General features: G+C 53.0%; 45 protein-coding genes. 15 read left to right on the forward strand and 30 right to left on the reverse strand.

All coding sequences use genetic code 11. The features are described 5' to 3' along the window. Together AC2FNE_RS16760 and AC2FNE_RS16765 are read right to left on the reverse strand one after the other, a co-directional pair. The coding region (locus AC2FNE_RS16760; RefSeq protein ID WP_496805837.1) for an ABC transporter permease at positions 1–1,778 on the reverse strand (1,778 nt) is incomplete at its 3' end. Between the two features lie 7 nt (positions 1,779–1,785). Then, a complete protein-coding gene (locus AC2FNE_RS16765) occupies positions 1,786–2,493 on the reverse strand; it encodes an ABC transporter ATP-binding protein (protein WP_496805838.1) in 708 nt (235 codons plus the stop codon). A 385-nt stretch (positions 2,494–2,878) separates the two neighbouring features. Between AC2FNE_RS16765 and AC2FNE_RS16770 the strand changes: the two genes are divergently transcribed. Beyond that, entirely contained in the window at positions 2,879–3,973 is a 1,095-nt protein-coding gene (locus AC2FNE_RS16770) for an AI-2E family transporter (protein ID WP_170606307.1), read from the forward strand. Between the two features lie 198 nt (positions 3,974–4,171). On the opposite strand, the gene AC2FNE_RS16775 is transcribed toward AC2FNE_RS16770, so the two are convergent. Continuing rightward, on the reverse strand, positions 4,172–5,062 hold the full coding sequence (locus AC2FNE_RS16775) for a YegS/Rv2252/BmrU family lipid kinase (RefSeq protein ID WP_170610772.1): 891 nt from the start codon (positions 5,060–5,062) through the stop codon (positions 4,172–4,174). Positions 5,063–5,382: 320 nt separating this feature from the next. On the opposite strand from AC2FNE_RS16775, the gene AC2FNE_RS16780 reads away from it, so the two are divergent. Then, complete coding sequence (locus AC2FNE_RS16780) at positions 5,383–6,726, forward strand: adenylate/guanylate cyclase domain-containing protein (protein WP_496805839.1); 1,344 nt, start codon at positions 5,383–5,385, stop codon at positions 6,724–6,726. Between the two features lie 81 nt (positions 6,727–6,807). Here AC2FNE_RS16780 and AC2FNE_RS16785 read toward each other — a convergent pair whose 3' ends face one another. Then, positions 6,808–8,577 carry an AMP-dependent synthetase/ligase gene (locus AC2FNE_RS16785; protein WP_170610775.1) on the reverse strand — a complete coding sequence of 590 codons (1,770 nt, stop codon included), beginning with the start codon at positions 8,575–8,577 and terminating at the stop codon, positions 6,808–6,810. A gap of 131 nt (positions 8,578–8,708) precedes the next feature. Between AC2FNE_RS16785 and AC2FNE_RS16790 the strand changes: the two genes are divergently transcribed. Continuing rightward, entirely contained in the window at positions 8,709–9,974 is a 1,266-nt protein-coding gene (locus AC2FNE_RS16790) for an aminotransferase class I/II-fold pyridoxal phosphate-dependent enzyme (RefSeq protein WP_496805840.1), read from the forward strand. A gap of 10 nt (positions 9,975–9,984) precedes the next feature. Continuing rightward, a complete protein-coding gene (locus tag AC2FNE_RS16795) occupies positions 9,985–10,770 on the forward strand; it encodes an SDR family NAD(P)-dependent oxidoreductase (protein WP_170606317.1) in 786 nt (261 codons plus the stop codon). 4 nt (positions 10,771–10,774) lie between these two features. Here AC2FNE_RS16795 and AC2FNE_RS16800 read toward each other — a convergent pair whose 3' ends face one another. The 9 genes from AC2FNE_RS16800 to AC2FNE_RS16840 form a co-directional block, all read right to left on the reverse strand. Then, positions 10,775–11,833 (reverse strand): hypothetical protein, encoded by a 1,059-nt coding sequence (locus tag AC2FNE_RS16800; protein WP_496805841.1) that lies wholly within the window; start codon positions 11,831–11,833, stop codon positions 10,775–10,777. Next, positions 11,823–13,412 carry a GH3 family acyl-acid amido synthetase gene (locus tag AC2FNE_RS16805; protein ID WP_496805842.1) on the reverse strand — a complete coding sequence of 530 codons (1,590 nt, stop codon included), beginning with the start codon at positions 13,410–13,412 and terminating at the stop codon, positions 11,823–11,825. Before AC2FNE_RS16805 ends, AC2FNE_RS16800 begins: the two co-directional genes overlap by 11 nt. A gap of 25 nt (positions 13,413–13,437) precedes the next feature. Beyond that, entirely contained in the window at positions 13,438–14,559 is a 1,122-nt protein-coding gene (locus tag AC2FNE_RS16810) for an adenylate/guanylate cyclase domain-containing protein (RefSeq protein WP_170606322.1), read from the reverse strand. Between the two features lie 244 nt (positions 14,560–14,803). Continuing rightward, positions 14,804–15,937: a Gfo/Idh/MocA family protein gene (locus tag AC2FNE_RS16815; RefSeq protein WP_496805843.1), complete on the reverse strand. Its 1,134-nt coding sequence runs from the start codon at positions 15,935–15,937 to the stop codon at positions 14,804–14,806. 11 nt (positions 15,938–15,948) lie between these two features. Then, the gene (locus tag AC2FNE_RS16820) at positions 15,949–16,689 is read right to left on the reverse strand and encodes a sugar phosphate isomerase/epimerase family protein (RefSeq protein WP_496772668.1); all 741 of its coding nucleotides are present in this window, start codon (positions 16,687–16,689) and stop codon (positions 15,949–15,951) included. Positions 16,690–16,732: 43 nt separating this feature from the next. Continuing rightward, entirely contained in the window at positions 16,733–17,812 is a 1,080-nt protein-coding gene (locus tag AC2FNE_RS16825) for an ABC transporter ATP-binding protein (RefSeq protein ID WP_170606328.1), read from the reverse strand. 6 nt (positions 17,813–17,818) lie between these two features. Beyond that, complete coding sequence (locus AC2FNE_RS16830; protein WP_170480808.1) at positions 17,819–18,724, reverse strand: carbohydrate ABC transporter permease; 906 nt, start codon at positions 18,722–18,724, stop codon at positions 17,819–17,821. Beyond that, positions 18,717–19,610 (reverse strand): carbohydrate ABC transporter permease, encoded by an 894-nt coding sequence (locus AC2FNE_RS16835; RefSeq protein ID WP_170480811.1) that lies wholly within the window; start codon positions 19,608–19,610, stop codon positions 18,717–18,719. Before AC2FNE_RS16835 ends, AC2FNE_RS16830 begins: the two co-directional genes overlap by 8 nt. 76 nt (positions 19,611–19,686) lie before the next feature. Further along, complete coding sequence (locus AC2FNE_RS16840; RefSeq protein WP_170480813.1) at positions 19,687–20,913, reverse strand: ABC transporter substrate-binding protein; 1,227 nt, start codon at positions 20,911–20,913, stop codon at positions 19,687–19,689. 161 nt (positions 20,914–21,074) lie between these two features. Between AC2FNE_RS16840 and AC2FNE_RS16845 the strand changes: the two genes are divergently transcribed. Continuing rightward, a complete protein-coding gene (locus tag AC2FNE_RS16845; RefSeq protein WP_170480816.1) occupies positions 21,075–22,127 on the forward strand; it encodes a LacI family transcriptional regulator in 1,053 nt (350 codons plus the stop codon). A 248-nt stretch (positions 22,128–22,375) separates the two neighbouring features. Here the strand turns inward: AC2FNE_RS16845 and AC2FNE_RS16850 are convergent, their stop codons facing one another. After that, on the reverse strand, positions 22,376–23,347 hold the full coding sequence (locus AC2FNE_RS16850; RefSeq protein WP_496805844.1) for an NAD-dependent epimerase/dehydratase family protein: 972 nt from the start codon (positions 23,345–23,347) through the stop codon (positions 22,376–22,378). 519 nt (positions 23,348–23,866) lie between these two features. Here AC2FNE_RS16850 and AC2FNE_RS16855 point away from each other — a divergent pair. From AC2FNE_RS16855 to AC2FNE_RS16865, 3 genes are all read left to right on the forward strand, one after another. After that, on the forward strand, positions 23,867–25,810 hold the full coding sequence (locus AC2FNE_RS16855) for a VapE domain-containing protein (protein WP_496805845.1): 1,944 nt from the start codon (positions 23,867–23,869) through the stop codon (positions 25,808–25,810). A gap of 639 nt (positions 25,811–26,449) precedes the next feature. Continuing rightward, a complete protein-coding gene (locus AC2FNE_RS16860; RefSeq protein ID WP_170606340.1) occupies positions 26,450–27,529 on the forward strand; it encodes a tartrate dehydrogenase in 1,080 nt (359 codons plus the stop codon). Further along, complete coding sequence (locus AC2FNE_RS16865; protein WP_170606342.1) at positions 27,530–28,420, forward strand: alpha/beta fold hydrolase; 891 nt, start codon at positions 27,530–27,532, stop codon at positions 28,418–28,420. Between the two features lie 136 nt (positions 28,421–28,556). Here the strand turns inward: AC2FNE_RS16865 and AC2FNE_RS16870 are convergent, their stop codons facing one another. The 10 genes from AC2FNE_RS16870 to AC2FNE_RS16915 form a co-directional block, all read right to left on the reverse strand. Next, positions 28,557–29,375: a DUF6635 family protein gene (locus AC2FNE_RS16870; protein WP_496805846.1), complete on the reverse strand. Its 819-nt coding sequence runs from the start codon at positions 29,373–29,375 to the stop codon at positions 28,557–28,559. A gap of 83 nt (positions 29,376–29,458) precedes the next feature. Continuing rightward, positions 29,459–29,632, reverse strand: a complete 174-nt coding sequence (locus tag AC2FNE_RS16875) for a hypothetical protein (RefSeq protein ID WP_496805847.1) — start codon at positions 29,630–29,632, stop codon at positions 29,459–29,461. Between the two features lie 236 nt (positions 29,633–29,868). Next, on the reverse strand, positions 29,869–30,810 hold the full coding sequence (locus AC2FNE_RS16880; RefSeq protein ID WP_170606345.1) for an ABC transporter permease: 942 nt from the start codon (positions 30,808–30,810) through the stop codon (positions 29,869–29,871). Continuing rightward, a complete protein-coding gene (locus AC2FNE_RS16885; protein ID WP_170606347.1) occupies positions 30,807–31,850 on the reverse strand; it encodes an ABC transporter permease in 1,044 nt (347 codons plus the stop codon). The genes AC2FNE_RS16880 and AC2FNE_RS16885 overlap by 4 nt, the downstream gene beginning before the upstream one ends. Further along, positions 31,840–33,360, reverse strand: a complete 1,521-nt coding sequence (locus tag AC2FNE_RS16890; protein WP_170606349.1) for an ABC transporter ATP-binding protein — start codon at positions 33,358–33,360, stop codon at positions 31,840–31,842. The genes AC2FNE_RS16885 and AC2FNE_RS16890 overlap by 11 nt, the downstream gene beginning before the upstream one ends. Next, on the reverse strand, positions 33,357–34,751 hold the full coding sequence (locus AC2FNE_RS16895; RefSeq protein ID WP_496805848.1) for an amidase: 1,395 nt from the start codon (positions 34,749–34,751) through the stop codon (positions 33,357–33,359). The genes AC2FNE_RS16890 and AC2FNE_RS16895 overlap by 4 nt, the downstream gene beginning before the upstream one ends. Beyond that, positions 34,732–35,715, reverse strand: a complete 984-nt coding sequence (locus AC2FNE_RS16900) for a BMP family protein (protein ID WP_496805849.1) — start codon at positions 35,713–35,715, stop codon at positions 34,732–34,734. The genes AC2FNE_RS16895 and AC2FNE_RS16900 overlap by 20 nt, the downstream gene beginning before the upstream one ends. Positions 35,716–35,751: 36 nt before the next feature. Next, complete coding sequence (locus AC2FNE_RS16905; RefSeq protein ID WP_170606355.1) at positions 35,752–37,056, reverse strand: amidohydrolase family protein; 1,305 nt, start codon at positions 37,054–37,056, stop codon at positions 35,752–35,754. 358 nt (positions 37,057–37,414) lie between these two features. Then, positions 37,415–38,272, reverse strand: a complete 858-nt coding sequence (locus AC2FNE_RS16910) for a glutathione S-transferase family protein (protein ID WP_496805850.1) — start codon at positions 38,270–38,272, stop codon at positions 37,415–37,417. Between the two features lie 5 nt (positions 38,273–38,277). Beyond that, positions 38,278–38,721: a cupin domain-containing protein gene (locus AC2FNE_RS16915; RefSeq protein WP_170606359.1), complete on the reverse strand. Its 444-nt coding sequence runs from the start codon at positions 38,719–38,721 to the stop codon at positions 38,278–38,280. A gap of 111 nt (positions 38,722–38,832) precedes the next feature. On the opposite strand from AC2FNE_RS16915, the gene AC2FNE_RS16920 reads away from it, so the two are divergent. Next, positions 38,833–39,762 carry a LysR family transcriptional regulator gene (locus AC2FNE_RS16920; RefSeq protein WP_496805851.1) on the forward strand — a complete coding sequence of 310 codons (930 nt, stop codon included), beginning with the start codon at positions 38,833–38,835 and terminating at the stop codon, positions 39,760–39,762. 231 nt (positions 39,763–39,993) lie between these two features. Here AC2FNE_RS16920 and AC2FNE_RS16925 read toward each other — a convergent pair whose 3' ends face one another. Beyond that, positions 39,994–40,743, reverse strand: coding sequence for a winged helix-turn-helix transcriptional regulator (locus tag AC2FNE_RS16925; protein WP_170606363.1), 750 nt, complete (start codon positions 40,741–40,743; stop codon positions 39,994–39,996). A gap of 157 nt (positions 40,744–40,900) precedes the next feature. Here AC2FNE_RS16925 and AC2FNE_RS16930 point away from each other — a divergent pair, with 157 nt between their 5' ends. Then, the gene (locus AC2FNE_RS16930) at positions 40,901–41,167 is read left to right on the forward strand and encodes a hypothetical protein (protein WP_496805852.1); all 267 of its coding nucleotides are present in this window, start codon (positions 40,901–40,903) and stop codon (positions 41,165–41,167) included. 137 nt (positions 41,168–41,304) lie between these two features. Here AC2FNE_RS16930 and AC2FNE_RS16935 read toward each other — a convergent pair whose 3' ends face one another. The 4 genes from AC2FNE_RS16935 to AC2FNE_RS16950 form a co-directional block, all read right to left on the reverse strand. After that, positions 41,305–42,150, reverse strand: a complete 846-nt coding sequence (locus AC2FNE_RS16935) for a hypothetical protein (RefSeq protein ID WP_496805853.1) — start codon at positions 42,148–42,150, stop codon at positions 41,305–41,307. A gap of 130 nt (positions 42,151–42,280) precedes the next feature. Then, a complete protein-coding gene (locus AC2FNE_RS16940; protein ID WP_496805854.1) occupies positions 42,281–42,667 on the reverse strand; it encodes an HAD family hydrolase in 387 nt (128 codons plus the stop codon). Next, positions 42,643–43,284 (reverse strand): alpha/beta family hydrolase, encoded by a 642-nt coding sequence (locus AC2FNE_RS16945; protein WP_496805855.1) that lies wholly within the window; start codon positions 43,282–43,284, stop codon positions 42,643–42,645. The genes AC2FNE_RS16940 and AC2FNE_RS16945 overlap by 25 nt, the downstream gene beginning before the upstream one ends. A 36-nt stretch (positions 43,285–43,320) precedes the next feature. Continuing rightward, entirely contained in the window at positions 43,321–44,880 is a 1,560-nt protein-coding gene (locus AC2FNE_RS16950) for an acetolactate synthase large subunit (RefSeq protein WP_496805856.1), read from the reverse strand. Between the two features lie 411 nt (positions 44,881–45,291). On the opposite strand from AC2FNE_RS16950, the gene AC2FNE_RS16955 reads away from it, so the two are divergent. Then, entirely contained in the window at positions 45,292–45,924 is a 633-nt protein-coding gene (locus tag AC2FNE_RS16955) for a tyrosine-type recombinase/integrase (protein WP_170606335.1), read from the forward strand. A gap of 139 nt (positions 45,925–46,063) precedes the next feature. Here AC2FNE_RS16955 and AC2FNE_RS16960 read toward each other — a convergent pair whose 3' ends face one another. After that, the gene (locus AC2FNE_RS16960; RefSeq protein ID WP_496805857.1) at positions 46,064–47,533 is read right to left on the reverse strand and encodes a tetratricopeptide repeat protein; all 1,470 of its coding nucleotides are present in this window, start codon (positions 47,531–47,533) and stop codon (positions 46,064–46,066) included. Between the two features lie 246 nt (positions 47,534–47,779). Here AC2FNE_RS16960 and AC2FNE_RS16965 point away from each other — a divergent pair, with 246 nt between their 5' ends. The 4 genes from AC2FNE_RS16965 to AC2FNE_RS16980 all read left to right on the forward strand — a co-directional run. Next, positions 47,780–48,451 carry a deiodinase-like protein gene (locus AC2FNE_RS16965; protein ID WP_170606338.1) on the forward strand — a complete coding sequence of 224 codons (672 nt, stop codon included), beginning with the start codon at positions 47,780–47,782 and terminating at the stop codon, positions 48,449–48,451. Between the two features lie 545 nt (positions 48,452–48,996). Then, positions 48,997–49,983, forward strand: a complete 987-nt coding sequence (locus AC2FNE_RS16970) for a LysR substrate-binding domain-containing protein (RefSeq protein ID WP_496805858.1) — start codon at positions 48,997–48,999, stop codon at positions 49,981–49,983. A 117-nt stretch (positions 49,984–50,100) separates the two neighbouring features. Next, positions 50,101–51,630 (forward strand): amidase, encoded by a 1,530-nt coding sequence (locus AC2FNE_RS16975; protein ID WP_496805859.1) that lies wholly within the window; start codon positions 50,101–50,103, stop codon positions 51,628–51,630. A gap of 1 nt (position 51,631) precedes the next feature. Then, positions 51,632–52,484: TRAP transporter large permease (locus tag AC2FNE_RS16980; protein WP_496805860.1), on the forward strand; the 853-nt coding region annotated here is incomplete at its 3' end.

The following is a 52,484-nucleotide window of genomic DNA, read 5'->3' on the forward strand; positions in this document are numbered from 1 at the left end:
TAGGCCGGCGACCCCATAAGGCTTTCGGAAACAGCTACTACCGGGAGTTGCAATATTGGGCGCCGACCTTCTCGAACATCGACTGTCAATAATTCGCCTGGGTGTAAGTCCAGAATTTTGGCCAGGCCAGATGACAAGATAACCCCGTCCTTTCGCATTGGTATCATGCGTTCGGCAGCGTCGACAGCGCGGTTCAGTCTTGGAAACTCCGTCAAACCGTTTACTGCACCGCGGTATGACAAACGGCCGTTTCGAAAGATTACAGGCACGATGCGCACAGGTTCTGTCTCTATAACCCCATCGATAGATTGAATATCGAACAGGCTTTGGCTCGAAATTGGGTTGATGAAACTTACGGAAACATCGCTGCGATCCAGAATATCGAACGTCAGATCAGTCATCTTGTCGAAACTCGCAAGGATAGAGGCCATCGACGCAGAGAGAGCGATACCAGCGCTTACGCCAGCGATCGCGCCGATCATGCGAATTGGCTGTCGGGTAAGTCGACGCAACACCATCCGGGTTGGTTGATCCAGATAAGCGGCCAGTGACTTACCGATTTGGCCACTTCGGCTGTAGTCAGGTGGCGGTGCCGCACGCATCGCGACGGCAGGTGTCAAAGCGAAGACCCGGAGCAATACGACTAGTCCCCCGACCGAGGATGCGAGAATGCTGGCCCCAAATCCAACTACAAAGCTCAGAGGCTCTAACCGAAACACTAAGAAAGGGAATTTGTAGTATATGAGGTAAACATCTATTAACGCGCGCCCGGCAATAATACCCAGAATCCCTCCTAAAAATGCACCGCCACCTGCGATTGTGAGGATCATTTTCAGATAGTGGCTGCCAACCTCCCAATCGGTGAAGCCAAATGCTTTCATCAACCCGATCTCTTCCCTTTCGGAATCCAGCAATCGGGAAATTACAATGTAAAGAAGAAAAGCTGCGACAGCCAAGAATATCGGAGGAACCGTAGCCGACGTTCGGCGCAACCCGTCGATCTCTTCCGAAACAAACTTGTCCGAAGCAAGGTCTTCGAGAGGAAATGCGCCAAGCCCTCCGAATTTGTTCAACAATTGATCGGCTGCCCGCAATATTGCCGGTGTATCAGCCTCGCGACTCAGCGAAATTAGTGCTTCGTTGAATGCCCCATTTAAATTGTATGCAGCCTCCATTGCCGGTCTACTAAGCCAAAGTACAGCAAAGCGACTGTCGTCAGGTATCATTTCGCCTGGTGGCGCGGCAAAAAGAAACTCGGGTGACATCGCAAGTCCGACAATATCGAAATCTCGCCGCGCCCCGTTCATGGTCGCGGAAATCCGGTCCCCGGGTTGCAATCCGTGAGCCTGCGCAAAGCTTTGCAAAACGATAATCTCATCCTGCCGGTTGGTCGCGAAACTCCGGCCGTCCGTCAAATAGATCAGGTTCAATCTGGCTTTTTTGATATCCGGAAGCGAAATAGCTTGAGCGCGAATGGGGATGTCCAGTTCAGGCAAATCCACCAAAGCTTGTCCCACTACGCGGGTTTCGACCGCGGAAACCCCAGGCAGATTTCTTAGTTCTTGAGCGGTGTGTTCAGGAGCTCGGGTGACAGGCGCAAATATATCAGCGAGTCTGTAGCGTTCATAGTATGCGCGTCGCGTTTCATCCAAACTGACGACGAGGCCTGACTGCATAACCTGCATCAAAACACCAAGCGCAATGACCAAACCTATCGCGACGGCCTGGCCCCTGATGCGCCAAAGATCTCGAACAAGTTTTGTTGTTAGGGCGGACATCTTGCGGCTACCATTCAATATCTTCAGGTGCCGATTTGGCGGCGTTTTTTGTGACCTCGATGACCGCGCCATCGCCAAAACGGATAACCCTGTCAGCCATAGCCGCCTGAGACGCAGCGTGGGTAACAATTAAGACAGTTGCACCCAGCCTTTCATTCACGTCTTTCAGAACCTTCAGAACCGTCCTTCCTGTTATACTATCCAATGCGCCTGTCGGTTCGTCGCAAAACAGCACATCTGGCTGTTTGGCAACCGCCCGAGCGATGGCGACGCGTTGCTGCTCACCCCCTGAGAGTTGTGCCGGAAAGTGATCGGTTCTGTTCGTAAGGCCAACAAGGGAAAGCGCTTCGTCTGGGTCCATTGGATTTCGCGCGATCTCTGTGACAAGTTCCACGTTCTCACGAGCCGTAAGACTGGGCATGAGGTTATAAAACTGAAATACAAACCCAACGTGATCTCGCCGATAGCGGGTAAGTTCAGTATCCGACATTGACGTCAAATTCTGGTCGCGAAAGTAAACATTACCCTCCGAGCTGCGATCCAGCCCACCTGCGATGTTCAACAAAGTCGACTTTCCACTACCTGAAGCTCCGAGTAGTACGACAACTTCGTGCTCGGGTATCTCCAAATTTACACCGCGCAATGCGTGAACGGCTGCAGGGCCCTCACCGTAAATTTTCTTCAGATCAGTTATGGTAAACGCGTTCCGTTTCACGGGGTTATATTAGCGTGAATAGTTGCGTGGGTATACGTCCATGCAAGGCTGTCAAATTAACATGATCATCTTGCCCAACAGTTATCTCACGACGGAATCCGAAATCATCCACTTTGCTGCGAAGATGTACGTTCGGACTTCTTGGCCGCTTCAAATGCGGAAGATTAGCTTGGTGACCACGACATTTTTGACGCATTCGAAAACCGTTCGAAGTTGTCTTGCTGCGATCTTTATAAACCAAAATCATTCGTGCTTCTGAATTACGAAAGTGCGCCAAGCGTCCAACAACTTGGTCACACTTGCCAAAAACAATCGGAGCAGCCCTAATACATCTAAGGAAATGAATGATCTCTGAGCCGTAAAGGTCTGATGATGGAGCCGTTGCATGAAAAAGACCTCTCAGCCTGATAAACCTGCTCCGCAATTTATCGGTCTTACATTTTGGTATCAGTTGGTTGTTTTCCTTTTCTTGTCCGTTGCCTCTTTGGTATTCGCTTCTTCGGTATTGGTTCCACTCTCTTTTGCAGCCCTGCTATTTGTTCTTCTCACCGCGACTTCAGATCGAATTAGCAGGCTAAAACTGATGGGAAGGAACATCCCAAAGTGGTTGGCGCATTTTTCAGCCCTTTCCGTAGTGGTAATTGGGCTTTTGATTGTCGTTTCTATTCTTTCAAGTCAGGCCGGCGAAGTTTCAGAAGCTTTTCCGCGGTATGAAGAGCGGCTGTCGAGTATTCTTGCTCAGGTGGTTTCGATTGTCGGGCAAGACAATTACGCGGCTGCAATGAAGGCGTTTAAACAAATTAACCTCGCCGGATTTGCCAGTGGGGTCATCGGTTCCGCCGGAGCATTTCTAAGCGCTTTTTTTCTTGTGCTTCTTTATGTGCCTTTCATGCTAGCCGAACGAGTTCAAATGCAGGCCAAAGTAAAACTAGCGATTCCAGATGCGGAAACCGCTGACAAAGTTCGGCAAGTTCTTAAGAGTACTTCTGACAGCATCCAACGATACGTTGGAATTAAAACACTTGTGAGCGCGATTACCGGCTTGGGCAGTTACGCGGTAATGGCGTCTGTGGGGCTGGATTTCTCAGAAACTTGGGCCGTGCTTGCATTTTTACTGAATTTTATCCCTACAGTGGGTTCCATAATTGGCGTGGCACTTCCTTCTGTTGTAGCGCTAGTACAGTTTGAAGAAACTGTACCGTTCCTGATCGTTCTGATTGGCTGTGGTGCTGTTCAGTTCTCTGTCGGAAATATTCTGGAGCCAATGCTTCTTGGCAAAAGTCTGAACTTGTCACCATTTATGGTTATTCTGGCGCTCACATTCTGGACGGCAGTTTGGGGGATCGCTGGCGCTTTGATGAGTGTACCGATCACTGTTTGTATAATGATTGTTCTTTCCAACATTCCGCCTACGCAGCCAATTGCAATATTGATGTCCGGTGACGGAAAGATCGGCAATGTAAAAGAAGCAAACAGCTGATCGCTTTGCTTTTCGAATTATTCTGTGACGGAACGCTCTAACTGAGTTTGGCATATGTTAGAAAAACGCCTCCCGTCACATGATTTTCTCATGTAAAAATCAGCTTTTCATCTTTCATAGCTCTTCTAGTTGGGTCGGCATCGCGTCAGAAACATTTAGTCGGCCGCAAAAAGTCGACCAATCATCACGACTACAATGTCAAGCACCAGGAAAAACGAAGTTCAGCGCCTTTGGCTTGATCGATACCTCGAAGCGTTGATCGACCATTGGTTCGCCATCAAGGTTCATATGAAAAGGCTGGGATGTCTCCAGAACCATGCTTTTCAATCGCGATCGCTGAACAACGCCCTCTTTGGGGTCAGAGATATCAGGCAATCTCCCGAAGGGCAGGTTTTCCGGCATAAGCCGATCAGTGGATAAGACGCTTAAATCGAGTAAACCATCTGAAATTTCAGCTTCCGGCGCTACGTCGAAACCACCTCCTGCATAACGACTGTTCGCAATTGCAAGGGCAGAAATTGAAACCTTGTAAGGTGCTCCGCCATCAATCGAAATTTGCGCTGGCACAGATTTCGCATCTGAAAGCTTAGCAAGCCCAAACAACGTATATGCAAGTCCGCCCAGCCTTTTTTTCATTTCCTTGGGCGTAGTTGCAGTGATCATCGCGCCAAAGCCACCGCTGGCCACATTCACAAACGGTTTGCCGTTGATGTAGCCGACATCAATTGGTTCGGCTGCTTTCGTGGCGGCAATCCGAACTGATGCAGACAAATCTGAGCCCTTGTCGCCAAATGCCCGCGCGAAGTCGTTAGCTGTTCCCAAAGGTACCAGCCCCAATGAAACGGGCGCCTTTTTCCGCAACCGCAAAACCGCGGCTGCGACGGAGTTCAAGGTTCCGTCCCCTCCGCCAGCGACAATCCGTGTCACACCATCGTTGATGGCTTCTCGAACAGATTTCCGAAGGTCTTTTCCGGACCAGGGTATGATCACTTTTATGCCAAGCTCTTTTTCAATCGGTCGAACTGCTGCACGCAGATCGGGTCTTGCTGCAGATTTCCTGTTGAGAATAAGCAAAGTATGTTTGGCCATTTTTCCAGAATAAAGACGAGATGTTCTTGCGCAAGCCTTTTGAACTTTTTGCAGGTGCCTTGGGGTGTCACCCTGATCATAAATCGAAGGGTCTAAATCAAAGAAACCTAAGCGAATATCCAAGAAATTTTTAGCGACTTTACAGCCATCAATGGGCGGTCGTTTATTACCAATTTTTATACCTTAGTTCCGTTGGACGTATTTTTACGATTTGCGCTTTGTCCTTGGGAACCAAAATCTCGGCTTAGCTTTCTGTGCCAGGTTCCATACAGAGAGTTTGGCTTAGCGTTTTTGCACGAGCCGTTTAAGATACCATGCAGATGTCGGACGAGGTTCAAAACAGGTTGCAAGCCCGCAACAAGGCTGCCTTTACCGAGGAGGAACGCCGCGGCACAATGCTGGCTGCTAAGGTTCGTACCGTTGCCTTGGTTTTTGTTCTTTTGTGGCAGGCCATAGACAGTCCGGAAACAGGGCCAACGTATTTCTTCAACCTTTTAGAGATCTTCGTTTTCGTCATACTTGGCGGATTCCAATACTGGGTCGCCCGCAAGCACCACACTGGACGAACACTCCAATACTTTTTTGTTTCCGTCGATTGCGTTCTGTTGGCGGCGGTTTTTTCCCTAGGCTCACCTTACAATAACGATCCCCTTCCACCTGCCATTGCGATGGATACTACACGGTTCCTCTATTTCTTTCTGTTTCTGATGCAGGCATCGTTCAGCTTTCGACCTTCTTTGGTCGTCTGGTGCGGGATGAGCATAATTCTAGCCCGCTTTGGAATGTGGTTATGGTTTTTGAACAAACCAAACGTTTACACAAATCTAGATCTTCAGGAGCAAACAGTAGATGCATGGCTTCAAGCCGGTTCGGACCTCAACTTTCTGTTCCTCGGATACGCGGCAACAGAACTTCTGGTCGTATCGATAGTCTCCGCAGGCCTTGCCATCGTGGTCGCGCGTTCCCGACGCCTTGTACTGAACTTACTTTCAACAGAACGAAAACGCGCGAGTTTGGCCCGTTACTTTTCGCCGAATGTCGTAAATCAGTTGAGCAACTCGAATGCTTCGATCGCTGCCGCAAAACAGCAAGACGTGGCAGTTCTTTTCGCGGACATCATGGGTTTCACAAAGCTCTGCGAAAATTCCAGCGCTGAAGAGATCATGGACCTGCTACGAGGATATCATGAGCGTTTGGGGAAGGCCGTATTCGAAAATCAAGGTACTTTGGACAAGTACATTGGCGACGGGCTTATGGCCACTTTCGGCACGCCCGACCCAAGTCCGAATGATCCGGCAAACGCTTTGAATTGCGCCTTCGAGATGATCCAAGCTTTGAACAATTGGAACAAGGAAAGACATTTGTCAGGTCTTGAGCCTATAAACGTGGGAATCGGATTGCATTGGGGTCCAGTAGTGGCCGGAGACATGGGCAACGAGCGTAGGCTTGAATACGGTGTAATCGGTGACACCGTGAATATAGCCAGCAGGATCGAGCATCTCACACGCGAACTTGATGCCCAACTTATTGTCAGCGACGAGTTGGTGCGCGCTATCCAAAAAAATGGCAAAGCGCCGAGCCTCAACCGGCTGACCCTAGCAGGTTACCAAGAAATTCGAGGGAGAGCGTCTGGTTTAAAAGTTTGGAAATATTCTACCGCGTAACAACAAAATGGAACAGCACGTCCGTCCACCTAATTCACTCCAAGTTCCCACAAAAATTGAGGCTTACCGAAATATCCAGACTTAAACGTAGAGGTTGTTTATTGCATTTGCATACCGTTCTGCAATTCGGGCTCGCTTAGGCTTTAGTGTTGGTGTGATTAAGCCACTTTCAAGATCCCAGGGTTCGACCTCGATGACCACATCCCGAACGCGGGCATAGGGTGGAACATCGTATAAACCGAGGGAAATACGCTTTACTAACTTTTTCCGGATTTGTTCTGAAGAAGGTTCGATTTCACGAGCCCACACTTGGAATTTCGGGACGTTCACGACAACAACAGCTGAACACCATGGCTTGCCATCACCCAAAACACATGCCTGATCGATCAGCGGATCTGCAACCAATGCTGTCTCGATCGGTGTGGGATTCACGTTTTCCCCAGTCGAGAGGACGAGGATATCCTTTATCCGACCCTTTATGTAAACTCTACTGTCGACGATTTCGGCGGCATCCCCAGTACGGAGCCAGCCACCCTCATCAAAGGCTTCGCTTGTCGCATCTGGATTTTTCCAATACCCGATCATAGCGCTTGGAGTGCGAATTAACAGTTCTTGTCTGTCGCCGATTTTCAATTCGCTGCCCGGAAGCGCAAACCCAACGCTGTCACAGCGACGGTCATCTATTTTCGACCCGGTAACTGCAGGTCCCGCTTCTGTGAGTCCATAACCTTGCAGTACCGGCAATTCCATCGCCGCAAAGAATCGCGATGTTTCTGCGGACAGGTGCGCTCCTCCACAAACCAGCATTCGTATTCGGCCGCCAAATGCCTCTCGCACTCGCCTTGCTACACGTTGACCAACCAACGCCCAATAGAGCTGGGCAATGGCGGGCACGGTCGGAAGGTTTTTTTCAATAGACTGTCGCCGACGCCAACCTGTTACCTCAGTCCAAGCCAGAATTTTGCGTGAAATAACTGACGTGTCTGCCTTGGAGATTACCCTTTCACGGATCCGTTCAAAAAGTCTCGGAACCGCCAACATTACGGTAGGACGCAACTCTTGCATATCTTCCGCCAAGTCTTGAACCGACCGCGTAAATGCCACCGGACTATTGGCGAGCATGGGACAGAGATAACCCAAAGTTCTCTCAAATGCGTGGGCCAATGGAAGAATGGATAGGAACAAATCTTTTTCGGAAATCGGGTTTATCTTTCCGACAGTCCCCGCATTCCAAAGCAACGCCTTGTGTGCAAGCATCACACCCTTGGGCGGGCCAGTGGTTCCGGACGTGTAGATCAGTGTTGCCAAGTCGTCTTGCGAACCAAAATCGCCACCGACTTTCTGCGTACTACAGCTCAATGGTTCCGGACAAGAAATCGCGCGCCCACCTGAGGCTTGTTTATCTTTGACCAGCCAGACATCTCTAAGTTCGGATAGGGTTTTGCGCTGCGGCCCCAAAGCTTTCCAGCGTTCAATTCCGTCGGTTACACACAGTACCGCGCCGCTGTCGCGTAAAACGTGGCAAATATTGGCGGCGCTGTCCCGGGTGTAGACCGGAACGGTGACAAGCCTTTCGCTCATGGCCGCCAGATCGGTGACAACCCAATCTACCCCGTTGGGTAAGAAAATTCCAACTCTGTCACCTGGGCGCAACCCGGATTGCGCAAACGCGGCACGACGTTTGGCGACACGTTCATGCACCATGCGCCATGTCAAAGTCCGCCATTCACCGTCAACGAACTGTAGATAGGCCGGGCAGTCTGGCGTATCGCTAACCCTTGCTTCAAACGCCTCGGGAATAGTTTGGCACAGCGAAACATCTGCCCTGCTGTCTAACGACCTCTCAAGCATAGCCGATCCTCTCATGCGGGGATCGCAGGCTCCATGATTCAAATCAATTAAAACCACTTCCGGGCGGGCTAACCTTTTTGCGCGTCTTGAGTTGTTTTGAAATTTGAGACTTGGAAAGAAAGGTTCAACTAATGGCTGGAACTGCTTCTTCACCCTCTGAACGGATAAAATCACTAACGCGACTTGTGCAGAACTCGGGTCTCTATCCAAACAATCCCATCGTGAATAGTGCAACGACAGAGCCTGTAATTTGGGTCGATGGCCGGGACCATCTGTTATTCTGCTCGAACAATCTACTTGGTCTTTCCAACCATCCCGACGTCAAGGCGACGGCGCAAAAAGCGCTGGAACGCTATGGGCTCGGATCGGGCGGATCTCGGCAGATGGCGGCAAACATAGATGTTCACAGAGCACTTGAATGCCGCATCGCGGAGTTTGTGGGCCAAGAAGACGCTATCTGTTTTGCCGCGGGTTACATGGCCAATGTTGGGGTCATTCCGGCCCTTATGAAAGTCGACTTTCTTCAATCTCTGGCTCAGACTCACCTTGGCCACCAAGATGCCACCAGCGTCAGAGAAGATGAAACGTTCGGCTGGGAAGTTTTCAGCGAAGAACTGAACCATGCCAGTGTCGTGGATGGCATCCGTCTTGCCAAGGCCAAGGTCAGTCGGTTCCCGCACAAGAATATGGAACGACTGGCGGAAACAATTAGTCAATCAACCATGCCGTCAAAACTTATTCTAAGCGACGGTGTGTTCAGTATGGACGGAGACATTGCCCCAGTTCCAGCGATGGCCGAGCTGGCCCGCAAAAACAACGCTATGCTGATGATCGATGACGCGCACGGGGTTGGGATGCTTGGGGAAAACGGACGTGGCAGCTTGGAACACCACGGAGTTTCTTCATCAGACGTAGACCTGCAAATGGGAACATTTACAAAGGCATTCGGTGGTGTTGGGGGGTACGTCGCGGGTGATCAAGAGGTGATCGACTTCTTAAGAATCTCGGCACGCACCTACATTTTTTCAGCGCCTTTGCCGCCTTCAATCGCAGCAGGTGTGACTGAGGCTATAGACATTGCCGAACGTGAACCTTGGCGGCGTGAAAAGGCGCTGGAGAACGCGTTTTATTTCCGCCGCGAAGTCGAGTCGCAAGGTTACAAAACGCTTGGCAGCGAAGCGCATATCGTCCCGACCCTGATAGGTGACGAACTAAAAGCGGCTGAGGTGACCCGTCTTCTGCGACATCGCGGTATAATTGCGCCGCATGCTCGGTATCCTGCTGTTGCGCTGGGACAAGCCCGAATTCGGTTTGTGATGACGTGCCAACACAAGCGCGAACAGATCGATTTCTTGTTGGGATGTCTCGCGGAAATGCGTGAGACATTGAAACTTTAAGGTTCCTTAGATGATAGTGCCTTCTAATCGCAGAACAGCTCTGATCACAGGGGCGTCTTCTGGAATCGGCCTTGCGTTTGCTGAGGAATATGCACGCGAAGGCGTCAATTTGGTAATTGTCGCTCGCCGCAATGACCCGCTGCAGCAATTGGCGTCTCAGCTTCGTTCAAAGCATGGCATTAAAGTGCAAGTTTGGGCGGGTGATCTTGCTGACCCTGAGACACCGCATCGCTTGTTCAATTTTCTGTCCGAAAGACAAATCCCAGTGGATATCCTCGTCAACAATGCTGGATTTGGGGTTCCGGGAAATTTGTGCGAAGTGGAATGGAGCAGGCATCGTGACACCATCGAAGTGATGGCCGCAGCCCCGGTTCAACTGTGCTATCTTTTTGCGCCAGCGATGCGGGAAAGAAGATCAGGCCAGATCATTAATGTATCGTCGTTGGCTGCACTGCTACCACCGCACGCTGGGGGAACTTTGTACTATCCCTTGAAGTCTTACTTGGCACAATTCTCGCTAGCATTGCGGGCAGAATTGAAAGCAACTGGCGTGAATGTCTGCGCTGTTTGCCCGGGTTTCACACGCACTGGGTTTCAAACTGCGGCAGGTGGCACCGTGGAATCTGTGACGATCCCAACTTGGATGTGGAGCCAGCCTAATGACGTGGCAGTCGCCGCTATACGTGCAGTCAGGAAGAACCAACCGATCTGCATCCCGGGCCTTTTCAACAAGACTGTTGCTCTTTTTTTCAAACTCATGCCTGCTTCGATAGGGAGAATGATAGTCGGTGGTTGACCAATCAGAGTACGTCGCCGGCACTTACCATCAAAGGCCCATTTCGTAATTGCGCAAGCATCGTCTCATTCATACCAACAACATCGATTCTCAGTTTTGCTGACCCTGATATGGAATGGGCCAGCAATCCCATTTTGCCGTACTCTCGAATAGCTCGAAACGATGGGCTGCGCGCATCCAACATAATGAGGCTAATTTTTGCTTGATGGTAATGCAAACAGGTCTCTAACAAACTAAAAAATGCGGCCTCATGTCCTTTATTCAAAATCAGATTCCCAATCCGAACGATTCTTAGATCCTGAAGGTTCAGAAGGCGGTTAAACCCGGGCAACCGTTTCAGAATATTCAATAAAAAAACACCTTGAATGCCGGGCATCGAGACAACGGCCCATCGCAACAACTCGGCCTGAGCCACCGCGACAATCTCCGATCCTTCACGCGAAACAAAGCACTCTTCGGATTTGAAAGACGAGGGGAAATCGGTCAATTCATGGTCTTTATAACTTTCTTCTAACCTTGCCATAACCGGTTGAACTTCATCCGGTCGGATCAAACCTGCAGATGGATCGCGACGCGGGAAAAACCTTGTAAACAGCGTTAAGGGAATGTCTGCCTCAACCGTATGGCCAATTTGATCTGATAGGTGCAGCGAATACTCAGTCGTTTCTTCGACGTAGGTAAAACCGAAGCCTGGCGATCCAACTTCTGACTTACAGTATTCTCCAACGTGCTCGATCAACTGTCCAGCCAGGCCCTGATTTTGTCGATCAGGCCGTGTTGAGGCCATTACAAAGTGAAACCCATTGCACTGGCGCCCCGCTAAAAACTTGGAACATTTATCAAGAACGAAAACGCACAGTTCCTGACCGGCTTCGGATAAAACGAAATAGCTGGGATTGCGCAATCGGGCGAGTTTTTCAGAAATATTCATAATGCGGTACTTGGTCGATCGGCTTCCCCAAATTGTCTGACCGAGCATTTCGACAGTCGCGTCAGACGGTTTGTCCGATCGTGTGATCATTTTTTGGGAATTGATGTCTTTCCAGACCAATTCAACTGTCATGATTTTGGCCTTTGGCAGCACTGCCTAGAACGGTCGCAAGTAAATCTTCGAACAGGCTGCCATCTATTATTATCCGAGGAACCTTGTACTGGCCTCCCAAGTTGCGGCGGGCTTTCATCCACCTAAGAAAACCCCCGGAAGGGACAAATTTTACTTCAGGCGCTGAAATAGCGAGGCCGCTGCCGCGAAGTTCCGAATAGTCTTCGTTTCGCTCAGATAGAACGCGGTCGATGATATCGGCGAAATTCTTTGCAGTTTCCGGTTCTGGCGCGCCTTCAACCTCAATGAGGAAGAGGTGGCGATTGCCTCTGATTTCGCGAATGGGCCCCACACAATAATCGAGAACTGAGAGACCTGCTTGCGATGCTGCGAAAGCCACAGCGTCTGCGATTTCCGCCTCGATCAGATGTTCCCCAAAGGCTGACAGTCCATTCTCAACTCGTCCAACAACAAACAAACGAGGCGGCGAAGTGTCTACAAAGCGAACAATGTCACCCACCAGATACGACCAGAGTCCAGCAGCTGTTGAAACTATCAAAGCATAATCTACTTCAGTTTCAATATTTCCCACCCAATGCCGATCAGGGTTTTCCGAATGAACCTGTTCCGCAGGTATGAATTCAAAGAAAACCTGCCCGTTCAGATGCAAGCGCATGCCCTCACCGTCGCCACGGTCGGCATAGGCAAATACGCCTTCACTTGCCGAGTACATCTCGCGTGTCTCTGCATGACCTCCCTGCATCAAGTCTGAAAACCGATGCCGGTAAGGAGCAAAGTTTACGCCCCCATGAACGATTAGTTCCAGGTTGGGATACCAATCGACAAGTCTGCCATTCAGCCTCTGCTGGGTTTGGGCCAATTCTTCCATGAAGATTAATAACCAGTTGGGTGATCCACCTAAGAAACGAACGTCTTGCTGCAAAGACAAAGGGGCCAGCCGGCGGATCTTTTCCTCCCAGTCTGCGATACCGGCAATGTCTGGGGGCGGTAGCACACGATCAGCAAACCAACTTGGTAAAGCGCCAGCTGTAATCGCGCTGACAGAACCTACGTCTACACCCGGCATCGCGTGCTGCAGTTGAGCTGGCCCTGTCAGCCCCAGCGCAGAACCGCCCAACAACCGGCTGTCAGGTCTGTGAACAAAGTGGTGGCATAACAGATCCAAAAAACCTCGCGCTGCGGAGCGCCGCATCTCGGTCGTATAGGGAATGAATTTGGAACGACCAGTCGTTGTCCCGGAAGTCATCGTGAAAAAGGGGATCCGCCCCGGCCAAGTCTCGTTGATTAGATCCGGATAACCACCCTTCCACCAGTCTTGCCAGAACTCGTAGTAATGACGAACAGGCACTCTTTTCTGGAATTCTTCAATCTGGGTGATTTGGTCGAAGCTATGGGTTTTCCCGAACTTTGTTTTAGCCGCCCGTCTTACGAGCCGGATCAATAATCGCGACTGAATGATATTGGGGCTTTGCCTGTTCAAACTCCATACCCGCGCGTTTGCATACCGCCGAGCTATTGGACTGAAGTCTATCATGCGGGCGGACTTTCCGTTTGCTCGTGTTGGATGTGGTTTTTTCATTGGCTCCGCCGCCTATCCCACCAAATCAGTTTGTGAAAACGTCAAGCTCTCCAATATTTTTGGCTTTAACCAGGAATTGATGGCTGAACTTCCCTTTGTGGAATTCACTTAGTTCGTTCCAGAACTCTTGACTTAGCCTAATACCACCCAACGCACCCTCACCTTGCTCTATATCGTCAGAATGGATCTGCTCCAATCTGGCCGCCTTGTTTACCTCAGGGCCTATCATGGTGAATTGGTGTCGTGTCGCTGAGCCAAAGTCTCCACTTACGACCAGACCAAGGTGCAGACCAATCCTTAAGGACAGCGGTTCATTTCCTATTTTTATTTCCGAAACATTCTTAGCCGCTTGCTCCGCAGCGTTAACCGCTTCAGCACAAATCGCTGCAGCACTTTCTCTTTTGTCCTTCATCACCCAAAACGCCATCAAGCCGTCACCTATGAACTTGTCGATATGCCCGCCGCAATCCAAAACAGGCGTCGTCTGAGCGTTAAAAAAACGTTGGACAACATCCGCAATTCGTTCCGGCGAAGTCTTCAGGGTGAACCTGCTAAAGTTGACAACATCCGAGAACCAGATAACCGCGCGCTCTACGACATAATCTGCTTGGTGTTCACCACCAGATTGCATTCGGCGGCTTAACGCGTATTGGTTGGTGTATGCATGAAGAATGCGCGTATCGTCAGCCAGCTGGCGACCCAAAGACGCGGTTTTTCTGGTCGCGTTTTGAAGTTTGATTGATATAATTTTTGCTATGTTACGCCACAGAACGCCAGATTCCGGGTGCGCTTCTATTTTCGTTTTGTCGATGATCAAAACTTCAACGTTGCTTTCGTCAGCGACCAACTCGTAAATACGACGATATCCATTACCTACCAGATGCTGTTCCCCAATGACCTCATTTCGGCGTCTCACAAACAAAGTTTGATCGTTCAGTCTGACTGCAACGGAACCTGTTACAATAATCCAAAGGCATTCGGCCGGATCACCCGGGCGACATATGCTTTCTCCCTCGGCATACCTGTACGGACGTGGCTCCAGCGCCAAAGGATCTTGCACGTCATCTACAAGGCCACAAAGTAAAAGTGCCTCTTCTTGATCTATATTGAGCTCTTTGATCCGAGTTATTGACGACTTGGCTGCCATTGTTCACACCCTACAACAGCTTCAAAACAATTGAAACGTACCGGTATCCTAGCACAGTAAAGGCTGGTTACTGTCACATTGTACCCCGTCGTTCGACCATACGAAGATTTTGAGATCTAGAGCGTCACTTGCCACGGTGTAGCGCGCGAAAGACAAAACAGTTTCATATCCGGGTTCGATGCCCAGGTTTTCCGAGGTCTGGCGAAGAAATGCTTGCAGAATGTGTCGCCAGCAGAAGAAAAGATTAACGGAGAAGACTTTCAGCTTGTTTCGGCGTGAGTATATCAGGCCGATCACATGTCGTCGTAACCTCGATCCAACGGCGCTGTTCCGCCGCATTCAAAATCGCTGTCATGACTTCTACAACGTGGGTCGCCAGTTCGAGACTGCAGCGGTGCGGCACATTTTGGATAATGGCCGAAGCCATATCTGCAAGCCCAGCGCAACGATAGTTGGCGCGGCTGAGTCCGCTCCCGTCTTTTGTATTGAACACTGAAAAGGGATGAGCTCGTTCCGTAATTTCGGCAGTTTCTCCAGTTGCATCCGTCATACAAACTTCACCGCCGAAGAAATTTGGATCAGGTACAAAAAGTGATCCGGTGGTGCCGTAAAGCTCCATGTTTGCGTGACGATGATCCCAAACGTCCCAGCTCGCCCCTAGGGTCACCAGTGCGCCACTAACGAACTCGAGGATTGCATGAATATTCGTTGGAGTTTCGACCCCGACTTCTTCGCCTTCTCGTGGGCCGTTGCCGATTGTACGTGTCCTGAAACCGGTCGATGCCATAGCTGTTACCGACTTTACGGGTCCGATCAACTGCACAAGGTTGGTCAAGTAGTAGGGTCCTAGATCAAGAATGGGGCCGCCACCGGGTTGGAAGAAAAAATCAGGGTTGGGATGCCAGGCTTCCATTCCGTGCGACATCACATGGCAAGTTCCGCCTATGATCTTACCAACCTGACCTTCGTCTATCGCTGCCCGGGCAAGCTGATGTGCGCCACCAAGGAACGTATCCGGCGCCGACCCGACCCTAAGCCCCTTGCTTTGCGCAAGTTGGCGAAGCTCTTCGCCTTCCTTCAGGGTTAGAACAAAGGGCTTCTCAGAATAAGCGTGTTTGCCGTTCTCCAATATTCGTTTCGTTACTTCAAAATGAGCGGCAGGGACGGTCAGGTTGACGATAATTTCGATGTCGTCCGCAGCAAGCAGGTCGTCAATCGCAACGGCTCTCACGCCAAATTCTTGAGCTCGGGCTTCGGCAGCTTGCATGTCCAGATCAGCTACTGCCCGGACTTCGAGGAAATTGAACAAGGGCGCCAACTCCAGGTAGGCGGCCGAGATATTTCCACATCCGATGATACCAATTCCAAGGTTCCTCATGACAAAGCCCCTCAGAACGCCCGAACACTGGCAAGCGAACGGGTTGCCATGCGTTTATGATCACTCGGTTTATCGTGTTCGATGATGTAGCGTTCAACGCCTGCTGTATCCATTGCCCGCTTGATGGCAGCCCAATCCAAGATACCGTGACCTACGTCGGACCAACCGTCTTCGTCCTTGTTCTCGCCCTGCGGAGCGACGTCCTTTACATGAACGGCAACTATTTTGCCGGACAACCTTTCCAGCCATTGGACAGGATCCTGACCCGCGACCTTGACCCAAGCAAGATCAAGCTCAATTCCGATATCTTCCGAGGCGGCAGCGATCAGATCCAAAGGCATGACACCTTCGACTGGACTCAGTTCGAATTCGTGGTTGTGCCACGCAAACTGTAATCCTGCCGCAACTATAGGCTCACTGGCCTTCGCCAGCCTCTCACTAAATGATTTCCACCCTGCTGCAGTTGTAGGCCGGTCTGATGACGCCAGGAAAGGAATGACAACAACTTGAATGCCCAGCGCCTTTGCCGTCTCGACGGCTCGTTCAGGGTTATTCTCAACAAAATCCAAAGAGAAATGAGCCGTCGGCATCTTGAGGTTGTTGGCCTCAAGCATCGCCGCAGTTCTGGACGGGTCCTCAAAATACGGTCCGAACCCTTCAACTTCCGTTATACCGAGTTCAGCGAGCATCGAAAAAGTCTCCTCAGCGTCCCAATCACGCGAAGAATAAAGCTGGTAAGAAATGGATGGCATAGAATGTCCTTCCGAAACGGTGTTGGAATTGCGCGAGTGGCGGTCAGAGCCGCAACTCAGTTTGTTTATCAAAAAGCGATGCCCGCGACGGATTGAGACCAATACGAAGGGTTTCACCGACTGAAACCTTAGCCTGCCCATCCATCCGCACCCGAAAAGGTGTCCCAGCCAGTTCACAGTCAACCAGAGTATCAGAACCTGTGGGCTCAATAAGGCCGACAGTTACATCCGTCTGAAATGGCGCATTGCCAACCAGTTCACCAGTCACCACGTGTTCTGGCCGGATGCCAAGAGTGGTTTCACTGTCTGTCGGGCTACCGTGGACAAAATTGTATCCGGTCATCGGAATGGAAAGATCACCAAATTCAAACTCTCGCCCTTTAATTCGACCATCCAGAAAATTCATAGAAGGTGACCCGATGAACCCCGCGACGTATTTATTGATTGGTTGCCCGTAGATTTCGTCTGGTGTGCCAAGTTGCATGATTTGACCACCGCGCATAATTGCAATTCGATCGGCAAGAGTCATTGCCTCGATCTGGTCATGCGTTACATAGATCATTGTATTTTCTAGGTTTTGGTGCAGGCGCTTAATTTCGACCCTAAGATCCGCACGTAATTTGGCATCAAGATTGGAAAGTGGTTCATCAAACAGAAATACGTCCACATCACGTACTAAAGCCCGCCCAATCGCGACGCGCTGACGTTGCCCGCCGGAAAGAGCAGCGGGTTTGCGCTTCAGAAGCGGCTCGATCTGCAACACTTCGGACGCCCGTTTGATGCGCTGGGCGATCTCGGTCTTCGGTAACTTGGCGTTTTTTAAACCAAAGGAAAGATTCCCTTCGACCGTCATCTGTGGGTAAAGCGCATAAGACTGGAACACCATTCCTATTCCGCGTTCCGAAGGCTCGGACCAGGTAACGTTGTTGCCATTGATGTGGATTTGTCCCGCAGTCACATCAAGCAGCCCCGCGATACAATTCAGCAGGGTAGATTTTCCGCAGCCTGATGATCCGAGCAAAACCAGAAACTCACCTTTTCCGATTTCCAGATTAAGGTTTTGAAGAACTTTGACTGAGCCGAATTCCAGGTCGAGGCTTTTGATTTCAACCGAATTGTTCATACGAATTCACCCTTTGACTGCGCCAGCGGCGATACCGCGAACGAAGAGTTTCCCGGAAACGAAGTAAATAGTGAGAGGGACAAGGCCTGTAATGATCGTTGCGGCCATGTTGACGTTATATTCCTTAACCCCTTGCGTGGAATTAACGATGTTATTGAGCGCCACGGTCATCGGATAGGTTTCAGGTCGTGCGTACACAACCCCAAAGAGAAAATCGTTCCAAATACCAGTGACTTGCAGGATCACGGCAACTGTAAAAATCGGTACCGACATCGGCAACATAATGCGAAAATAGATGCCCCAAAATCCAGCCCCATCGACGCGGGCGGCCTTGAACAGCTCTTCTGGCAGCGAGGTAAAGTAATTCCGGAAAAGCAGGGTCAGGATGGGCATTCCAAAAATGGTGTGCACAATCACCAGACCGCCCAGCGAGCCATAGATACCCATCTCGCGTAGCATTATGACGATCGGATAAAGCATCACTTGATAAGGGATGAACGCGCCAAAGATGAGGATAGTAAAGAAAACATCAGCACCTTTGAATTTCCAGTTGGCTAGAGCGTAGCCATTAACCGAGGCTATCGCGATCGACATAAATACAGACGGAACCGTAATCTTGACCGAATTCCAAAATCCGGTGCTGAGTCCGTCGCAAGTCAGGCCGGTGCAGGCCTCGGACCATGCTTTCACCCAAGGAGCAAATGTCACCTCTACAGGCGGGGAAAAGACGTTCCCCAACCTGATCTCGGGCATACCTTTAAGTGAGGTTATGATCATTACGTAAAGAGGCAACGCATAGTAGATCGCAACAACAAAGAGTGTGCCGTAGAGAAAAATGTTTCTACGCGAGATGACTTTCCTCGGCTTTGGACCTTGCGGTCCCGACAATGTCGAAGGCGATACATCAACCACGGTTTTTCGAGCCTCCGAATTCGAGAATTGCCCAGGGAATTACAACCAAAGCCACAGTCAACAGCATCATCGTCGACGCGGCAAAACCCTGACCCAGATTGTTTGCTCGGAACATCATGTCGTAGACATATTTCGCTGGGACTTCTGTCGAGACACCCGGGCCGCCGCCTGTCTGGGCGACGATGAGGTCATAAATTTTCACAATACCTGTGACGACCAAAACCAATGTCGTGATAAAAACCGGTCTCATCATTGGGATGACGATAAATATGTAGGTTTTCCAAGCAGGGATTCCGTCGATACGCGCTGCTTTCCAGACCTCCTGATCTACACCACGTAACCCGGCGAGCATCAGCACCATAACAAGACCGCTGCCTTGCCAAAGCCCAGCGATCAAGACCCCGAATATTGCGATGTCTGCGTTGTAGAGAGGATCGAACGCAAAGCTTTCCCAACCCAGTCCTTGAACAATGCTCTGGATTCCAAAATCGGGGTTTAGGATCCATTGCCAAACCAGACCAGTAACAACAAAGCTAAGTGCGTAGGGATAGAGAATGATGGTGCGAACGGTGTTCTCAAACCGGATTTTTTGATCAATCAATGCGGCTAGAATGAAGCCGATGACAAAAACCAGCACCAGCATACACAGGCCATAGATGATCAAGTTCTCGATCGAAACAAGCCATCTGTTGGTCGACCACAGCCTTTCGTACTGATCTAACCCAACCCATTTGAGCCGAGGTAACAGGCCAGATTTCGTGAAGCTGTAGACAACAGTCCAGGCCGTGCCGCCAACAAATACAAAAAGCGCTGTTACGATCATCGGGATCGCCGCTATTTTTGCTGACTTGTTGCGAAACAATTGGCTCGGGCGCCCGTTGCTCATGCGCTTTCCCCAACTCAAATATTGAACGGTAGTTTGCGGTCGACCCACCTTTTTGGTTGATCGACCGCGCTTCTGTTTATTCGGCGTTTTCGATAATCGTCACGAATTGCGCCTGAGCGTCCTCAGCCGTTATCGAAGGATCAGCGAAGAATTCGACGAAGAGCGTGCTGATCTGGTCGGCCGTGTCAGGCGTGTTCAGCATCGCTGTGTCAGGCAGCAGGGCGCCTTCACTCAGAAGTTTCAGGCCCTTCTGCATGCAGTCGTTTGCAGTCGACAAATCAATATCACCGCGAACAGGCAGCGAACCTTTTTTCAAATTGAACGCCACTTGCGTTTCAGGTTTCAGCATCAGTTTTGCCAATTCAGTCTGCGCTGCGACTTGCGCTTCATCTTCCAACACCGGGAAATAGAAGGCATCACCGCCGGTGCTCAGCAGCTCGGTCATGCCCAAACCGGGCAAGCAACTATAATCTTCACCGGCGACTTGTTCAGCCATGGCAAATTCACCTTGCGCCCAGTCACCCATGACCTGACCTCCGGCCTGCCCGGTGATTACGAGATTAGTTGCGTCATTCCAGTTTTGTACCGTTGATTCTGCGGCCATGGCGCGCGCTGTTTCAGCCGCTTTGAAAACTGCTGCCACATCCTCGCCCCCGGCGATCTCAACATTTTTGTCGCCGTACACAGACATAAACACGTCATTTGATACCAAAGCGGCAAAAAGAACATTAAACAGCCCGCGCTGTTGCCAACCTTGTTGTCCCAGCGCCAGAGGGAGCTTTCCAGCCTCCTGAAGTTTTGGCGCGGATGCTACGAATTCTTCCCAATTGGTGGGAACCGGCAGTCCTGCATCTTCGTAGGCTTTGTGCGACAACCATATCCACTGCCAAGAGTGAATATTTACAGGCGCGCAATAAATGCGCCCGTCTACGGTGCATGCGTCAAGCAATGTCGAAGGGTTTACGATATCCTTCCAACCCTCTGCCTCGGCAATATCCGTGATGTCGCGTAAAAGACCTGCTTCAATCAATTCTTCGGCCTGACGCCCATGGTTGAACTGGAAGGCGCCCATCGGATCTCCGCCGGTCAATCGACTGACCATTACTGCCCTCGCCGCCTCTCCGCCAGCGATTGCCGCGTCAACCCAAGTGTTTCCCGATGCATTGAATGCGTCTGCGAATTCCTTCACCGCCGCAGCTTCGCCACCAGAAGTCCACCAATGCATGACTTCCAGCTCGGTAGCAGCAGCGCTGGACGCCGCGACAATCGCTGTTGCTGATAACAGCCCTTTGACCCGATTCATGTCTTCCTCCCAATCTATAACGTTATAGGCCGATCTATAACGTTATAGTTAATGCTTGCAAAGGCTTTTTTTAGACGGCTATATATGGACCGCGCTCTTGCGGAGGAACGACGGAACTTGAATACCGAGCCTCAATTATTGCCTTCACGGAGTTGATCGGAATGCGACGAACGACAGCAGATCTTTGCAATTTGAGTTCCGACGAGCTCAAGGCACTCGTCCGTCCCGGCGAACGTCCGACTTTGAAAACAATTGCAAGAATCAGCGGCTTGGCCGTCGCGACCGTGTCACGTGCGTTGGGCGATGCACCGGACATCAGCAGCGACACCAAAGAGCTTGTTCGAACCATAGCTCAAGCCATCGGATACGTCCCCAACCGGGCCGGCGTCCGACTGCGCACAGGCAGAACGAACGTCATAACATTGGTCGTTCCTGCAGAAGGCGAAGTCATAAACAACGCTTCGAAATTGACGAATTCAATTGCTCTGGAACTTCGGGGCACTCAATTTCATCTAAACGTGCTGCCGTGGTTTCCAGACGAAGACTCACTTCGCCCCATCAAATATATCGTCGAAACCCGCTCGGCAGATGCCGTGATCTTCAATATGACTGAGCCCGAGGACCCCCGAGTCGACTATCTTTTGAAGCGAAATTTCCCTTTCGCGACCCACGGACGCACTATTTGGTGCGACCGACACGCATACTATGATTACGACAACACAGCTTTTATGCACGTCGCCCTTAAGCGGCTTGCTGCGCGCGGCCGCAAAAATGTATACGCAATGTTGCCTCCCTCAAGTCAAAACTACTCGCAAGATATGTTGCGCGGATTGGAACAGGCGGCTCCGAATCTGGGCCTTACTTTTCGAGTGGCGCAGAACGTGGACAGTGATCAATCTTCCGACGACATCCGTCATTGGATCAAGCGCAGATTGTCAATTTCACCTGATATCGATGCCATCATCTGCTCATCGTCAAAGGCAGCGATGGCCGCTATTGTTGCAGTTGAGCAAAGGGGCAGACGTTTAGGGCAGGACATTGATGTATTCTCAAAGGAGGTTGTCCCAATATTAAAGCTGTTTCGCGAAGATATCCTTGTCGAATTTGAAGACGTTGGAACCGCGGGTAGCTTTCTTGCGAAAGCAGTTATGAGGCAACTACTACAGCCAAGCCAACCGCTCATGCAGAAGCTCGAGGTCCCAGCAGACGACTAGTACCGGTGTGAATTACATAATGCCGAAGAGATGAAGTTTCGTTTCGGTAAGTCGCAAGACCAACGTTTGGTCCTTTGGGGCGGCGTACCTAAAACATTTGAAGGACGAAACTTTGAGCCATGGACGAACGGAGCTCTGAAGTGATGCGCAAAACGGCATTCCTCAAGTTACTTGCGCGACCATACGAAGTCTTTTCATTTGAGTCATGGCGCACATCAATATTCGCTCCAAGATATTGCCCCTGGCTACTAGTTGAACGCCAACTTCCCTTCTGAATGCAGTCTGCGAAACGCTTCCAACGTCCAACGGATTCCTTCTGCAGGTTTTACCGAAGGATAGTCCCCAAGATAATCTCTGATTGGCTGGTCACTCAGGTCAGCTGGTACCGGCAACATATCACCGGTCGTGGTGATCTCGTGTGCTGGATCAAGGCTGGAAAGTATCTCCAGCCCTTCTTCGACAGTCATGCAGGTTCCATTTAGGTCAAAAACAACGGCTCTTTCACCATCTTTGCTCACGGATGCTATGAAAGCTGATGCAGCTTCACCTGCGTAAAGCCAACTCAATGGTCCTCCGTAAGAAATTCGAAATGGTTTACCGATGACAGAATGCGCCAAGCCCACGCTGAACTCTGACGTCATCCCTTGGTCGCGCCCTACCCCGTAAACAACGTTTGGACGAATTCCCACCGACGGCACCCCCCAATCAAGCGAATAAACTTCTGCAGTGTATTCATTCGCAAGTTTGTATGCGCCATAAAGCGTGGCAATTGTCGGTCCGCCCGGCGGCATTCCGTGGACAGCAGACGAGCTTGCGTAAGCAAGCCTTTTCAACCCATGTCGGCGCGCGACTTCAAGAACATTTATTGTTCCTTCTACATTCACACGAGCGCCCAACGCCGGGTCAGCTTTGCAAAAAGGGATCATCAATCCAGCAAGGTGAATCACGGCGGTAACATTGTGCCTACCGCAAGTTTCGTAGAGCTGATCCTGATTTGATATATCGCCGACTTCCCAGGTTACGCAACTTGCAGCCTCGTCATCAATCAGAAGTGACAATCGCCTTCGATCTTCGCGAAGATCGAAGGCCACGACCTTGGCGCCAGAGTTTGCAAGGATCGCAACAACCCACGACCCAATACACCCTCCTGCACCGGTAACCAGTATGGTTCCAGTTACCCGAGATGGTTCGATCAAGAATGGTTCGGTCAGAGAATCCAATTTTCACAACTCCCGAAGTTTCCAAATCTAATATGGAAGTGTTAATTACGTTAGTCGACCCACAAGAAATCAGATCGTTTTGGGCGACAAGCGCCGATCATGTAGGCCCTTCAACGGCGGAATATGCACGCCCACCAAACCGATCATGAGCGCAAGAGATATTCCTGGTCAAAGCAACCAGGTAAAAGACTCCAACGTCTACAGCCGATGCAATAGTACATAAAACATTGTTGGAAAAAATTACTCTGTCAAAAAATGGCGACCCCGGCAGAACTGCCCAAGGTCACAATTTCCTCAAGGAAATCAAACAATGGACTGGGACACAACCGGTGTTTTCGGTCCTAATCGGAACAATGGGTTACAAACCCCGCTGGGACACAAATTTGACGACGATGCAATGAAAAACCCCGGCGCGACGGCAATCGCAACCGGGGTTCGGAGTTTGTTTGAAACTGGTCGGTTTCTCCCTGAGTATACTTCATCTTTCCCCATTTGGGCAATCCATAGGGGGGCGTTGTGATGGACGGATCTTTCACCGAAAGCCCACTGGATAGCGCACTGCGGCTCGCAGACACCCACGGATGGTACGTGTTTCCGGTCAAAGTGACACCGTTGCCAAACGGTAAGTCCAATAAATCCCCGCTGATCAAGTGGGGTGATGGCGCAAGCAATGATCCGGACGTCATTGAAGCGATGGTCACGAGTAAAAAGGGCGTTCCCGCTTGGGAATGCGCGACCCATGTTGGCGTCAATTGTAGGCGCTCTGGCGTGTGGGTGATAGATGAGGACGCGGAAGGCGCGGCAAACTCATTAAACCTCCCTGAAACGCTGATTATGTCCACTCAGCGCGGACGGCATTTCATATTCACAGCTGCGGACTTCGACCAGCGCAACACACAATCAGACCCAGCACTTGGCGTCGATATTCGGGCCAATGATGGGATGTTTGTGGTCTATGGGCATGTGCTTCATGACGCAGAGATAGCGCCCTGGCCTTTTGAGTATGTGATTGGGGCGAAAAGCACCTCCGCGAAGACAGACAGCGATTTTCGGTTCGACACAGGCGGCGCCCGTAAGACCGTCGCGGATTACAAACGTCTGTTTGAAGAGGCCAGCATTGACGGCAAAAAGCATGCGGCGACCCGCGACATCGCAGCATCGCTCGCGGCACAAGGTGTTTCAGAGGCCATGGTAACTGCCGTCATCCAGGCGGTGTGCCCGGTTTGGGACGACAACCTGCAAAACAGCATAACCTCAGCCTTCAAAAAGTACCGAGGCAACACGTTCCGCCACACGGGCATCGATCTGATCCGCGACAGTAAGGATCGCCCCATCTGGAACGCGGCTAATGCTGAACGGTTGTTAACCGGGCATGAAGATTGGCAAGGCGTCTGGAGCTTTAATAAGTTCACAGGACAGCGCATGCGCGACGGGCGCGACTTGGAGGATGACGACTACCAAGATGTAACGGCCTGGTTTAACGCCAATGGGTTTCCAAGAGCTACGCAGCAGATTGTCGTTCAGGCTGTGCGCAAGGTTTGCAGAAATCAGACATTCAATCCTGTGACGGAGTATCTATCCAGTCTCAAGTGGGACGGTACTGAACGCATCGGCACATGGCTGACGAAGTACTGCGGCGCAGATGACAGCAAATATGTCCGGGAAGCAGGTGCGAGGTGGCTGATCTCAGCCGTCGCACGCGCCAAGCAACCCGGCTGCAAGGTGGACGCCATGCTGGTGCTGGAAGGGCCGCAGGGTGCGCGAAAATCGTCAGCCGTGCGCGCCCTGGCCGGGCCTGAGTGGTTTGGCGACAGCCTGCCAGACATGCATCACAAAGATGCCTCCAGCTATATACGTGGCAAGTGGATCATTGAGATCGCGGAGCTGGTTGCGGCGCGCAAGGAAATTGAAGCCGTTAAAGCGTTAATGTCGCGCCAGGAAGAATGTTTCCGGCCTGCCTACGGGCGGGAAGAAATCAAAGAGCCGCGCCGCTGCGTCTTTATCGGCACCACCAATCAGGACAACTACCTGCGCGACGAAACTGGCAACCGGCGGTTCTGGCCAGTCAAGGTTGGCACCATTGACGTGGATGCCATCACGCGCGACCGCGACCAGCTTTGGGCCGAGGCTGCCCACCATTTCAACAATGGTGAACGGTGGTGGCTGACCGGCGAAGCAGAAGTCGCGGCCCGAGAAGCGCAAGGGGATCGGTTGGACATCGACCCGTGGATGTCTGACGTTGAAAACTTCGTAGCCAACAAGGACATCGCCTGCCCGCGCGAAATCCTGAGGATAGGCCTTCAAAAAACACCCGATCAATGCACTCGGTCGGACAGCGACCGCGTTGTGCGCTGCCTCAAAGTGCTTGGCTTCGAACGCGATGGGCGGATGACTTCCGGCGAGCACAAAGGGCAAGCCCGCTACGTACGTAGCGGGGAACGGAGCAATGGTGAATGGAAGTGAACAACGCGGTGAATAGAGGCGATATGTTCACCCATTTTTGGTCGTGAGTGAATGGGTGAACGGCATTCCTTAACACTTTATGAAAGTGGGTAACTTATTGATTTTCATAGGGTAGGGGGTGAATGGAGATATGGGTAATAGTACCAATAAAATAGGTTGGAAATCCTGTTCACCCGTTCACCCCACCAACGCCGATCGAGTGCGGCAGCTGGCAAAGGAAAAGCTGACGGTCACCAATTTCAAATTGCTCAAGTGCCTGCTGACCGAGTTGGGCGCAACTCCGCCCTGTTTTCAAGTGTGTTTCTGTCAATTGTCCAACTGGGGTTTGGCATGTTGCGAATTCAAGGGCGTTTTTCGCTAGATCAATGGTTTAGCGTTGGTCAATGCCTGAGTTCACCGGCCAGCAAAGGGGGTACTTTTGAATGCATCGAAACAAGCGCAATTCAGTGAACTTGAGTTCACTCGTCTCGATGCACTTGCATTAATCACAGCATTAAAAGCAGCCATTCATCCAACCCGCAGCGAATGACCGCTCCGAGCCCAGAGCGGAAGTGCTCTGGCTAAGACTTGTGCGCCGCGCTTCTGTTGCTTGACCCCAAAGACTGGCTTACTCAGAGCGAGACCATAAGGACAAAGCACATGCCAAAAAACAGCTGGAAGATTGCAGTCATCCCGGGCGACGGGATCGGGAAAGAGACGACGCCGGAAGGTATTCGTGTTCTGGAGGCCGCCGCGAAACGGTTTGACCTGGGATTTGATCTTGACGATCACGGCTTTGCCTCCGCCGACTATTACACCAAGCATGGGCAAATGCTTCCAGACGATTGGAAGGATCATCTGGGTGGAAGTGATGCACTCTTTTTTGGGGCAGTCGGATGGCCTGAAGTTGTGCCCGATCACGTCTCGCTTTGGGGATCGCTCATCCAGTTTCGGCGCGAGTTCGATCAGTATGTCAGCCTGCGCCCCGCGCGCGCCATGCCTGGCGTGCCGCTGCCATTGGCGGGTCGCGGACCCGGGGACATTGACATGATGATCGTGCGCGAGAACACCGAAGGCGAATATTCGTCGATCGGTGGTAAGATGTTCCCCGGCACGGATCGAGAGATTGTTCTGCAAGAGTCCGTCATGAGCCGGGTCGGTGTCGATCGCATCCTGAAATATGCATTTGATCTGGCGGCAAAACGCGGCAAGCACCTGACATCTGCCACTAAATCCAACGGGATCTCGATTACGATGCCGTATTGGGACGAGCGGGTCGCCGAGATGGCGGCGCACTATCCCGACATTAAGGTCGATAAATATCATATCGACATTTTGACCGCCCAATTTGTCCTGCACCCAGACTGGTTCGATGTTGTCGTGGCGTCCAACCTGTTTGGCGACATCCTGTCTGATCTGGGCCCGGCCTGCACAGGTACAATCGGCATTGCGCCGTCGGGAAACATCAACCCGGAAGGAACGTTCCCATCTCTCTTTGAACCAGTCCATGGCTCTGCGCCGGACATCGCGGGACTTGGTATCGCCAACCCGATCGGTCAGATATGGGCGGCGGCCATGATGCTGGAACATCTGGGTGCGCCCGAGGCCGGCGCGTCGATTGTGTCGGCTATTGAGCGGGTCTTGTCGGAGGAGGCTTTGCGCACGCCCGACCTTGGAGGGCCAGCCGACACCAAGACATGTGGCGCGGCAATAGCGGATGCCGTTTTGGAAGGGTCGTAAGTGGTCGCGTCCGCTTTCCTTAAAGGCTTTGACGTCCAACGGGTCGAGTTACCTGATCTTGCCATTAACTACGCCAGTGCAGGGACAGGATCGCCGATCTTGCTGCTGCACGGCCATCCACAAACCCATATAGTCTGGCGCAAGATTGCCCCGCGCCTTGTGGAAGCCGGCTATCAGGTGATCGCTCCTGATCTCAGGGGCTATGGCGACAGCAACAAGCCGGAAAGCGATCCCTCGCACCTTCCATATTCCAAGCGGGTCATGGCAGCCGACCAGATCGCCTTGATGACGCATTTGGGCCATGACACGTTTTCCGTCGTTGGCCATGATCGTGGAGGCCGGGTGGCCCATCGCCTCGCGCTTGATTTTCCGGATGCCGTTGAACGTCTGATCGTTCTTGATATTGCCCCGACTCTCACGATGTACGCGCAAACCAATCAGGAGTTTGCGACGCGCTATTTCTGGTGGTTTTTCCTGATCCAGCCGGACGGATTGCCGGAAAAAATGATCGCCTCGGATCCTGAGTATTTCTTGCGCAGACATATCGCGAGTCAGGTCAAGATCGACGGGTCCGTGGACGAGGCTGCGATCGCCGAGTACCTGCGCAGCTACAGGGATCCGGCGACACTTCATGCGATTTGCGAAGACTACCGCGCGGCGGCGAGCATTGATCTGGAGCACGATCGGGAAGATATTGCCAGTCGCGTCAACGCTCCGCTGTTGGCCATATGGGGCGCGCAAAGCGTTGTTGGAGAGCTTTATGACGTCGAGGCGACCTGGCAGGAAAAAGCCAACCACGTCTCGAGTGCCGCCCTGCCATGTGGACATGCAATCCCCGAGGAAGCGCCAGCAGAATTAACTCGGCATATTCTTAGGTTCCTTGCGGGGTAAAGCAACGGCGCCTGTTCCACCGTATACCGCCATTGTCGTTGCAATCAGCAAGTTCCGCTCCGTCCGCAGAGCGGTCGCTAAAGATGTTTCTGCTGAACGACCGCTCTGAGCCCTAAGCAGTCTTTGAGTTTGTTAGCTAGGGTCGAAACGTACGCACCAGACTCACGCCTGCGTCGGTGAGGTCGGAAAAGCGTGCAAGAATGTGTTCCCGCGCAAGTTTGGGAGGATCGTCAAAATTCTCATCAAGCGCTCGGATCAATCGCATAATGCGGCGTTTATGAACACCTGTAACCGCCTGAAGCGGATCTGCGATAACGCCGGCAAACGTGGTCACAATCGATGCGCCAGCTGCGAGTGCAAAACCAATGGAAACGACGAACCACAGCGGTACTTCCGGAGGAAAAACGCCATACCAAACGCTTCCAAGACGCTGTCCGAACAGAAAACTCTCGCTTGCGGCCGTTGTCCTTGCGACATCCGATACGATCGGAGCCATCGAAACCACGCCAGGGGTCGCTGTTTCGAAGACAATGAGCCCGACACATAGAAACATTACTGAGGTGAATATTTCCGAGATGGCGTTGCGAACGTCTGCGTATTCCTCAACAAGCCGTTTTTGATGAGGTGTTGTTTGGCTTAAGGGTTCGCATCTTTCTTCCATCACTTCAGCCCATATGGAAGCTTCCACGGCCCTTGAGACGGATGAGCGGAAAAAAACGCGACGGCTGCTGAGCCAACTCGACATCCTTCTAAAGCCAACACCGCGAAGTATGAGTGCGGCAAGACGCACCAGCAAAAACAGGGGGGCCAAAGCAACATTTGTTGGAGAACGAACAAGATCCCAGCCAAGAGCGTGACAATGTAGTTTAAACGACCCAAGAAAACCGTAATGCCTCTCAACGAACGCTTGCGTCAAAACGGCATCCTTTGCATGCGCTGTATTTGTCCTGTTCATCGCAGTGCAGGCTTCCTGATCGCTTCAAAGGCTATTACCAGTTACATGTAGTTGATGCTGGTCACACAACCAAGAAGCAGACATCACTTTGCCAAAATGGCATAAGCTGTTTGCCCTTCACATGCAGCAACGCTGCGCATGGCAGCTTCCTCCGCAATGTAGACGTTCCCCTTGATCGAGCGAAAGTCCGTACCGAGCCCAAAGGCGACGTAGATTATGAGCGCAGCATTTGTCGTTTTAGGGCGGAAACCGACCATTTGCTGCGTGCATGAGCCTGTAAGCTCGAACAGTCGGAAGCAGACATTCAAGTGACCTTGAAACCGGATTTTAATCTGCGCGAGTGAATGACGCCGGAGATTGAAAAAATAGATATTGTGCAGAGTTTTCCGGATTGTGATTAAGGTCTCTTGCCCAGCACTTCATTGTCTGGTCGAGTAGATGTTTATTCTGATGATTTTTTCGTTTCCTGGCCAATATTTTCGAACATATGCCACTAACGTTCACCGCGTCGGTAGGGTGCCATCAACGCCGCGGGTACTTCGGCTCTGCGGGCGACAAGGACGAGCGCAACGATCGAAAGTACATACGGCGCCATAAGGAACAACTGATATGGCACACCCTCAACCGTTGTCTGCAATCGCAGTTGGTAGGCATCGAAGAAAGCGAACAACATCGCGCCAATCAGAGCCTTACCGGGCCGCCAGCCAGCGAAGACAACCAATGCAATGCAGATCCAACCGCGCCCCTGCACCATGCCCGGGAAAAAGCTGTTGAACGCCGTTGTGGTCAGAAAGGCCCCGCCCACCGCCATCAAAGCCGACCCGACAACAACCGCGCCGATACGGATACGGATCGGGTTCAGCCCCTGCGCCTCAACCGCATGAGGGTTCTCACCGGTCATACGAATGGCCAACCCCAACGGCGTGCGGGCAAGAACGTAGGCCATCACAGCCACCGCAATGAGCGCCAGATAGGTCGGTAGAGCCTGGGAAAACAAAATTGGACCCAGAATGGGTAGATCGGACAGCCCTGGAACATTGAGCGGCTGGAAGGCCTCGATCGTCGGGGGCAGATCTCCCACTTCAACAAGCAATCTGTACAGGTAATAGGCCAAAGCAGATGCAAACAGCGTTATGCCCAGCCCTGAGACGTGTTGCGAAAGCCCAAGTGGAACTGTCAGCATGGCATGAAGCAATCCCATCACCGCGCCGCATAGCGCTGCAATAATGAGGCCTACAAGCAATGGTGCGCCCATGTAGACTACAAGCCAACCGCTCATCGCCCCCATGGTCATGATCCCCTCGATTCCCAGATTGAGCACGCCCGAACGTTCGCAAAGCAACGCGCCAAGAACACCAAATATGAGCGGTGTCGCAATACGCAGCACGGAAGCCCAAAGACTGGTATTCATCAGCAGATCAATTGCATCACTCATCGGCGCACCCGGTAGGTTGTGAAAAGAAGGGCCACGATCATGGTGAGCAGGCACAGTGCCACGATCACATCGGCAATGAAACTGGGAACACCTGTCGCACGGCTCATGGCATCGGCCCCGACAAAGACGGTGGCGACAAAAACAGCGGCAGCGACCACTCCGGCCGGATGCAAAGCGGCGAGCATAGCGACGACAATGCCCGCATAACCAAATCCGGGGCTCATGGTGGTGGTGACCCCCGCAGTGACCCCCATGACTTCGACAGACCCCGCAAGCCCTGCCAGCGCGCCCGAAAGCAGGGCCACACCCATGATCGTTTGGGGCAGGGAAATTCCGGCAAAGACAGCGGCACTGGCGTTTAAGCCTGCGGCGCGTGTTTCAGCACCAAAAACAGTACGCGCAAGGATCAGCCAAACAGCGCCTGCTGCAGCGATTGCAACAAGCAGCCCGATGTGAAGACGTGTACGGGGGATCAGATCCGGAAGGCGGTAATCCCCGTCTACGGGCACCGAAGAGGGCCACCCAAATGCCAGCGGATCACGCATAGGACCCTCAATCATGAGGCCAACGAAAAGGATCACGATGAAATTGAGCAGCAGGGTTGTCACCACCTCATCTACGCCGAAACGCAAGCGTAAAAAGGCAGGCCCTGCCAACAGGGCCGCGCCCGCCGCCATGCCTGCCAACATCAAGATCGGAACACCGATCCACCCTGGAACCCCAAGTGAATGACCGATCCAAGCGGTGATCAGCGCCCCAACAAAGAACTGTCCCTCGGCCCCGATGTTCCAAAGTCGCGCTCGGAAGGCGACAGCTGCGGCAAGCCCAGTAAAGATAAGCGGAGTGGCGCGGGTCAGCATCTCGGCGATGGAAAGGCGCGAGCCGAATGCGCCATTCACCATTTCGCCATAAGCCGTTAGCGGATTTACGTCAGCAGCAGCGATGAGACCTGCGGCCAAAAGCAATGCAGTAAAGATCGCGGCCAGTGGCGCAATGATCGCAAGGTGCAGCGGCACATGTGAGCGTCGTTCAAGCCGCATCATCATTTTCCTTCCAGACACCTGCCATCATCAGGCCAAGGCGTTGTGGGTCGGCTTCATCAGCGGATATCGGTTCTGACAAGCGAGCTTTTACGATGGCCTGTATTCGGTCTGACAGGGCCACAGCTTCTTCCAATTCTTCCGAGATGAGCAGGATCGCGGCACCTTCGGCCCGTGCTGCCAAAAGCTCGGCATGAACCGAGGCAATTGCCCCTTCATCAAGACCACGCGTCGGCTGGTTTGCGAGCACAAAACGCGGCCCATTGGTCAGGACCCGGCCAAGGATCAGCTTTTGCATATTGCCGCCGGACAGCAGCCTTGTTCGCGTGTCGGGGCTGGCGCCGCGGATATCAAAACGTTCGATCAGTCCCGCAGTGTAATCCCGGGCGGCGCGTTGTCGAACAAAGCCGCGGTGCGAAAATTCCGGTGTGCGCAAGCGCTCAAGCACCGCGTTTTCCCACAAACTCAATTCGCTCACAACGCCTTCTGCATGCCGGTCTTCAGGCACCCTGCCTGCGCCCGCGCGGATCATGCCGCGCGGACCCAGATGGCCGATATCTTCGTTCAAGAGTGTTAACTGACCCGCACTTGGATGTACCAATCCTGACAGCAGCCCACCGAGGGAGGACTGACCATTGCCTGAAACGCCAACTATACCAAGGATTTCACCGGCATGGACAGCGAAAGACACATCATCCAGCCGCAACTCACCGTCTTCTTCCACGCTCACATCGTTTGCGATCAGGACTGGCGCTCCAATCTCATGGTCTTGACGTACGGGACGCTCCACCCTGCGGCCAACCATCAGTTCCGCCAACTCTTCAGGTGTGGTTTCAGGTGTTTTGCGTTCTGCAACTATCTTGCCGCCACGAAGCACCGCCACACGGTCAGAGGCTGCCATGACCTCATGCAGCTTGTGGCTGATGAAGATAAGCGAGAGGCCCTCTTTCGTCATATCGCGCAGCGTTTCGAACAGGCGTATCGCCTCGGGCCGGGCTAGAACGGCAGTAGGTTCATCCAAAATCAAAATACGCGCGTCGCGATAGAGCGCTTTCAGAATCTCGACCCGTTGACGTTCACCAACGGAAAGCGACCGAACCTTGGCCTCTGGATTTACAGGCAGGCCGAACCGCTCTGAGATCTGCAACAATTTCTTGCGCGCCTCGCCACGAGCAGAACGGGTGCGCGTCAGCGGTTCGGAACCAAGCATTACGTTTTCAAGAACCGTGAGGTTGCCCGCAAGCGTGAAGTGCTGGTGTACCATTCCCACACCCACCTCGATCGCTGCACGTGGCAGACCCGGGGGCAGCTCTTTGCCAAACACCCTGACAGAGCCTTTATCCGCTGCGTAATGGCCGAACAGGATATTCATCAGCGTCGTCTTACCCGCACCATTTTCGCCCAACAGAGCAAGAATTTCCCCTTCTTCTAGTGTGAGGGTCACATCGTCATTTGCGGTAAGCGTTCCGAAATGCTTGGTAATGCCGTTTAGTTCCAGAACCTTGGTCATGCGGGCAGGCCTGCGATTGGGTGCGGAAAATGGATTGCGGGCGCGCGGGCTTCGATAAGTGCGCCAAGTTTCAGGAGCGCAAAATCCGAGCCGGGGGAACCAATCAGCTGAATGCCGAGTGGAAGACCATTTGCCATGCCAAAAGGCAGCGCCAAAGCTGGCAAGCCCGCTACATTTGCAAGTGCGGCGTTCGGGGCAAAAGCCTCGAGCCGCGCCATGTGATCGTCTGGGGAGGAGCCGGACAGATCCAAAGTGCCTACAACGGGCGGTGCAGACGAGAGGATCGGCATCAGGACAGCATCGGCAGACTTGAAAAGCTTGCGAGATCGATTTGTCAGACGTGCGAGCTGTCGTGAGGCCGCAAAAAGCGCTGTGGCCGGTGTCGCACGGCCCTCGGCGGCCATGGTCGCGGCAAGTGGTGGAATCCTATCATCAGAGATACTGAGTGCAGTCAGCCACTCGGCCAAGGAAACAGCTAGTATGGTCCGGGCGATTGCGTGAGCCTCATCCCCCAATTGGTCGGGGGCATGAATATCGCACACCTTACAGCCTGCATCGTGCAGCGCGTCGGCAGCACTTTTCGCAGCCTTGCGCTGGTCAGCACCGCAACGCTCCGGCAATGCCAATGCGACGCGGGGGCGTTCTGGCAGATATACCGGGGCCATGGGCTGGGCTACCGCGTCAAAGGCGGTCTTTACGTCGCGGACCGACCGCGCAAGGACCAGCTCAGACGCAATGCCCATCAGGTGATTGGCAAAATCAGGGCCTCCGGGCACCGCGCCACGAGAAGGCTTGAGCCCGGTCAAGCCGCAACACGCAGCGGGAGCCCTGATGGACCCGGCTGCATCCGTGGCATGAGCAATTGAAACAATACCAGCAGCAACCGCGGCTGCGGCGCCACCGGATGAACCACCGGGTGTCAGAACGGGGTTCCATGGATTGCGGGTCGCAGCCATGCCATCGGGTTCGCATGTCAGGGAAAGGCCAAACGGGGGTGTTGAGGTTAAGCCGAAAGGGATCAGGCCGGCTCGGCGAAGACGTCGCAGCAGGTGGCTGTCACTTTCGGGCTTACGACATTGCGCACGGATTGCCGCGGATCCTGCCGCCGCAGGCAGCCCTTTTGCGAAACCGCCGAGGTCTTTCACCAAAAACGGAACCCCATGAAATGGCCCGCGCTGGTCTGGTGGCAAAGTGTCTGCAACCTTTGCCCCATCGCGGGCCATATCTTCGTCCAGATATACCACGGCCCCCAAATCCGCGCGTGCGTGGCAGGCGGCAAGGCTGGATTCCATCAGTTCGCAGGCAGAGATCTGCCCTGCCGTGATGGCAGCTGCAAGAGCTGTGGCATCGGTCACGTTAAAGCCCTCGGGATCAGGAGGGCTCGCTTTCATCAATCGGAACGTCCCATTCACCGGATTGAATTGCGGCCTGTTTGGCCTCCATCCCCGGAATGGCGTCGGCGGGTACTTCATCGGCGACATAGATCAGCTCATTGCCGCCAAGCGCCATAAAGGAATATTCCGTGTAATTGCGCCCCGTTGGATTACCGGCCTGAACATCCGCCACGATGGCCTGGATGGTCGGACCGTAATTCCAGATTGCATTGGCAAAGACCGTGCCCGGGTATCGCGGCGTATAATCGATGAGTGAACCGATGGCCTTCACACCTCGCGCTTGGGCCGCATCCGCAGTGCCAATGCGCTCACCAAACAGAATGTCTGCGCCCGCATCGATCTGGGCAATCGCAGCTTCCTGCGCGCGGGCCGGATCGAACCATGCACCGATAAAGCCGTTGACGAAGGTGGCGTCTGGGTTCACTTCGCTTACGCCCATGCGGAAAGCATTGATCAACAGGTTCACCTCGGGGATCGGATAGCCACCGACCGAACCATAAACATTGCTTTCTGACATTTGGCCCGCGAGCATCCCGGCCAGATAGGCTGCCTCGTGGTTGCGGGTGCCAAAGACACCAAAATTGTCACCTTCCGGCCCGCCGGAAGACCCCATCAGAAATGCGGTGTTGGGGTAATCACCCGCCACTTCGCGCGCTTCGCGTTCCACAGCGTAAGATTCGCCCCAGATGATTTGCGCACCACCTTCGGCATATTCACGCATCGCACGGGGATAGTCGGTCGGAGCGACGCCTTCTGAAAACTCATACTCAATCAGACCAGCATCTGCGGCCTCCTGCATAGCCACATGGATGCGACTGTTCCACGCATTTTCGACCGGAGACATGTGCACTCCGGCGACGCGGGTCGCAGATTGTGCATTCACGCGACGGACATAAGCCGGCAGGGCCAGCGTTGCCGCAGCGCCGACCATCAGTTGACGGCGGGTTGTGGTGAGTTTCATTAGTAGATCCTCTTCTGTTGGTGGCAATTCTTCTTGTTATCGAGCTTCCTGAGTATTGGGCCTGGGCGCGTAATCTGCGGGATCCAGGGTTGTGGGACGGCCGGGCAAAGAAAGCGCGGCCATTCGTGGTTCTGTGCGGGCCAGCACCTTTCCGTTTTTGATAACGGCAAGCCGGGTGGCTTTCATACGAACAGCTTCAATCGGGTCCTGCGCTTGCAGCACAACCATATTGGCAGGGCCGCCTTCGCGAATCGTCGGGTCGGGCAAGCCCATTGCTTTGGCGCCATTCTGAGTAACGGAAGTAAACGCCCACTCCATCGCTTCGCGGGATGTCATCGGCACGGCGTGCACGCCCATATGAGCAACTTCCAACATGTCGGCGGAGCCAAGCGGATACCATGGGTCCATCGTGCAATCCTGTCCGAAGGCGACATTCACACCTACCGCGCGCAGCTCTGGAATTCGGGTCAGACCCCGACGGCGTGGATAGGTGTCCGAGCGGCCTTGCAGCGTGATATTGATGAGAGGATTGGGCACTATGTTCATGCCGCTTTCTGCGATCAGCGGAATTAGCTTCGATGCATAGTAATTGTCATACGAGTGCATCGCGGTGACATGACTTGCCGTTACCCGCCCGCCAAGCCCAAGGCGCGTGGTCTCATAGGCCAATGTTTCCACGTGTCGCGACATTGGATCGTCGCTTTCATCGCAATGCAAATCCAGCATCAGACCTCGGTCCGCCGCTATCTCGGCAAGTCTCCTGACCGACCGGGCACCTTCCGACATCGTGCGTTCGAAATGCGGGATCCCGCCCACCACATCGACACCCAAATCAAGGGCTTGGATCAGGTTTTTTTCCGCGTTTTCTGCGCGGTAAAGACCATCTTGCGGGAATGCTACCAGCTGCAGATCAATATAGGGGGCGACCTGCTTGCGGACCTCCAACAGCGCTTCAACGCAAACCAAAGGTGCGGATGAAACATCCACATGCGAACGGATAGCCAATAACCCTTGCGATACGGCAAGGTCGCAATATCGCATGGCGCGGTCAATCACTGCTTCAGGTGTCAGCAGGGGTTTCAGCTCACCCCAAAGCGCAATGCCTTCCAATAGTGTCCCCGAGACATTCATGCGAGGCGATCCTAGGCTCAGGGTCGCATCCATATGGAAGTGTGGGTCGGTAAAGGGGGGTGAAGCCAAGCGCCCAGCCGCACCGATTTCTTCGCCCGCCTCAGCCTCGATCTTGGGGGCAATTTCTGCGACGCGGCCACCCTTGATCGCAATATCCAGCGGCCCTCGGCCATCTGGCAGGCGGGCTTGTCTGATGATAATGTCGAGCATTCATCCTCCCCCAAATTTGACCACATGGTAAAAGTATTCTGAAAAAATGCTATATTTTTTTACTTTGTTTCAGGAACCAGCGCATCTGATAGTCTGATGCAATTCGGATGCCTGTGAACGCGAGACCGTTAGGCGTCGATCGAATGCGAATGCCTGCAAGGCGGAATGCAAACGCAGCAATTCGTCGTATCGATGGATGGCGGCTATGGGCCAGAACCTCCAGTTTCTTGGATCGGACCGAAGATCGGCTTTGTCCGCAAAACAGACGCTCACGAAAATTCTGCGAATGACCGCACCGAGCCCAAATCGGACACCTATCCGGCTGGTACAGCTAGACAGATGTCCGAATTGGCATTCGTTAGCCAGATGTCGGGTGGGCGTAAGTTTGATCGGAATTGGCATCAGCGAGGATTGCGCCAATATCGACAAGCCCCAAATCGACGTCGGTGGCCGACGTTCCATATTTGTCGCGTGGTGGCATAGGGCGCGATTGCCATTCAGGTTGGAAGGCAAAGCTGGACACAGATCGTCCTTCAACCAGCGCACCATTTCCCGCGCCCAATGCATAGTCATAGTACAGTTTGACAATCTCTTCTTCGTTGACCTGGCCTGTGGCCTCGTGGGCCATGCAAGCGGCGTGCCATTTTTTGACACGTGCATATTCCGGCCCGACAGGCAGCTCAAAACCCTCGTAGTAATCCAGGAACCAGAAGCGTTTGAAGACAGGCGCAAATACGGCTTCGGCCAAACCGAACTCCTCAAACAAGAAGGTGCCATCCGGGTTATGTTCCATCAGAAAGTCATTCAGGTCCCGGTACAGTGAGAGCAATTTGTCATTGTGGGCCTGTTTCTGTGCCCGGTCCTGGTTCATGACATAGATATAGCCCGCCATGGTGAAGGGGCCTTCTTTGGCAATCAGCATGCTTTCGATCGCATGTTCGCGAGGATCGGCGCGGCGAAGCCGTGGCCCCTCCAGAACTTCATCAAGATAACGCAGGATCACCAGGCTTTCCTTGATGATGTGACCTTCTTCCGTTTCCAATACCGGCAGGGCGGTTGTCCCACGGGTTTTTCGCAAGAGCTCGGGGTCACGTGGTTTGGTGATGTCGACAACTCTGAACTCGACCGCGTTCTGCAAACCGCGAAGTTCCAAAAGGATTTCGAGCCGTTGGGAGAATGGGCAAACTGGAATGTGATATACAATGTGCTTGTTCATGGAGCTCAATCCAATGGCGGACCGGTGAAGGTCATGTTGTGTTTGGTGGCAGAGGCTTCGATGACCGGCATATCCTCGGGGATTTGGCACTGTCCATCCGCCATGTCCTGAAAGAACCCCTCAAAGCCGCCCGGGGTCAGAATAACGAGATGGCGAGACGGTTCGTCGCCGATCACCTTGAATGTGTGTTCCTTTCCGCGCGGGATGAAGACGCTTTCCCCCGGACCCGCAATCGTCTCGATCCCTTCGATCCAGATTTTGCAGGTTCCCGTGATCATTACGAATGTTTCGTCTTCATTGTGATGAACGTGGCGGGGCGGTCCGCTGCCGACGGGCGACAGGCTGTCGACGATCGACATGGCCCCACCGGTTTCTTCCACCGTCAGGATGGTATTGTAACGGACGCCAAGCCATTCGATAGTGGCGTCATCAGTCATCAAATCTTTCATCGTTTCAGTCCCCGTTCTTGAGATGAAACGAAAGCGCTTTCGTTGGTTTCATTTTACCGGGATTATTCGGTATCACTCCAACGAAAGTTCAAAATACAGGGTATCACCAACGTGAATTTCGCAACGCTTGACCTTAATTTGCTCAGAATTCTGGACGCTATTCTTCGCGAAGGGTCGACGACTAAGGCCGGCGAAAGGCTGGGGTTGTCGCAATCTGCGGTGTCCAATGCCCTGAACCGGCTGCGACATTCCTTAGATGACACCCTGTTTGTCCGACATGGGAACAAGTTGGTCCCAACCGATTTCGCCGCTTCGATCAAAGATGGCTTGCGCGAAGAACTCAACCGGCTGGAAGGATTGCTAACCCCACCCGACGATTTCGATCCTCTGCAGGCACAGGGCAACTTCAAAATCTCGGCAAGCGATTTCTTTGCAGAACTCCTGATGCCAGCGCTTGGCGCCCACCTCAATCATAATGCACCGGGAATAACCGCCCAGTTGGTCGATCTGGTTCCCTACAATTACGTCGAAAGCCTTGACCGATATCAGGCCGACGTCGCCCTTATTCCGGATACGGAACTGCCAGAGTGGATAAATCACGAACCTCTGTTCCATTCGTCTTTTTCCGTCATTGGCAGAGCCACCAATCCCGCGCTTTCAAGCTTTGTTAGCGGCGGTGAAATGTCTTTGGAAACTTTTTGCGCACTGTCCCATGTCCTGTTTTCTCCTGAGGGCAAAATGTCGGCCATGGGGGATGCAGCCTTGGCAAAGGTCGGACGAAAACGTCAGGTCGCCATGACTTTGCCGGTGTTTTCGGGCGTGTGCAGAACCGTCAGCGAAAGCGATCTTATCGCGCTGGTGCCGACGCAACTGGCCCAAAAGGTCTCGATAGGATTTGACCTTAAACATTTCACGCCACCGTTCGAAATCGCTCCTGCCTTGATCATCGCGATTTGGCACAAAAGATCTGATGAAAATCCGATGGCAAAATGGATGCGCCAGCAGGTCTTTCAACTTATGAAGCCATTGGAAGAGAGTTAGCTACAGGTGCGGACCCTCTCGAAAGAACGGGAAGCGTCCGCTTCGTCCGCAACTCTGCTGTTCAGCAGATTTCAGCGAACGTCCACTGCCGTTCAATGCAGACCTTCAGGCGAAAATTCTCGGAATGACCACCAACAATGACCGCTATCCGTTCCTAAGCCGTCATCTGACTGAAAGACTCGGATGACTGCCTCGAGCCCATATATGCCGTCAAATGCATTTATTCGCAGGTTAGGCTCTTGCTCTGAATGCGTCGTGGGTCTCCATTGGCGTTGAGTCCTCATCAAGCAGTTTAACCTTGTGTGGTTCAAGGTTGGTCCGGTGGTAAAGCCATTTATCCATCGTGCGGGCCAACAGCGCGTCACCGCTCAGGAAAAGCCGACCAGCATCCAATTCACGTGAAATTGTGGTGCGATTCATGATGATGGCTGCGAGTGAAATGCGATCGGTCTCTACGTAAAGGTCAACGTCAAATCCGGGAATGCTGGAGCATATTTCAACATCCATCTTTGGCCTGATCAACGCCCAGTATGTATCGTACTCCAGGTTCGGGTCACTGAACCTAAACTGAATGACTACTTGGCGGTTTGGCAACTGATCTGTGGAGATCAACCCCCTCATTTGCCACATCAAGGTAGATACGTCCGTGTCCTGTAGAGCTTGCCTCGCCTCAATGTTACACTGCGCCCATTCTCCAAGCGCCAACAGGGCGGGTTCGAGATCAATTGCGCGCTGAGTGCGAAGGTAATCCACCTGGCCAGTTGCAGGATCTTCAATTCGTTCGATCAACCCCTGTTTTTCAAGCTCCTTGAGGCGCTTGGTCAATAGTGCCGGTGAGATGTTGCCAACACCGCGTTTGATGTCGTTGAAGCGGGTGGAACCAGCCCACATTTCCGAAAGTATCGGGATCGTCCAACGCGGTTCGAGGACTTCGCAGGCATGCGAGATCGAGCAGACTATTCCATATGGCTGTGTTTTCATGCGCGTATCTCCCTTTGGATCAAGACTACACGATCTGAGGCGCACCCATCCAGTTCACAATCTGTACTGGAGGCAGTTCATGATCTGCACTAGCCGCAAACCGGACAAGTTCGGCAAGCTCAGGGCATCTCGAAACCATCCAATGAGGATCGAAAAGATGACAACCTTCAACACCAACACAACCTTTTCTACCACACAAATCACTTCCTCCCTGCGCCGGTTCGCACACTGGGGTTGGTCCTACGTTGTAGAAATCCGCGCACGCCGGGTGCAGGCTGCTTCTCTGAGCCGCCTAAAAGAACGCGACCTGCGCGACATCGGCCTCATTGATAATGACATCTCCACCGCAAACCATATGCCGCTCGAAGCGGATGCTGCCTCTGCTTTGCGCCGCGCTCGTCTTGACCGTAGTAAAAATTGGTAACTTTGGCTCAAATCGAAAATGCGGGTACATCTGAGCGGCGGGTTTGTCCGCATTGCAGACATTGGGCGTAATTAACTGAATGTCCGCATCGAGCCCAAAGCGGACGGCTTGGACGCAGTTGAAAAAAATCATGGGCTTCAAAACTGCGTATTAAAGCCTGCGAAAATCTGCCACTTTGCTTGCCCAGAACCTCTGCTCGCGACGGAGTACTGCGGTTCGACAAAGACGTTGTAGGTGATCTCTTTCTTGCCAAAAACTTGCCCAACACCTAAGCCGATTGGCACATTGTAGCTGTCTGTTTCGAAGTCGTATGTCATTATCGGAGCCGACCTTAAGTATGTTCCCCCGCCGAGTTGATAGAACAGGAAAGGTTGAAAAGCTCCGATATTTACGTCTTTTGCATCACTGTCACCAGCAAAACTTGCTTGCCACGTGAGCAGGTAACCGTATTGGAACTTCGGAGACGACGCATTGAACAACACATTTGCAATGCCAGCTGACCATTTCTTTGATCCCGACCCGTCTGTCGAGCCAGTCGGAGCTGTCAATTGAGGGCCGACACCAAAGCTTAAGGCCGGATTTCCGGTATTGATCAGGTAAGCAGCAAACACATTTAGGTCACCGACACCTGTCGATTTTCCGTCCGGTCCAGGGAATGAATTGACGGGTAGAGAAGCCCTCAAAATCCAATTGTAACGCCCTACACTCACCGGTTGCGCATATCTTAGCCAAAACTGGTTACCTGTCTGATCCGTTCCGGAGATATCGCCAATGTAGTAGTTTTGCACATTGACGGCCTTGAAGTTTGCTAGGGGATTATTCGCTTGGGCTGCGGCTGACACCGCCTCGTTCTCTTGTGCTGCCGCGCGGTTAGCTGGTGCTGTTAATACACCTAGAACAACGAAAAGACTTGTGCATATCCTGACAAGGAAATCTCGGGTCGAAGCTAAAGTTGTGGAAGGCATCTTCGGGGTAGTGCCCAATTTGCTTCTCCTTGGCGAAGTCAACATCGTCACTATGAACTGCGTAATCGGGCGACTACGCGTGTTGGCGACATACGATTGAGGCAACAAAGAGCGCCTTGCTAGTTTACTTCAGGGCTAGTCAATAGGATCATTCCGACCCGTCTGCCCGGATCTTGTTCCAATCCTGTGCCATATCCACCACCATCCAACCTTTCTTGGTCGCAAGCGGCATGACTTTGTCTGTGTGTTTGTCATAGGCATACTCCCGATCTCTGTCGGTGTGATGCACCAGTATGGACATCCCGCCGCCCAATGCTGTGTTTTGCAGCATCTGTTGATCACCGTTTGAGTTTCCCGCTGCAAATATGGGTGTGCGGCCGATAACCTTTTTGATCAGGCGAGGTTTTCCATCCCAGTTGTTCAGGTGATCGACGCGATAGGTTCGTACAAACTGCGGCTCGCCGTTTTCGATTACGAATTCCTCTCGCACGGAGGTGCCGAACAGCAGCCCTATATGTTTATCCCGTCTATCCAAGCCGAAACTGTTGCGCCCATCGCGTTCATGTGGTCAGCGTGGGTAAAACCTGAAACCCGTTTGCGTGGCTTCAGATCGTGATCTCCGTCTTCAAACCAACTCATTTGTATTGCTGATGAAAGATAGTACCTACTGACTTCATCCTTCGTGCCAAACTGGTCCCGTGTTCCCTGACAGATCAGCGTTGGCGTTCGCAGACATTGTAGATGCTCGGTACGTAGCTTCTCGGGTTTGCCGATCGGGTGGAACGGATAGCCCACACAGAGCAAACCAACGACGCGTTCCGCTTCAAATAGCTCATCCGCAATCATACTGGCCACGCGCCCACCCATGGACTTTCCACCAATGATCAGCGGGCCATCAACTTTGAGCTCTTCGATTGCAGAGAGATACTCAGAGTTCAGTTTGTCTGCGCGGGGAGGGGGTTTGCGACTGCCTTCGGTTCGGCGCTGCACCATGTAGGCGAATTCAAATCGAACGATCCTGAGGTTTTGCGCTGCAAGTGCTTCTGCAATTGCTGTTATGCCAGGGGCATCCATCGGGGCGCCTGCGCCATGGGCAAGCAGAATAGTTGCACTTGCTACCTTGGGGCCGAGTTCAACGAAGTCGGTGGGCATAGTCTCGTCTGCTCTTCAGGTTCCGCCTCAGAATACTCATGCCGGCGAGGGACACACAACTTCGATCAGAGATGGCCCGTCGCTGAAGAGACCGGCGGAGAGCGCCTTTGCAAAGCTGTCCATGTCATCTGCGCGTGTCCCAGGAATACCGTGGCCTTTCGCCAGAGATACCCAGTCCAGTGCCGGGTTCTCCACGTCAAACATAGCCTGAGCATTCTGACCATAGTTCGCCACGCCGACGTTTGTGAGTTCATCGCGCAGAATTTGATAACCGCGGTTTGCAAAAACAATCACCGTGACGTCGAGATTTTCCCGCGCCATGGTCCACAGTGATTGTAGCGTATACATGGCCGACCCATCCCCAGTCAGGGCTACGACTTTTCGGTCCGGGCAGGCGGTGGCCGCACCCGTTGCGCAAGGCAAACACAGCCCAATCGCGCCGCCGGTGCCAGCGAGCAGATCATGCGGACGAGCGGTGGCTGTCGGTGGAATGACATGAAACCCGGAGGTAACAGACTCATTGCAGATGATGGCGTTTTCCGGGATCAGCGCAGCCAACGCCAAACCAACTTTTTCGAGGGTCAACTGCCCGCTGGGAATGTCCGGCAGATCGAGCGAATGGGTTTCTGCTACCGTTATGCATGTGACCCCGACCGCGTCGGCGAGCGCTTGCAGCGTCCACTCGATATCATCTGTGGGCGTACACAAGTCGGTAATGGGGCAATTCGGAGGTTCGGGCACGCTCGGTTTCCCGGGATAGGCAAAAAAGGCGACTGGCCTATTTGCGCCAAGCAGGGTAACCGAAGCTGTTGCTTTGAGCTGAGCGATCTTGGGCGATATCGGGTAGACCAGTTGGTCTAGCTTTGCTGTTCCTGCGCCTTTGGAAATGCGCGGTATCAGAGTATCGGCCAACAACCGGCACCCCGTCGCGGCTGCAATTTGTCCAGCAAGTTTGCGCTGCGGTCCAAACAGGGCTGATCCGCCAATCATCAGCACGGCGTTCGGCGTCACAAGACGGGTTGCCGCGGCCTCTATCTCGCCTATTGACGGCCGACGGAGTCTTTCTATGCTGTCCCAACGGTTTGCCGCTGCGTTCGCTTCGTTCCAAGCTGTGTCGGCAGGCAGGACAAGGGTCGCGATCTGGCCGTTTTGCGCGCGGGCTGCTTGAACCCCTGCAGCTCCATCCGTAGCTACATCGGTGGCATTGAATGACACTCGCGTCCAATGACTGACCGCTTGGCTGATACCGAGGATGTCTCCCTTCAAAGGGCTTTCGTAGCGCAGATGATGCTTCGCGTGATCGCCCACGACGTTCAAGATCCCGGACCCTGCTTTTCGGGCGTTGTGCAAATTGGCAAATGCGTTGCCAAAGCCGGGCGCAAGATGCAGCAGCGTGCCCGCAACATCACGTTTCATGCGAAAATACCCATCCGCCGCGCCCGTCGTTCCTCCTTCGAAAAGGCAAAGAATGCAATTCATCTCCGGGTGTTCATCCAAGGCAGCGACAAAGTGCATTTCCGAGGTGCCGGGATTTGCGAAAACTGTATCCACGCCATTGTTCAACAGGGTTTTTACGAGTGATTGAGCGCCGTTCATTTTTTCCTTAGCCTGATTTCAAGCGGTCATTTGATTACAATGCTCGCACGAAAAGGCTTTCTTTCTAAACATATTTTCCTCTCAATCTCGACCTTGTGGCACGCAATGGACCGTCCGGTCGAAGTCGGGCTGCAAGAAACCATGGGCAAACGCTGCAAGCCTGACTGACCCCACCCCATGATCGGCTATGTCACCGTCAAACTGGTGGAGCGCTCCCGTTCAACCGTTTTTTGAGGGCACGCTTCTACTAAATGAGCAGGGCGCGAAACGGGTTTGACCTTATGTGAGACTACCGAGTGCAACTTCGATGAGGCATGGCATTTCGGATACACCAAGGGCGCTCTGATAAACCTGGCCCGTCAACAGGGTGTTGATGTCCGGAGTGGGAGGGATGGAGAGAGGAAGTCGAAAATGTCCAATGTCAAACTCCCAGTCGTTCATAATACCCGTTCTCCCTGGAACAAGGGCAGGAGCGTTGGCCAAAAGCGCCCCTTGCTTCCCAAGCAGGTCTGGGCGATCCGAACAAGGCTCGAACTCGCTGGAAACCGCAGGGACCTGGCCCTGTTTAATCTTGCGATTGACAGCAAACTGCGCGGCTGCGACCTGCTCCGATTGAAAGTCGTCGATCTTTTTGTTGGAAACTGTGTCCGCGACCGCGTCACAGTCATTGCAAGCAAAACACAGAAACCAGTGCAGTTCGAGGTATCGGAAAACATAAGGCAGACAATCCGGGACTGGGTGTGCAGCTCCAATATGAAGGGCTGTGTGAACCTTTTTCCAAGTCGTTTGCACGATCGACCATTCCTGTCGACACGGCAATATGCAAGGATCGTCCGAGACTGGGTGGCCGGGATCGGCCTTGATCCGCGAAACTATGGCACCCATTCGCTCAGACGCACAAAGGCGGCGTTGATTTATCGAAAGACCGGAAACCTGCGCGCAGTCCAGTTGCTGCTCGGACATGCCAAAGTTGATAGCACGGTGCGGTATCTTGGCGTTGAACTTGACGACGCTTTGTGCATTGCTGAACAGATCGACATCTGACCACCCTGCGAGCGGTCGAAATGTCCGCTCGCAACCTCAAACCAGTCATCTGACCAAATCTGTCGGATGTCAGCGTTGAGGCCAAAGCGGCCGATGCCGCTGAAAAAAACTAAGCACCGACCGAGTGTATTGGGTGCACTTATTGAAGTGCCGCGAGGCTCCGTGCTCTGTTTGGAGAAAGATCCAGCGTCGCCTGATAAGCGACCGCAGCTTCATCGGGCTTTCCTAGCACCATCAACATGTCCCCCAGAAGTTCTCGAGCCGGAAGTACGTGGCCGGGCGTAACCGGACTTTTGCCAATCTTATCCTCGAGATCGGCCGCGGCAGTCTGCTTGGCCACCGCAATTTCGGCGTCACCGTTGGCCAACTCAATCCAAGCTTCAACCGTCAAAATCTGCGCTTCGGTCAATTGCGCCCAGTAGCCCTGTCCGCGGTCTTCCATCGTGGCGTGCAGCGACTTAAGTTCAGCAACCGCGCTCTGCGCGTTGTTAACATCGCCACTACGGGCTGCGCCTATACCGATGGCGAACACCCGCATAGCAACGGTTTGCGGGAATTTCTCCCATGGAATGACCGGATGCATCTCCTCTGACAACGCTGCGGCGATCTCCCATTGTTCTTGCTCCAGAGGCAGCCGAACAGGCGCAGCCGCCAGTGCATAAGCGCTGCCGAAACTGACCTGATGGTTTTGGATTGCCAGCATTTCGCCGACGAGCCTTTCGGCTTCGTCCACATCGCCAAGTTGCAAATGGCCGTAAACCATATAGTCGATGGCATGCGCATAATGGCTTTGCACAACGTCTTTGGATTGTTCAAGAGCAGCTTCGGCCGATCGGCCATTCAGATCGATTGATTTTTCCCATTCCCCTGTCCGTGTAAAGATGTGGGCGGGCATATGCAGCGCATGTGGAGCGCTAGGAGCCGTTTTGTCATAAATCTTGGCATATAGCCTGCCTCGATCCTTTAGGGGCGGATTGTCATAAGCATGGATGGCGTAATGTATGACACCGGGATGTTCTGGTACCTTTTGGTGAAGTTCGTCGAGCGTGTCTCCCACCTGCGACTTCACTTTGATCCCGTCGGAGCCCCGCGGCGCGGTTGCAAGGCGCGCCAGCGATGCGAAAGCCGCAGCGTCTACGTCGTCGGAATGTTGGTCCGCCGCAGCGATTTGTGTCTCTGCCCACGAAGTAAGCTGAGCGCGGTAGCCTTCTTGGTTCGGGGCGTAGAAAGCAGCAGCAGCATCCATCATCGCTTGTTCAAGGGCGCTTTCGGTGGACATTGACGCGAGTTTTTCGGCTGCAGCAGACCCTCTCTCTGTTTCGGCTTCACTTGGAGTGCCGGGCCAAAGAGGATGAAAGTTCGACATCGCGATACCCCATTGCGCCATAGCACATGCTGGATCTGCCGCCGCTGCCATATTGAACGCTTCTTCGGCTTGAATATACATCATGTTGTGGATGAGGTTCAGGCCTTCATTGAATGCCTGATCCGCTTTTTGGTTGCATGTCGTCTGGAAATTAGCCTCTGCTGAGACTGCGGGTACGAAAACAAAGAACGAGCTAATACAGGCGACAAGAGTATTGCGGGCTTTGGTATGCAAATGCTGCATAAATCGTCTCCAAAATTGCTATTGTTCGAAATTGTTTGAGCGTATGGCTCGGCTTCATAATACACAAAATTGTGCGATATGTCCGAACTGCCATCTGGGCAGCGATGCGCTCTGTTTCGATCGGACATGTGCTTACGCCGCGCGACCGCTTTGTCCACCTGGCAGGCGCGACCGAAGTACTTGGCAAACGACCGCTACAGACTTCTTGGCCACGAGTGGTAGATTTGGCGTGGCGGAGGACGAACAATGAGCAAAATTGCATTCGGTATGCGTGATCAGATGGACAGCATGTCCGATGATGAATTCAAAGAAGCGATGAGCTTAAGTAAAGCTGATTTTCATGACTATCTCGATAAAGCAGCCGCAGGTGAAGAGAGGTGCCAAGCCAACGTGGGCGAACCGGCTCCAGACTTTTTGGCGCACGTTTTGAGTGAGGATGGTGACGTTTCATCCGACTTACTGAAACTATCCGATCTTCGTGATGCGCCTGTCTCGTTGATTTTCGGGAGCTACACATGTCCCATATTTCGTCAGCAATCCGAGCGTATGAAGCAGTTGATTGGCGAATTCGAAAATTCAGTTCAGTTCGTCTTCGTTTACACGCTGGAAGCGCATCCGACAGACGGATGGAATACAAACTCAAATCGTGCCGACGAAATAATGTACGCGCAACCAAAAGATATGAAAGAGCGTGCCAAGGTGGCCCATGATTGGCGAAAAGCCTACAGCTTTCACAGCCAAATTGTTCTGGATTGGCCAGACAATCGGATAAATGACGATTATGCTGGAGCACCAGAGCGCTTGTATGTCCTCGACGCCAAGGGGATCGTGACCTTTAAATCCGAACAAGGCCCATATCACGATAACCACCTTGAGGATTGGGCGGCGGCATTAAGAAACGCCACGACAAGCCCTTAGCATATCCAGCGGCTTAGGTTGTGGGGAACCACAACTTCGAGCCCGGAGCGGATGTTCTCAGCGGTGCCCCGCACGTCCCAGTGATTGACCTCAAGGAGATTTTTGCAGGAGAGTCTTGGCGAGGAGGATAAAGCGGTGGAAGCCATTCTAAATCGCACGGGGTAAGCTCACGTTTCGGCAGGCTGAACATTGCTTGTCCGAGATCAAGGCTAAGAACCGCGCTGAATCAACTTAAACGCGCTGTAGCAGCAGCCTAGTCCTTCCAGAAAAACTTCTGCGGCTTATGAAGTGAATGTCCGGTTTGTCCGCAAAGTAGACGTTCAAGCAAGCTGCAGCAAATGTCTGCTTTGAGCCCAGAGCGGCCAATGCCGCAAACCGTACCAATGGCCGGAATGGGCGACACAAAACCTTCGCTACCTTGCGCGCGCGGGACAGAATCGCGGACCAAGTTACCATCAGGCGTGACGACGGAGGAGTTTAGTGTTCTATCGAAATGCTTGATTAACTTCGCGTACTAATCAAACCTGTGTATCCTCGTGAAAGCTATGACACAGTCAGCGTGGCAATGCGGAGAGGTGCGACAAATTTTGGGTAAAGGCTTCCAGCAGGGCATCACACTTAGGCACTTACGCGCACTTGTGGCGCTTGCCGATCTGAAACTGATCGCGCGAGTGTCCGAGGCCCTTGGGGTGACGCAGCCAGCCGTGTCGAAACAGATTGCCGAGTTGGAAAAGATCGTTGGTGTTCCCGTTGTCATGCGAGACCGAAACAGGTTGTACCTAACCCCTATTGGTGTCCGCCTTGCGGATCATGCGCGCCAGGCACTTAGTCAACTTGATCGCGCAGCTTTTGACATTGAAGCGATGACAAGCGGCGTTTCTGGGTCTGTCTCGATTGGCGTTGTCAGTTCGGTTGCATCCACCTTGTTGCCTGGCACCATTGCACTGTTTAAGCGCGGTACCCCGCAAGCAAACGTATCCGTTTCCGAAGGGCATTTTGTTGAACTTTTGCCACAGCTGGAGGCAGGCGCGCTTGATTTGGTGATCGCGAGGATTTGGCAGCCGCAGGAATTGGATGGCATCGACCAAATGGCATTGATCTCCGAACCTGTGGTCGTTGTTGCCGGGCGAAATCATCCGCTTGCTCAGGTCGGTGAAGTGGCGTGGGCCGATGCCGCAAGTTTTCCTTGGATACTGCCGCAACCAAATTCGGTTGCGCGCCAGGCAGTAGACGCACTTTTTGCCGCAAATGGACTGCCGCCTCCAACCAATACAATTGCGTCTTTGTCACTCGCCCTGAATCTTGAACTCTTAAGAGCAATGCCCGCGCTCGGCTTTCTCCCGCAGCGACTGGCAAAAGCGCAGGCCGCGCGTGGTGAAACTGTAACTCTACCGCTTGATACGCACGACTTGTTGTCAGAAGCACGTTGTTTTTGGCGAAAAGACCAAATCGCGCGGAACGCGACGTTGTCGTTGTTCCTAAAGTGCCTTCAGCAAAACACCGAAGATGCTCAAACCATTCCTTTTGGTTAATGTACTTGGCGTGAAATTCATTATTTTTTGCAAGAACCATTCATTACCTTAACCAAACACACAGTTTGGGAGGGCTTGGGTGTCTATTCGGATCATTGCAACGTCTGGTAAAAGCCTTTGAGCCAGAAGGACCTGCTCGCACTCTCGGCTTGCGAGTTACTTGCGGCCTTCAAGGCCAGAAGCCTGACGCCAAGTGAGTATCTGGCGGCTTGCGTTGAAGCGATTTCTTGTTTCAATCCCAAGATTAACGCATTGGCGGCAACTGATTTCGAAGTAGCAACCGGTTTAGCCACGGCAGCGACGCAGCGCTGGCAAGCTGGATGCCCAAAGGGGCCGCTGGACGGGTTGCCGATTGGCGTTAAGGATTTGCAAAACACCAGGGGCCTGCTGACAACGCATGGTAGCTTGCGAGCAAGCGATTATATTCCCGACGAAGATTTGCCAATGGTTGCACGTTTGCGTGCAGCGGGGGCAATTATTCTTGCCAAAACGAATGTCCCCGAAATGGGTGCGGGCGGAAATACCCGCAATCCTGTGTGGGGGGCGACGGGCAACCCGTTTGACGCCGATCTGATCGTGGGTGGATCATCTGGCGGGTCCGCAGCGGCGCTGGCTGCAAATCTGCTGCCGCTTTGCACCGGTTCTGATACCGGCGGGTCGCTTCGCATGCCAGCCGCGATTTGTGGCGTTGTTGGGTATCGCCCGTCGGTTGATGTTATCGCGCACCCGACCCGGCCTGTGGGGTGGTCTGGAATTTCCGTTCTTGGGCCGATGGCACGCACAATGGATGACCTGATATTGATGCTGGGTGTATGTCAGGGCCATGACCCCGACGACCCTTTGTCAATCCCGTCTGCGCCTGATCGCTTTACGGACTTGCCCGCGGTAGATTTGAAAGACCTGCGCGTTGGATACAGCGAAGATTTTGGTGGTGCCCCCGTCGATCCCAGCATTCGCGAAACCTTTCGCGACCGGCTGGGTGTTTTGCGACCGCAGATTAAACAATGTAGCCCGGTCGACCTTGACCTGGGGTATATGGACCGCTGCTTCGACATTCTTCGCGCCGAAAGTTTCGGAGTCGCCTTTGGCAAAGCCGTTCAGGAAGACCCAGACAGTTTTGGCAGTCACATCAAAGAAAACATCGCATTAGGTCGCACAATGTCCTTGGCCGACCGGGGCTGGGCGCATGCCGAGCAGACCCGCATTCTACGCAAGTTCAACAAACTAATGGCCGATTTTGACGTGATTGTCCTGCCGACCTCGCCAGTTTCGCCGTTCCCTTGGACGCAGTCTAGTGCCACTGAAATCGATGGGCAGGTGATGGACATCTATTATCGCTGGCTGGCGCTGTGCTATCGCGGGTCGCTGATGGGCGGACCATCGATCACCTTGCCATGCGGACGCGATGCGGGGGACATGCCTTTTGGTTTGCAGGTTTTGGGGCCTGTGCGGGGCGATGACGGGTTGTTGGCCGCTGCAAAGGCGCTTGAAACCTTGTTCGAAGGATCTGCTAAGACAGCGCGCCCACTTGCCAACATAGAAGCTCTGGCCCCGTCGACCGTGGATTTACGGTCTATCATTACCCATCCTGCCGCCGTGACGACCAAGCTAGATAAGAACGCGCACCCCTTGCGCACGGCGGTGTAACATGTGGCTGATCCCCATCATCTTTATCCTGTTGTTGGTCAGTGGCACGGCTTTTGCATATCTGATGGGGGCGGTTTCCGTCCTGACCTTTGTTGCTGTCGACAAAACTCAGTTCCTGTCGGTCCTGCCGCAACGCATTTTCGCGCAGCTTGATGTCTTTGCTTTTATGGCAATGCCATTGTTCATTTTGACCGCCGAGATCATGAGCCGTGCAGGGGTGACGCGCAGCCTGATTGATTTCGCGATGGCCATTGTTGGGCGGTTTCGCGGTGGTTTAGGCCATGTGAACATTCTAACCAGCGTGTTCTTTGCTGGCATTTCTGGCTCTGCCATTGCCGACAGCGCGGCCTTGTCGCGCACTTTTGTGCCGGAAATGAAAGCGCGGGGCTATGACCCGTATTACGCAGGCGCAATCACTGCGGCATCGTCGATGATTGGCCCCATAATCCCACCGTCAATTATCATGATCATTTATGGTGGCCTGACCGGGGCTTCGGTCGCGGCCTTGTTCATTGCGGGGGTTGTTCCCGGCCTGTTGCTTGCCGCGGCGCTAATGACCTTGAACGCGATCATAGCACATTTCAAAGGACACCCCGGTGGTGCGTCTGACGATCTGCCGCGGTTCCTGCCAAGTCTGGTGAACGCGGCACCGGCGCTATGTCTTCCGGTTGTGATCCTTGGCTCTCTGGTGTTCGGATTGGCAACACCTACAGAAGGGTCGGCCATAGCCGTGTTCTTCGCGCTGCTGGCTGGCCAGTTCTATAAAGGTCTGAACTGGCGGATGATCTTTGACGCGGTCGAGGCCACGGCAAAGATGACCGGGACGATCTTTATCATTCTCGCGGCGATTTCGG

It is taken from the genome of Ruegeria sp. YKSD179, assembly GCF_059612885.1.

Coding starts and splice junctions, on each gene's coding strand:
- AC2FNE_RS16860 (WP_170606340.1), top strand. CDS start 26,450: ATGCCAAAAAACAGCTGGAAGATTGCAGTCATCCCGGGCGACGGGATC.
- AC2FNE_RS16890 (WP_170606349.1), bottom strand. CDS start 33,360: ATGACCAAGGTTCTGGAACTAAACGGCATTACCAAGCATTTCGGAACG.
- AC2FNE_RS16970 (WP_496805858.1), top strand. CDS start 48,997: ATGACACAGTCAGCGTGGCAATGCGGAGAGGTGCGACAAATTTTGGGT.
- AC2FNE_RS16855 (WP_496805845.1), top strand. CDS start 23,867: ATGGACGGATCTTTCACCGAAAGCCCACTGGATAGCGCACTGCGGCTC.
- AC2FNE_RS16835 (WP_170480811.1), bottom strand. CDS start 19,610: ATGAGCAACGGGCGCCCGAGCCAATTGTTTCGCAACAAGTCAGCAAAA.
- AC2FNE_RS16825 (WP_170606328.1), bottom strand. CDS start 17,812: ATGAACAATTCGGTTGAAATCAAAAGCCTCGACCTGGAATTCGGCTCA.
- AC2FNE_RS16915 (WP_170606359.1), bottom strand. CDS start 38,721: ATGAAAGATTTGATGACTGATGACGCCACTATCGAATGGCTTGGCGTC.
- AC2FNE_RS16965 (WP_170606338.1), top strand. CDS start 47,780: ATGAGCAAAATTGCATTCGGTATGCGTGATCAGATGGACAGCATGTCC.
- AC2FNE_RS16780 (WP_496805839.1), top strand. CDS start 5,383: ATGTCGGACGAGGTTCAAAACAGGTTGCAAGCCCGCAACAAGGCTGCC.
- AC2FNE_RS16815 (WP_496805843.1), bottom strand. CDS start 15,937: ATGAGGAACCTTGGAATTGGTATCATCGGATGTGGAAATATCTCGGCC.
- AC2FNE_RS16805 (WP_496805842.1), bottom strand. CDS start 13,412: ATGAAAAAACCACATCCAACACGAGCAAACGGAAAGTCCGCCCGCATG.
- AC2FNE_RS16800 (WP_496805841.1), bottom strand. CDS start 11,833: ATGACAGTTGAATTGGTCTGGAAAGACATCAATTCCCAAAAAATGATC.
- AC2FNE_RS16960 (WP_496805857.1), bottom strand. CDS start 47,533: ATGCAGCATTTGCATACCAAAGCCCGCAATACTCTTGTCGCCTGTATT.
- AC2FNE_RS16925 (WP_170606363.1), bottom strand. CDS start 40,743: ATGAAAACACAGCCATATGGAATAGTCTGCTCGATCTCGCATGCCTGC.
- AC2FNE_RS16900 (WP_496805849.1), bottom strand. CDS start 35,715: ATGAAACTCACCACAACCCGCCGTCAACTGATGGTCGGCGCTGCGGCA.
- AC2FNE_RS16955 (WP_170606335.1), top strand. CDS start 45,292: ATGTCCAATGTCAAACTCCCAGTCGTTCATAATACCCGTTCTCCCTGG.
- AC2FNE_RS16905 (WP_170606355.1), bottom strand. CDS start 37,056: ATGCTCGACATTATCATCAGACAAGCCCGCCTGCCAGATGGCCGAGGG.
- AC2FNE_RS16785 (WP_170610775.1), bottom strand. CDS start 8,577: ATGCTTGAGAGGTCGTTAGACAGCAGGGCAGATGTTTCGCTGTGCCAA.
- AC2FNE_RS16870 (WP_496805846.1), bottom strand. CDS start 29,375: ATGAACAGGACAAATACAGCGCATGCAAAGGATGCCGTTTTGACGCAA.
- AC2FNE_RS16770 (WP_170606307.1), top strand. CDS start 2,879: ATGAAAAAGACCTCTCAGCCTGATAAACCTGCTCCGCAATTTATCGGT.
- AC2FNE_RS16945 (WP_496805855.1), bottom strand. CDS start 43,284: ATGCCCACCGACTTCGTTGAACTCGGCCCCAAGGTAGCAAGTGCAACT.
- AC2FNE_RS16875 (WP_496805847.1), bottom strand. CDS start 29,632: ATGGTCGGTTTCCGCCCTAAAACGACAAATGCTGCGCTCATAATCTAC.
- AC2FNE_RS16950 (WP_496805856.1), bottom strand. CDS start 44,880: ATGAACGGCGCTCAATCACTCGTAAAAACCCTGTTGAACAATGGCGTG.
- AC2FNE_RS16775 (WP_170610772.1), bottom strand. CDS start 5,062: ATGGCCAAACATACTTTGCTTATTCTCAACAGGAAATCTGCAGCAAGA.
- AC2FNE_RS16790 (WP_496805840.1), top strand. CDS start 8,709: ATGGCTGGAACTGCTTCTTCACCCTCTGAACGGATAAAATCACTAACG.
- AC2FNE_RS16795 (WP_170606317.1), top strand. CDS start 9,985: ATGATAGTGCCTTCTAATCGCAGAACAGCTCTGATCACAGGGGCGTCT.
- AC2FNE_RS16895 (WP_496805848.1), bottom strand. CDS start 34,751: ATGAAAGCGAGCCCTCCTGATCCCGAGGGCTTTAACGTGACCGATGCC.
- AC2FNE_RS16910 (WP_496805850.1), bottom strand. CDS start 38,272: ATGAACAAGCACATTGTATATCACATTCCAGTTTGCCCATTCTCCCAA.
- AC2FNE_RS16820 (WP_496772668.1), bottom strand. CDS start 16,689: ATGCCATCCATTTCTTACCAGCTTTATTCTTCGCGTGATTGGGACGCT.
- AC2FNE_RS16885 (WP_170606347.1), bottom strand. CDS start 31,850: ATGCGGCTTGAACGACGCTCACATGTGCCGCTGCACCTTGCGATCATT.
- AC2FNE_RS16810 (WP_170606322.1), bottom strand. CDS start 14,559: ATGGCAGCCAAGTCGTCAATAACTCGGATCAAAGAGCTCAATATAGAT.
- AC2FNE_RS16845 (WP_170480816.1), top strand. CDS start 21,075: ATGCGACGAACGACAGCAGATCTTTGCAATTTGAGTTCCGACGAGCTC.
- AC2FNE_RS16840 (WP_170480813.1), bottom strand. CDS start 20,913: ATGAATCGGGTCAAAGGGCTGTTATCAGCAACAGCGATTGTCGCGGCG.
- AC2FNE_RS16880 (WP_170606345.1), bottom strand. CDS start 30,810: ATGAGTGATGCAATTGATCTGCTGATGAATACCAGTCTTTGGGCTTCC.
- AC2FNE_RS16930 (WP_496805852.1), top strand. CDS start 40,901: ATGACAACCTTCAACACCAACACAACCTTTTCTACCACACAAATCACT.